Raw genomic sequence first — 50,535 nt, forward strand, 5'->3', positions numbered from 1 at the left:
TATCAAGCGCGATCACTGGATGGAACGTCTTGATCCGTGGTTAATGCCAGATCAAGCTACAGAGAAAGCGATCTATCATACACGTAATGCGAAGCTTGCTATCGCTTCCGGTGGACTAAGTGGAGAAGGATATATGAAAGGAACATCGGTTCAATCCGATCGTGTTCCATTAACATATTCAGATTCTATTTTTGTGGTGGTGGCAGAAGAGTTTGGATTTATAGGAGCAGCTATTTTGTTGTTGCTGTATTTCACCTTAATTCATCGCTTAATTCTGGTATCGTTAGAATGTCGGGAACGAGCAGGGCCTTATATTATTATAGGGATTGTTGCGATGTTGCTATATCAGATTTTTGAAAATATCGGTATGTTTATCGGTATTATGCCATTAACAGGTATTACATTACCGTTTATCAGTTTTGGTGGTACATCGCTAGTAATGAATATGGCATGTATGGGATTGGTAATGAGTATCCGAATTCATAATCAAGAAGATAACGATGAAGTTTCTGTGAATGTCACTCAGCGTTATGCACTCAATAAATAATGTAAATGTAATGAGCAAGGAGGCATGACATGATGAACAACCAGACAGAGAATAGCAGTGAAAAGCCTCAAGCGATTCAAGCCAATTCTCTGTGTACATGTTGGGATGTGCGTCATTCAGAGCATATAGAACAACAATTAAGCGAAGCCGGTCAGATCTTGGCAGATGGTGGTATTGTCGCTTTTCCTACAGAAACGGTATATGGACTTGGAGCAGATGCCCGCAATACAGATGCGGTAGCATCTGTTTTTACTGCCAAAGGAAGACCGTCAGATAATCCGTTAATTGTGCATATTTCGCATACGGATCAATTGGGATCGTTGGTGTCAGAGATTCGACCTTTGGAGCAGACATTGATGGATCATTTCTGGCCTGGGCCGTTAACACTGGTCATGCCTGTACGTCCTAATACGGTTTCTCCGCTTGTGACAGCAGGATTAAGTACAGTCGCTATTCGTATGCCAGATCATCCAATAGCATTAGGATTGATTAGCGCTTCTGGATGTCCTCTGGCGGCGCCTAGTGCAAATCGCTCAGGTCGTCCTAGTCCAACCACAGCCGCGCATGTAATGGAAGATTTATCCGCTGTTATCGATGGAGTAGTCGATGGAGGCAGTGCAGGGATTGGGGTTGAATCGACTGTTATTCACGTACAAGATGATCACACCATTATGATTCTGCGTCCGGGTGGTGTGACAGAAGAACAATTGTCCTCATTTGCTACTCAAGTGATACGTGATCCTGCACTACAAGATTCTTCATCTGAACTTACTCCGCGTTCGCCAGGGATGAAATATACACATTATGCTCCTCAAGGATCGATGACGATTGTAATGGGAGAGCAAGACGAAGCAGTTAATCACTATATACAGCAACAGATTGCACAAGCTCAAGAACGTGGCGAGAAAACAGGCGTACTTGTGTTTGATGAGACTAACATCAATAGTACGAATACCGTAATATTATCGCTAGGCAGTCGTGATTCTCTTGCTGAAGCAGCGAATCGATTGTATGGAGCTTTACGTACGCTCGATAGCGAAGGGGTTACATTTATTATGGCGCAAGGTTGTGATCAACAGGGTATGGGAGTAGCGGTAATGAACCGTTTATCCAAAGCTGCAGGCGGTCAGATTATTTATGTGTGAAAATAGTGAATACATGCGTCAAATTTGGTATAATGATTGATACGGAATGATTATATTTCCGGTAATCCAAGTCTCACATTATAATGATACGGGAGGTACAGAGAATGCATCACATATTGTTCGTATGTACCGGTAACACCTGTCGAAGTCCTATGGCGGAAGGTTTTATGCGTAAGCTTGCAAGCGAGCGCGGTGTCGATGTGGAGGTTCGTTCAGCCGGTGTAGCTGCTGTAGATGGAATGTCTGTATCCCGTCATGCCGACGCGGTTCTCAAAGATCATAATATACATGAACAATTATTATCTTCCTCTTTGACTGGAGCAACTATTCATTGGGCAGATCTCATACTCACACTAACAGGGAGTCACAAGCAACATGTGATTCGTAATTTTCCAGAGTCGGCAGGCAAAGTATACACGTTGAAAGAATACGCTGAAAATGATCACAAAGTGCTACGCGATCTCAAAGAACTGGACAGCTTATATGCAACGATCGAAATGAATCGTTCATTAGGCGAAGAAGTCAATCCGGCAGATCGTCAGCGTTTGATCGAGATTCAACAGCGGATTCCAAGCTTTGATATTGTTGATCCTTTTGGTGGTAGTCGTGATGATTATGAAGTGGCAGCAGCCGATATTCGTAATGCTTTAGAAAAGCTACTCGACAAAATTCAAGCGTACCGGACACAATAAGGTAGTCGTTAATTTTAGAATAGATATTGATTTTACGAAAAACATGTCTTATGATGTAAATCATAAGAGAGATCCGATGTAACTGGCGACGAGAGTGGAGATGAACCACGATGGAGCATCGGAACATACGGCCGGTCGCCTGGGCAAAAGAGCAGACGTGCGATATTTTTCGCGCACGTTGTGCTCTTTTTTTGTTCTTTGCATGTTATCGTTCTTTCTTCAATCTTGTTGTCGCAGTTAGCCCTATGCTTACGCTATAATAAAAAACGAGTGCATTGTACACGTACCTTTTGCAGATAGTGAATAAGCTAAGAAAGCACAAGGAGGATTGAACGATGAGTAAACAGGAAAAAATACAACAGATTCGTCTGGATGCCGCAGCCATTGTACGCGAGCTAGCAGAAGAAGCTGGACTAGGCAGTAACAAGTTGCTGGTGATCGGTGGAAGTACAAGTGAAATCGCAGGCAAGCATATCGGGACAGCAGGTACATTAGATGTAGCTGAAGCCTTAGTAGAAGGCATTCGTGAAGTTCAAGCAGAATATGGATTTCGTTTGGCTTTTCAATGTTGCGAGCATTTGAACCGAGCTCTAGTGATGGAACAAGACACACTGGATCATTACAACTATAATGAAGTCGCCGCAGTACCGATCCCCAAAGCTGGTGGGTCGATGGCAACGTATGCGTATCAGACATTTGTTCATCCTTGTTTGGCAGAACAGATAGAAGCTCATGCAGGTATCGATTTTGGGGAGACTCTGATCGGTATGCATTTGAAAAGAATAGCTGTCCCTTATCGACCTTCGATTCGGTTTGTAGGCGAAGCTAGAGTCAATGCAGCTCGTACACGTCCTCCTTTAATTGGTGGCGAACGCGCAGTCTACACACCGATGGTTCACGCAGATCGATAAGCTCAAATAGGTGATCTATACTTTTAAATAAGCAATCCAAAAGCAGTTATCCAACCGATCTCTAGGAGGAATTAAACAATGATGGAGCAATTAAGAAAGAATGATCCGGCAGTACTGGAAGCAATGGGACTTGAACTGAAGCGCCAACGCGATAATATCGAATTGATCGCTTCTGAGAACATTGTTAGTGAAGCGGTTATCGAAGCGTTAGGTTCTGTTTTGACAAATAAATATGCAGAAGGCTATCCAGGCAAACGCTACTATGGTGGTTGTGAACATGTCGATGTAGTTGAAGATATCGCTCGTGATCGTGCGAAGCAATTATTCGGTGCAGAACATGTTAACGTACAGCCTCACTCGGGTGCACAAGCGAATATGGCAGTGTATCTAGCAGCGCTCAAACCAGGTGATACAGTGCTAGGGATGAACCTTGCACATGGCGGACATTTAACACATGGTAGCCCTGTAAATGCTTCTGGATTGTTATATAACTTTGTCGCTTACGGTGTACAAGAAGATACATTCTTAATCGATTATGATGAAGTTCGCAAAGCAGCATTCAAACACCGTCCTCGTATGATCGTAGCTGGTGCAAGTGCATATCCGCGTACGATTGATTTTGAAAAATTAGCTGCGATTGCAAATGATGTAGGAGCACTATTTATGGTGGATATGGCGCATATCGCTGGTCTCGTTGCGGCTGGAGAACATCCAAGCCCTGTACCTCATGCGCACTTTGTAACAACGACTACACACAAAACACTTCGCGGACCTCGTGGCGGTATGATTATGTGTACCAAAGCATGGGCGCAAGCGATCGATAAAGCAGTATTCCCAGGTTCACAAGGTGGCCCATTGATGCACGTAATTGCTTCCAAAGCAGTAGCATTTGGCGAAGCTTTAGATCCTTCTTTCAAAACGTATGCTCAAAATGTAGTTAAAAATGCAAAAGTGCTTGCGCAAACATTAGTAGACGAAGGATTGACGATCGTGTCTGGTGGTACAGATAATCACTTGATGCTTGTAGATACACGCAGCGTAAATATCACAGGTAAAGAAGCAGAGCATGTACTTGATTCGGTAGGCATTACAACGAACAAAAACGCTATTCCTTTCGATCCAACAAGTCCATTTATTACAAGTGGTATTCGTCTAGGAACACCTGCGGCAACATCACGCGGTATGGATGAAGCAGCTATGGTGAAGATCGGTCAGATTATTGCGATGACACTCAAATCTCCTAAAGATGAAGCTGTTCTTGCCAAAGCAAGTGCACAAGTAGCTGAACTTACAAGTCAATTTCCTTTGTATCAACAAATGAATTATTAATTTAAAAGTGAATAAACAGTTACTTATATATCATTAATTTGTACTTTGCCGGCAGAAATTCTTATTTCTGTCGGTTTTTCATTATTTTTTTAAAAAAATTTGAAAGATTTACTCCCATTTAAGCAATTTACCATTATAATAGAAAAGACTGGGTGGAAATGATGTAGAATTTGTTTTTATCTGGTAAATGTAAGCGTTATATTGATAAACTCATTACGTTTAATATATTTTACTATGTCAAAAATCATATGTATTTGAAGCGCTCTGAGGGATGCTTAAAGTGTTCATTAGTAAAAAGAAATAATTCGACAGGATATCGGATGAAATTGCCCACAGGGAATGATATAATAGACGAGGTTTGTGGGGCAACATAGAATTCCCCTGATCCTTTTGCTTTGTGGAATGGCCACAAAACCTGATGTGATAGCAAATAGGATGTAGCTAATGTTTATTATTGAAAAGTACCGGAGGGAAAAACTATGGCAAAATTAGTAATATGCGATCATCCTTTAATTCAACACAAATTAACATTTATTCGTGATGTACAGACTAACACGAAAGATTTCCGCGAGCTTGTTGACGAAGTAGCAACATTGATGGCTTACGAAATCACACGTGATATTCCACTTGAATCAATTCCGGTAGAAACACCTGTAATCAAAACAGAAGGCAAAGTTATTTCTGGACGTATGTTGGGTCTAATTCCTATTTTACGTGCAGGATTGGGTATGCTAGATGGCGTACTTAAATTATTGCCGGCTGCTAAAGTTGGACATGTAGGATTGTTCCGCGATCCAGAAACATTCCAACCGGTTGAATATTATGTGAAGCTTCCTACTGACGTGCAAGAACGTGAATTGATCGTGATTGATCCGATGTTAGCAACAGGCGGTTCTGCGATTGCTGCTATTGATGTTCTCAAAAAGCGTGGATGCACTCAGATCAAAATGATGAATCTTATCGCTGCTCCTGAAGGAGTCAAAGCTGTTCAAGACGCTCACCCGGATGTAGATATTTATGTTGCTGCATTAGATGAGAAATTGGATGAGCATGGATATATCGTACCTGGACTCGGCGATGCCGGAGACCGTTTGTACGGAACCAAGTAAAGCGAGGTAATCTCAGACTTATGAAAAAAATTAAAGTAATGACGATTTTCGGTGTACGTCCTGAAGCAATCAAAATGGCTCCATTGATTCTGGAACTGCAAAAGCATCCTGAACATATTGAGTCAATCGTTTGCGTTACTGCGCAACATCGTCAAATGTTGGATCAAGTGCTTGAAGTTTTTAATATTACTCCAGATTATGATCTAGATGTAATGAAAGATCGTCAGACGCTGAACGAAATTTCGATGCGTGTACTTAGTGGTTTAGAGCCAGTACTGCAAGAAGTGAAGCCTGATATTGTTCTGGTTCATGGAGACACGTTGACTACATTTCTTGCGAGCTATGCTTCATTTATGCAGCAGATTAATGTGGGTCATGTTGAAGCAGGATTACGTACGTGGAACAAGCTTTCCCCGTATCCTGAAGAAATGAATCGCCAATTGACAGGTGTACTTGCTGATTTACACTTTGCACCTACAAGCTGGTCAGCAGGTAATTTATTGAAAGAAAATAAATCGCCGTCAAGCGTGTATATCACAGGCAATACTGTTACAGATGTGTTTCAATATACTGTACAGCCTGATTATCATCATCCTGTTTTGGAATGGGCAGCAGGTAAACGTCTGATTTTGATGACTGCACATCGTCGTGAATCTCAAGGCGAACCGCATCGTAATATTTTCCGCGCGGTCAAGCGTATTGCTGACGAATTTGAAGATATTGCGATCGTGTATCCAGTTCATCCAAGTCCAGCAGTGAAAGAACCTGCTCATGAAATATTAGGCAATCATCCGCGCATTCAGTTGATCGATCCTCTGGATGTTGTCGATTTGCATAATTTTTATCCGCATACCCATCTGATCTTAACGGATTCAGGTGGACTTCAGGAAGAAGCGCCTTCATTCGGTGTTCCTGTACTGGTGCTACGTGATACCACAGAGCGTCCAGAAGGAATAGAAGCAGGTACACTTGAAATGGTAGGTACAGATGAAGAGAAGATCTACGAGCGTGCTCATGCATTGCTGAGTGACTCTGAACTGTATGCTTCGATGAGTGAAGCTTCCAATCCTTATGGTGATGGTCAGGCATCGCCGCGGATTGTCAATGCGATTTTGCATCATTATGGTATTTTAGAGGATCGTCCTGAAGAGTTTCACACAACGTTCAAAAAAGGTCCCACAGCCGTATTGTGAAAAATGATTTCACAGTATACAGTGGTACTGTAGGGTTAGCGTGATGAAACGCTTCATATCAACGATGTTCTGTGAAAGTCTTGCGTTAATGTGCTAAAGGAAGATGGTTTGACAAAGGCTTAGCCGATTCAGTACAATGAACTGGGATTCCGAGGGTGGAGTGTAGAATGGCAGATGAACCCAAATCAAGCAATTCAAGTTCAAGTCCGTGGAAAGCGGTTGGACTTGTTAGTGTGATTGGAATAGATTTAGCTGTATGTACACTCGCCGGATTCTGGTTCGGTTCTTGGCTTGATAAAGTATGGCATAGCTCAGGAATAGGAACCGGACTCGGAGTACTTGCAGGTATGATTCTAGGTATTTTCGGTATTGTTCTTATCATTAAGAAAATAGTGGGGGAAACGAATGAATGAAATACCAAGTTACATTTATTGGCTGACCCGGACTACCTTTGTTTTTCTAGCTCTTTGCTTTTTAGCAGTTGCATTCCTGCCTCAATCTCGTCCGATTGCTTTTGGGATGATCGTTGGTTCGGCAGTCAGTTATATCAACACCAAATATTTAGCTAAAAAAGTAAGTATGATGACTGAAGCAGCAGCAACAGGTAGAAGAGGACCGAAGGGTTTAGGGTTTGCACAACGTGCAGCAATTTCGATCGGAGCGGTAGTACTTGCTATTGAGTTCCCGCATTTGTTTGAAATTCATGCCCTAGCTGGCAGTCTGGTGTTCGCACCATTCGCGCTAATTGTTATCGGTTATTTCCTTTCTCGCCATGAGCGTGATAACTCCGATAATGAAAGGGGTGAGAAAAATGCATGAATCACCGATGATAAAAGTCGGGGGGATCGATTTTGATTTATCTATCATTATTGCGTTGATTGTTAGTTGTGCTGTAGTGTTTATTTTAGTAAAACTAGCAACACGTAATCTATCGGTAGAAAATCCAGGCAAGTTGCAAAACTTTATGGAATGGGTCGTAGAATTCGTTCAAGGACTAATTTCGAGCACGATGGACTACAAAAAAGGAAAGCCTTTTCTTTCTCTTGGTTTGACTTTAATTATGTTCATCTTTGTTAGCAATATGCTTGGGCTTCCATTTGGTTTAGTGTTCGATTATACAAGCGTAGAAAAAGCTACTGCTTTTGGTCAACCATTAACATCTGTAGTGGATGGACTGGCAAAAGGAAGTCATGGTGTGGAAGTCGCTTGGTGGAAATCACCTACAGCTGATGCTGGAGCAGCGATGGGTCTGGCACTAATCGTATTCGTTCTTGTCCATTATTTAGGGATGGTCAGAAATACGAAGTCATACTTCAAACACTATTTCAAACCGTTCTTTTTCTTTTTCCCTATCAACTTGATCGAACAATTCTCCAAACTTTTGACACACGGTATGCGGCTATTCGGTAATATTTTTGCCGGCGAAGTTCTTATTGCTGTATTGCTTAAAATGTCAGGCGTCTGGTACGGAGCTATCGCTTCGGTTGTAGGTCTTATTGTATGGCAAGGATTTAGTATCTTTGTTGGCTCTATCCAAGCCTTTGTCTTCACGATCCTGGCTATGGTATACATATCACAGTCACTAGAGACGGAAGAAGATCACTAAAATACTATCGGCACGTTTCGGCAACTTTTGAATAGTTGGTATCATCAGTCACTGTGTAAGGGTTCAAAGTTCGGAAGTAGGATAACCTTCATACCGGGCTCAATATAAATTTACTATCTCACATATCTTTAAGGAGGATTTTTAAATGGGAGCATTAGCATTTCTAGCAGCTGCTATCGCAGTAGGTTTGGGCGCATTGGGCGCAGGTATTGGTAACGGTCTAATCGTAAGTAAAACGGTTGAAGGTATCGCTCGTCAACCAGAAGCAAAAGCAACATTGCAAACAGTTATGTTTATCGGTGTAGGTTTGGTAGAAGCATTGCCAATCATCGGTGTAGTATTGGCATTCATTTTCTACGCAGCAGCGTAAATCAAGCACACATTGGCGGGGAAGGCCACAGCCATCCGCGCCTTCTTTTTAGCGTGTAGGGTACCTGAGAATTATTTAGATGTTTTGAGGAAGGAGTGAGCTGATTTGCATTTTGTATGGAGCAGTCTTGTAGTTACAATTATTGCTTTCTTGATTTTATATTGGTTATTAAGCCGTTATGCATTCGGTCCATTATTCTCTGTTATGGAGAAAAGACGTGAGCTGGTTAAACAGCAAATGGATGAAGCTGCATTAACACGCAGTCAAGCAGCTCAATATGTCGAAGACCAAAAAGCTGCACTTCAACAAGCACGTAAGGATGCTCAAGATATTATTGAGCAATCTCGTCAGACGAGCAATCGTCAAGCGGAACAATTGATTACTCAAGCGAAAGAGGAAACGACGCGTCTTAAAGAAGAAGCGGCTCGTGAAATCGAAAGCGAGAAAAATAAAGCTGTTGCTGCACTTCGCAGTGAAATCGGTGCCGTCTCTGTACAGATCGCTTCTAAAGTACTGGAAAGAGAAGTGGATGCCAAAGCCCAAGATCAGTTGGTTGACAACTATCTGAAAGAAGTAGGGATTAGACAATGAGCCGCGATACAGTAGTATCTACGCGTTATGCCAAAGCCCTTTTCGAAGCTGCATCTGAACATGGCACTGTAGAAGAGACAGAACAAGAACTAAAAGCAATCGTTGAAGCTTTTGCACAAGATGCAGATCTTCGCAATTTTATAGCAACACCAAATGTATCTTTTGAAGACAAACGTCGCGTGATTGAAACTGCTTTTGCAGGGAAAGTATCACAACCGCTGGTTCATACCATTACATTGTTGATCGAGCGTGGACGATATGGCATATTTGGCGAGTTATTGAATAGTTATACTGCAATCGTCAGTAGAACACTTAAAGTAGTCGATGCTTTTGTGTATACACCTTATCCTTTAGATGAGCGTGAAGAAGCAGAAGTGACTGCTAGATTCGGACAACTATCAGGCAAACGAATTCGTGTGCAAAATATTGTAGACAAAACTCTTCTTGGCGGACTTAAAGTCGTCATCGGAGACATGCTGTACGATGGAAGTCTTTCAGGCAAGTTAAATCGTCTGGAAAAGTCTTTTCAAAGACAAGCACAGTAGATAGGGGGGACTGACTTGAGTATCAGACCTGAAGAAATCAGTACATTGATTAAAAGTCAAATCGAGCAATACAAAAACGATATTGAAGTCGTTGAAGTTGGAACAGTTATCCAAGTAAGTGATGGTATTGCCCGTGTATACGGTTTGCAAAATGCAATGTCAGGCGAACTTCTTGAGTTCTCTAACGGCGTAATGGGTATGGCTTTGAACTTGGAATCCAATAATGTCGGTGTTGTTATTCTTGGGGAGTATTCACAAATTCGTGAAGGCGACCAAGTAAAACGCACAGGACGTATTATGCAAGTTCCTGTAGGGGAAGCTCTTCTAGGTCGCGTTGTCGATCCTTTGGGTCAACCTGTAGATGGTAAAGGACCTATTGCTGCAACAGAATTCCGTCCTGTTGAAGGCGGAGCACCTGGTGTTATTGACCGTAAATCGGTTCATGAGCCTATGCAAACAGGTATCAAAGCGATCGACGCGATGGTTCCTATCGGTCGTGGTCAACGTGAGTTGATTATCGGTGACCGTCAAACAGGTAAAACAGCGATTGCTATCGATGCAATCATTAACCAAAAAGGTCAAAACGTAAAATGTATTTATGTAGCGATTGGTCAAAAACAATCCACTGTTGCTCAAGTAGTAGAAACACTTCGTCGTCATGGCGCATTGGAATACACTATTATCGTAACAGCGGCTGCTTCTGATCCTTCACCACTACTATACATCGCTCCATATGCAGGTTGTGCAATGGGTGAATACTTTATGTATAAAGGCGAGCATGCTTTGATTATTTATGATGATTTGTCCAAACAAGCGGCAGCTTATCGTGAATTGTCCTTGCTACTTCGTCGTCCACCAGGTCGTGAAGCATTCCCGGGTGACGTGTTCTATCTTCACTCCCGTTTGCTAGAGCGTGCGGCTAAGCTTAGTGATGCCAAAGGTGGCGGTTCTTTAACAGCATTGCCATTTATTGAAACGCAAGCTTCTGACGTATCTGCTTATATTCCTACCAACGTAATCTCGATTACAGATGGACAAATTTTCTTGGAAGCTGATCTGTTCTATGCGGGTCAACGTCCAGCGATTAACGTTGGTATCTCGGTATCTCGTGTTGGTGGTTCCGCTCAGATCAAAGCAATGAAAAAGGTTGCAGGTACACTGCGTCTAGATCTTGCTCAATATCGTGAGCTTCAAGCGTTCTCCCAGTTCGGATCTGATCTTGATAAATCAACAATGTCCCGTCTAAATCGTGGTGCACGTATGATGGAAATTCTAAAACAAGGTGTTAACCAACCATTGTTAGTAGAACAACAGGTAGTAAGCTTGTATACAGCAGTTAAAGGTCATTTGGATGATATTCCGGTTGCAGATGTACGCCGCTTTGAATCTGAATTCCTTGCTTATATGACAAGCAGCCAAGATGCTGTTTTACAATCGATTCGTGATACAAAAGATTTGACTGCTGATAATGAAAAAGCATTGGTAGATGCAATCAATACCTTCAAAAAAGGTTTTGCTACCTCCAACTAATTTCATTTGATCGAAAATAGATGTTCTGTAATGAAGTTGCTACAGCTCCGATAGCTAATCTGTCGGACTGTGGTCAACCATGATTCAGGAAACAACTTTGAACTTGTTTTCAGAGGGTTAAGGTGGTGAAATCATATGGCTAAAGGTATGCGCGAGATCAAACGTCAGATTAAAAGTGTAGAAAATACAAAACAAATCACCAAAGCAATGGAAATGGTTGCGGCTTCCAAACTTCGTAAAGCACAAGAGAAGGCACAAGCAGCACGCCCATATTCCGATAAATTGCGTGAAGTGGTTGCGAGTATTGCTTCTGGAACAAGAGGCGTATATCATCCGATGTTGGAGAAGCGTCCTGTTAAACGGATCGCTTATCTCGTAGTGACTTCCGACCGTGGACTTGCGGGTGGTTATAATGCCAACATGCTCAAATATGTTAGCAATCAGATCAAGGAAAATCATACATCGACAGATCAGTACGAATTGTTCATCATTGGACGAAAAGGACGCGATTATTTCCGTCGCCGTAATCTTCCTATCACAGAAGAAGTGACAGAATTGACCGACTTTCCGACCTATGCCGATATCAAATCCCTAGCCTACGAGGCTGTTAAAGGATACGAAGAAGGCAGATACGATGAGCTTTACTTATGTTATAACCAGTTTATCAATGCATTAACACAAGTTCCAAGTTCAACTCGTTTGTTGCCAATGGAATCTGTAGAAGTTGCAGAAGAAGATAAACTCAAAGCAAGCTATGAATACGAGCCTTCAGCAGAAGGTGTATTGGAAGTTCTTTTGCCAAAATATGCACAAACACTGATCTACAATGCTTTGCTTGAAGGTAAAGCTAGTGAACAGGGTGCTCGAATGACAGCCATGGGTAGCGCAACGAAGAACGCATCTCAAATGATCAAAGATCTAAGACTTGTCTATAACCGTGCTCGTCAAGCATCGATTACACAAGAGATCACCGAGATCGTCGCTGGAGCTAACGCACAAGGCTAATACGGCTTATTACTATAATTATGTACAAGCAAGTGCAATAGCATTGCTTGATGACATCGCTGCATACAGCAAGTCAGTAGGAGGGAAAACGATAATGAACAAAGGTCGCGTTGTAAGTGTAATGGGACCGGTTGTAGACGTAGAATTCGAACGTGGTCAACTTCCGGAAATCCTACACGCGCTCAAAGTCGAAACTACGCTGGATAACGGTAACAAAATCGACTTGACGCTTGAAGTATCGAATCATCTGGGCGATAATCTTGTCCGTTGTATCGCAATGTCTTCCACAGATGGTCTAGTACGTGGACTAGACGCTCTTGATCTAGGTGCTCCTATTTCAGTACCTGTAGGTAACGTAACGTTAGGTCGTGTATTTAACGTATTAGGTCAACCTATCGATGAAGCTGGTGATGTTGTAGCTGAAATCAAAAACCCGATTCACCGTCAAGCTCCTAAATTTGACGAATTGTCTACACAAGCTGAAATTCTTGAAACAGGAATCAAAGTTATCGATTTGCTAGCTCCTTATGCTAAAGGTGGTAAAATCGGTCTGTTTGGTGGTGCTGGTGTAGGTAAAACAGTAACGATTCAAGAATTGATCAATAATATTGCTCAAGAACATGGCGGTATTTCTGTATTTGCTGGTGTTGGTGAACGTACTCGTGAAGGTAATGACCTTTATCACGAGATGAGAGAATCAGGCGTTATCAACAAAACAGCAATGGTATTTGGACAAATGAACGAGCCTCCAGGTGCACGTCTTCGTGTTGCTTTGACAGGTTTGACAATGGCTGAATATTTCCGTGATGAAGAAGGAAAAGACGTATTGTTGTTCGTTGATAATATTTTCCGCTTTACACAAGCAGGTTCTGAAGTATCTGCATTGCTAGGACGTATGCCATCTGCGGTAGGTTACCAGCCTACACTTGCAACAGAGATGGGTCAATTGCAAGAGCGTATCACTTCTACGAAAAAAGGTTCAGTTACTTCGATTCAAGCGATCTATGTACCAGCGGATGATTATACCGATCCAGCTCCTGCGACTACATTTGCTCACTTGGATGCAACAACGAACTTGGAACGTAAAATCTCTGAAATGGGTATTTTCCCAGCAGTAGATCCACTTGCTTCCAGTTCACGTATCTTGAATCCTGAAATTGTAGGAGAAGAACATTACAATATCGCTCAAGGTGTTAAGCAAATCTTAGCACGTTACCGTGAGCTACAAGATATTATTGCAATTCTGGGTATGGATGAATTGAGTGAAGAAGATAAGTTGACTGTATCGCGTGCGCGTAAAATTCAACGTTTCTTGTCTCAACCGTTCCATGTTGCTGAACAGTTTACTGGAATCAAAGGACGTTATGTACCTGTTAAAGAAACAGTACGTAGCTTCAAAGAGATTTTGGATGGCAAACATGATGATCTTCCAGAAGCAGCATTCCTCTTTGTAGGCACGATTGAAGAAGCAGTGGAAAAAGCAAAAACACTGTAAATTATATGCCTGCAAAACGTGAGGAGGGATGAAAGTGAGCACGTTTCTATTGGAAATTGTAACACCTGAACGTCTGGTGTTTTCCGAACAGGTGGATCAATTAAGAGCCACAGGTGTAGAAGGTCAACTTGGGATTCTAGCAGGTCACATTCCGATGGTTACTCCACTAGAAGTCGCTCCATTGGTGTACAAAGTCAATGGGAAAGAAACAGTGGTAGCTATTCAGAGTGGATTTCTAGAAGTTCGTGCTGATAAAGTAGTAGTGTTGGCAGATAGTGCAGAATTGCCGAACAATATTGATATTGAACGTGCAAGAGCAGCAAAAGAACGTGCTGAGCGCCGTCTCAACAACAAGTCGACTCAAGATCACATTGACTTCCGCCGCGCTGAACTTGCTTTACAACGAGCAATGAATCGTCTTAAAGTATCTTCAGCTGGTGAGAACCGTTAAATGTATATAACCGGGCCGCTATATAGGGTCCGGTTTTTATTTTTTAATTTGTCTATAAAAATGGCTTATGCTATTATAGGTAAGTTCGTTTTGAATATATACTAGAGATTCACATATTTGAGAATGATTGTGTAGTAACAGATGTTAGGTCTTTAGGCGTATCTTTTCTATTTTTATTTCAGTAACATTTATTGATTTGCTGAGAAAAATGCTTCAAAAATGCAGTTATTTTCTGAAATAACACCAATATGACAAGAAAATGCTGATTTTTGTAAATTTGGGACTAGATTCTTTAACGCTGTGCAAGTATTATAGAATAGTCCGTATAAAAGGATGATTAATGAGTAAGCAATAAAGGAGGGAGCTATTTCAAAAATGAGTACGGTAGATACAGTGTCCGCTGTCGGTGTGAACGGTTTACTATCCATATTCATATCGCTCCTTTGTATTGGTCTGTCCTGGTGGGCATTACAAAATTTAAAACTTGATCTACTGATTCGTTATCCCAAAAGTGCTGCCGGCAAATTGCTCCATTTGTTATTGTCGATTGTACTCGGGCATTTCGTATCCAACTTCCTGCTGGATTATATCCGCTGGACACAGTCTATCCGATTTATGTTTTGAATGTGAACAGTGTGGTTATAAGTGTGTTAGACTATTTTTTTTGAAACCAAACAGTTGTATGATTCTCACCTACTACATTAAAAACTAAAATTTATGCAATAGGGTATTGTACAATCACACGAATCTGAAAGATGAATTAGACTAAATAACAGACAGATACAATCGTCTGTATGCAACTATGTTCAGCTTGATCTGATTCGTCATTGTGTAATGCCGGATAAGCAAAATGACGCGCGGAGGGAACCCTAATGAGCAAATTTATCGTCCGCGGTGGCAAGCGATTAACAGGAAGTGTTAAAGTTAGCGGAGCTAAGAATTCTGTTCTTCCAATTATTGCTGCCTCACTACTTGGAGAAAATGGTGTAAGTGTTATTCATGACGCACCTTCTCTTGACGATGTAATGACGATTAGTAAGGTATTAGAATCGCTAGGAGCGGTTGTTACATACCAAGATGAGACTATTCAGGTCAATGCAGAAGAATTAACTTCTTGTGAAGCACCGTATGAATGGGTAAGCAAAATGCGTGCCTCTTTCTTGGTTATGGGTCCATTGTTGACTCGCTTGGGTAAAACTCGTATTTCTTTACCAGGCGGTTGCGCGATTGGTACACGACCTATTGATCAGCATCTTAAAGGCTTTGAAGCTATGGGTGCAGAGATTAATTTGGGGCAAGGCTACATCGAAGCAAAATGTGATGGTAGACTTCGTGGAGCGAAGATTTATCTTGACGTAGCTAGCGTAGGCGCTACTGAAAACATTATGATGGCAGCTACTCTTGCAGAAGGTACTACAACGATTGAGAATGCAGCTAAAGAACCTGAAATTGTAGACTTGGCTAACTACCTTAACAGTATGGGTGCTATTGTTCGCGGAGCAGGTACAGGTGTTATTCGTATTGAAGGTGTAGAATCTCTTAACGGTACAGAACACACAGTTATACCTGATCGTATTGAGGCAGGTACATATATGGTTGCCGCAGCTATCACTGGTGGTAACGTGTACGTGGAAGGTGCTATCGCTGATCATTTGGGTCCTGTTATTTCTAAAATGGAAGAGATGGGTATTACAATCATTCCAGACGAAAATGGAGTGCAGGTTATTGCAGATAAGCTACTTCGTGCTGTCGACTTAAAAACTTTACCTTACCCTGGTTTCCCTACAGATATGCAAGCACAGATGATGGCTTTAATGCTTGCTTCTGAAGGAACCAGTATTATTAGTGAAACTGTATTTGAAAATCGCTTTATGCATGTCGATGAGTTCAACCTGATGAACGCGGGGATTCGTATTGAAGGTAGAACATCGATCGTGACAGGCGGAGCAAGTCTGGTGGGCGCGAAAGTATGCTCAACTGATTTGCGCGCAGGAGCTGCATTGATTTGTGCAGGGTTGATCTCTGAAGGAACAACAGAAGTGAGCGGAACGCACCATATCGATCGTGGATATGTGCATTTGGCTGAAAAGTTGTCTGGATTGGGAGCAGATATTTGGCGCTTGGAAGAAGCAGAACCTTCTCAAGAACCTACACCTGCGGTAGAAGAACAAATGGCTGCTTTTTCTGACAAAAACGAAAAAGTAAACACAGCTACTTTGAATGTTCAACCAACACTTGCTTAAAAAAAAGTATATGAATTTAATGTATCTATAGGCGAACATTAGATCGCTTTTGATATCGTAATTCACGTATATTAAAGAGTCAGACTGATCATAGTCTGGCTCTTTTGTTATATATGACAGTTTCTTTTCCAAAAATGACGAACAATGGCGTTGAATACCCTTGGTAATTATGCTAATTTTAATAAGTCAGCCTTTTGCATTCATTTTATAGTGGGCCCATATACATAATTTTTTCGCTGAACTGATCGTTGCCGGAGAACGTTGATTCGTTAACATTTCAAACATAACCAGTGAATAGGCTCTCAGATGATGTAAAAGTATAAAATAACGGACGGTGCTTTGTTACCGGAAATACGAACTTTTGGAGGCTCTTGATATGTTCAGCAAGGATATTGGAATCGATTTAGGTACAGCAAATGTTTTGATTCATGTAAAAGGAAAAGGTGTCGTGTTAGACGAACCTTCAGTAGTCGCTATAGAAACAACAACCAAACGTGTACTTGCTGTCGGTGAAGAAGCAAGACGTATGATCGGTCGGGCACCGGAAAATATTGTTGTTATTCGTCCGCTTCGTGATGGAGTTATCGCAGATTTTGAAGTAACAGAAACAATGCTCAAACACTTTATCAACAAAGTAGGCGCTCGTAGCTGGTATAGCCATCCTCGTATTCTGATTTGTGCACCGACGAATATTACTTCTGTGGAGCAAAAGTCGATTCGTGAAGCAGCAGAACGTAGCGGTGCTAAAGAAGTATTTTTAGAAGCAGAGCCTAAAGCAGCAGCCATCGGAGCAGGTATGAATATTTTTGAACCAAGTGGTAATATGGTTATTGATATCGGTGGAGGGACAACAGATATCGCTGTATTATCGATGGGTGATATTGTAACTTCAGCATCACTAAAAGTTGCTGGAGATAAATTCGATGAATCTATAATCAGACATATCAAAAATAAATATAAATTGCTGATCGGTGAACGTACAGCAGAAGATATCAAAATCAATATTGCAACCGTACGTCCGGGTGGTATGCAAAGAGAAATGGATATTCGCGGTCGTGATATCGTGAGTGGATTGCCTAAAACGATCACTATTTCGTCAGGTGAAGTACAAGAAGCACTATCCGATACGATTTTATCAATTGTAGCAGCAGCCAAAACGGTTTTGGAACAGACTCCTCCAGAATTATCCGCAGATATTATTGATCGTGGTGTTATTTTGACAGGTGGCGGAGCGATGTTAGACGGGTTAGAAGAATTATTATCTCAAGAATTGCATGTTCCTGTACTGGTTGCAGAAGATCCTATGCACTGTGTTGTTAAAGGAACAGGAATTATGTTAAATAATTTGGACAAAGTCTCTAAAAAAAAGTTCTAGTCTAACCGATATAAGTAATAGAATGTAATGATGAGACGGAAACTTGGATATATACAATCAGAATCACCCATATATTGAACACGAAAGGAGTGTCCGGTAATGTTAAGAGGTCTGTATACGGCTGCTTCAGGTATGATTACTCAGCAACGTCGCCATGATACCGTGACGCAAAATATAGCAAACGTAAATACCCCTGGATACAAGCAAGTAGAGAGTATTGAACGTTCTTTTCCAGAAATGTTGATCTCGCTGAATAATGGAGATCAAGGATCAAGCAACCAAAATATTGGTCGTTTGAATACAGGCGTACTGGCAGAAGAAAGTATCTCTATGAATGTACAAGGGGATATGCGTCAGACGAATTCTGCGGATGACTTTGCTTTGGTGTCAGAGATTAATCTGGCAGACCCGACAACCCGGCAAAACATTCCTTTCGATGCTTCAGGTAAATATGTAGCAGAAAACGGTACCGTAACGTATCGCCCGCAAGCTTTTTTTACAGCGAAAAGTAAGAGCGGTGAAACAGGTTATACTCGTGATGGTAATTTTCAATTGAATGCAGCAGGACAATTATTAACATCTACAGGTAATCAGGTATTAGGTGCAACAGGTAATCCAATTACACTACGTGGTTCGATCGATGATTATAATTTTGATTCAAGAGGAAATATTACAACCAAACTCAATGGCGCTACAGTAGGACGATTAGGTATTTCTGTAGTGAATCTACCAGGTCAGATGACTCGTGCAGGTGATGGACTGTTTCGCGTAACCGATCCGGCTACAGCAGGGGTTAGACAATTACAAGCAGGCGATAATGTAGAAGTTCGTCAAGGTTACTTGGAAGGTTCTACAGTAGATGCAGCCGCTTCAATGGTTGATTTAACAGCAGCACTTCGTGCTTATGAAGCCAATCAGAAGATTGTACAATTTTATGATAAAAGCTTAGACAAAACAGTAAATGACGTAGGTCGTGTATAATATAGCAGTATAGATGGTTAGCAAAGGAGGAGAATAATGAATAATTCGATGATCAGTGCAATGGTAGCGATGAGCGGTATCCAGCAAAAACTGGGTGTAGTATCTGATAACATTGCCAATGCCGATACTGTTGGATATAAAGGGAAGCAAGCTACATTTGAAGATGTATTTACGGCTGTCAAACAGCAACCAGGTGCAGCATCTGCTTTGCCAGGTCGTGTAACAGGCTCAGGGTACAATCTTGGATTTGGTGCTCGTATGAGCGATGTGACACTGAATACAGCTCAAGGTGAAATGCAGACGACTAATAATCCAACCGATTTGGCTATTCAAGGTGACGGTATGTTTGCAGTGAGTGCCGATGGTAAGCAAGGTTGGACACGCGAAGGTTCTTTCCACTTCGTACCGTCAGCAACTGACCCGACTAAAGCATTTATGGCAACCGATCAAGGCTATTTACTTATGGGGAAAAATGCTAGAGGTGTATCTGCTCCTTTAGAAGTTCCAGCCAAAACGAATATCCAGATCGATGACAAAGGTATTGTTCGTTCTACAGATGCCGCAGGCAAAATTACAGTCCTTCCACAAACGGTTCAGGTTGATCGTGTGATTCATCCAGAAGGTCTTACACAAATGGATGGCAACTTATTCATGTTACCTACCGGAGCGAACTTGAATGATGTTGTAGGAACAATGTCACCAACGACTCAAATCCGTCAGGGATTTTTGGAAGGTTCTAATGTAGATTTGAGTGCCGAAATGTCTGAATTGATTACAGTGCAACGTGCATATCAGCTGGCAGCACGTACATTATCTTCTAGTGACAATATGATGAGTATTACCAATAGTATTCGTGGCTAGTAGACGTGCAGCCGTACAAGAAGCGGCTAAAGCTCAAAGGAAAGCAACTCCTAACAAAAAAATTGTGAGAAAACCTGCTGCACCTGAGAGAAAAGAGCCGGAGAAGAAGCCAGCTACTCCATCTTCTTCGGCAGGGATCAAAACGCTACGTGTACTGTTAGTAATTGTTGGATTTGTTGTAGCTTTGCTAGCAGGCTTAACAGTAGGTTATGCTATGATTGGCAAACAGAATATATCGGATGTATTATATCCAGAGACATGGGCACATATTTTTCAACTTGTTTTTGCACCATGACTTTTAAAGGCTCCTGCTTATGCAGGAGTTTTATTTTTGTTGTCGAAACCGTTATAATGATGTGGAATGCTTAAAATGACTAAAAAATGCTTACATATTATATGGGACAATGCAGGTGAACGATTCGGATTCACACCATTGCGCATGCCATCTGAAGATGCGACGAGGTGTTGAAAGAAAAAGTGAACCTATACTGTTGAAAATGAGAGGGGTTTTGGTTGTGTTAGATGTACAACAAATTCAGGAGATTATACCGCATCGTCCTCCTTTTTTACTGGTAGATCGCATACTGGAATTGGAAGTTGGTAAACGTGCAGTAGGGATCAAAAATGTAACGATCAATGAACCTTTTTTTGTAGGTCATTTTCCGGGTTATCCTGTTATGCCGGGAGTACTGATTGTTGAAGCGTTAGCGCAAGTCGGTGCAGTAGCCATTTTGCAAATGGAAGCTAATCGTAATAAGTTAGCGATGTTTGCAGGAATTGATGGTGTTCGTTTCCGTGGACAAGTAGTACCCGGTGATACTCTTCAATTAGAAGTAGAAATTACCCGTATGAAAGCATCAATTGGTAAAGGTCAGGCTAAAGCTACAGTGAATGGTAACGTTGTTGCTGAAGGTGAAATTATGTTTGCACTGACTGATCCGAATAAAGCGTAATAGTTCAGACAGAATATGAAATGATTTTAATGATTGATAAATTATAGATGGAGAAGGGATGGATATGATGACAACACTTAGTGAACAAGCTCAACGTAATCTAGATCAATGGTTAAATGATGAATCGATCGATGCAGCAACCAAAGAGGAATTGCAAGGGCTCCAAGGACAAGATAAAGAACTAGAAGATCGCTTTTATCGTGATTTGGAGTTTGGTACAGGTGGACTACGTGGAGTTATTGGTGCAGGTAGTAATCGCATGAACTCTTATACAGTAGGTAGAGCTACACAAGGATTAGCAGAATATATTGTATCTGCTCATTCAGGAGAAGGTAAACCATCTGTTGTGATCGCTCATGATTCCCGTCACTTTTCACCAGAGTTCTCATTAGAAGCAGCTTTGGTACTTGCTGGAAATGGAATTGTAGCCAAACTATTTCCTTCGCTTCGTTCAACACCAGAACTTTCCTTTGCAGTTCGTAATCTGAAAGCAACCGGTGGTATTGTGATTACAGCAAGTCATAACCCGCCTGAATATAATGGATACAAAGTATATAACAACAGCGGTGGACAATTGGTTCCTCATGAAGCAGAACAAGTGATTAGTAATATTCGCGAAGTTTCTTCTTTTGCAGCGATCAAACGGATTAGCCGCGAAGAAGCAGAGCAACAAGGATTGCTAGTATGGTTAGGTAAAGAAGAAGATGAAGACTTTATCCAAGCCGTTACTGATATTAGTGTGAATCGCGAATTGTTACAAGGTGAAGCCGGTAAAGCTTTGAAAATCGTCTATACCCCTTTACATGGAGCAGGTAATCTTCCAGTACGTGCAGGACTTGAGCGTCTTGGATTTACAAATGTTTCTATCGTGTCCGAGCAAGAAGCACCTGATGGCAACTTTACAACTGTGAAGTCTCCTAACCCTGAAGAACGCGAAGCTTTTACACTAGCGATTAAGCTTGGTGAAGAAGTAGATGCTGATATTCTAATCGGTACAGATCCAGATAGTGACCGTATGGGTGCTGTTGTTAAAGACCCTGATGGTAAATACTTTGTTCTGACTGGTAATCAATCTGGAGCCATTATGATTCATTATTATTTGAGCCAGCTTCAAGAGCAAGGCAAACTTCCTTCTAACGGTGCAGTGATCAAAACGATCGTAACCAGTGAAATGGGAGCAGCGATTGCTGAACATTATGGAGCAACAGTATTCAACACATTGACTGGATTCAAATATATCGGTGAAAAAATGAATCAGTTTGAACAAAGTGGCGAGCATACGTATCTGTTCGGTTATGAAGAAAGTTATGGTTATTTAGCAGGCAACTATGCACGTGACAAAGATGCAGTCGTTGCAGCATTGTTAATTAGTGAAGCAGCAGCTTATTACAAACAACAAGGTAAAACGCTATATGATGTATTACAAGAGTTGTATGAACAGTTTGGGCATTTCCAAGAAAGTTTGGAGTCGCGTACGCTTAAAGGAAAAGACGGAGTAGCACAGATTCAAGGTATTATGGAATCATGGCGTACAGAAAGCCCTGCTGAGATTGCAGGCGTGAAAGTAAGTGAAGCTTTAGATTACTCTAAAGGTCTAGACGGTCTTCCTAAAGAGAACGTTTTGAAATTTTTGTTGGAAGATGGATCATGGTTCTGCTTGCGTCCATCCGGTACAGAACCAAAAATCAAAGTATACTTTGCGGTTCGTGGTGATTCAGGCGCAGATGCAACAGATCGTATTCAAAAGTTAACGGCTGCTGTGATGCAACGTGTTGATGGTTAATTTTAGATTTATTTTACGAAAATCGTAGATTGTCATCAATTTTTAGTAGGATAGACGCAATAGGCAGTATATAATAGATCAGATGAATGAAGGGTTCCGCTGTGAAGCTTAGTCTTAGCAGCGGAACCATTCGTTATGTTCTTCTTTGGGCGACTGCTTGAGAATAATATAACGAACTTACTAAGGAGGTACTTGAGTGGTTCAGAAATGGCAGCATTGGAATAATTCTTCTGTGAAATGGTTATGGATATTGGTGATTATTGGTTTGGTAGCTTCATTGCCGATTGCTTTTGATCGTACCAAAACCGAGTCAACGTCCAAAAATGTGGAGTTTGTTTTTAATTATCGTAATCTAATCGATATTGCATCGTATCAGCCTCATCCCCAGGATTATATCAAGCAACAGCTTCAATTGCTTAAGGATGCAGGCGTAGGTTCTGTAGCTGTATACCAAAGTAATTTAAGTGAATTGCAAAAGTCGCAACGTCTTAATGTGTATAATTCTGTGGATGTGGCTAATCTCCAAAATCAGGTGATTCCACAAAATGAAAATTTTACATATGTCCAATTTACAAGTGAAGAAAATGCACAATTGTTAGAGCCAGTTCTTCAGCGTGTATACAATTCATTGGGCATTGCTGTTGTACCCTGGAGCTTTAAAGGACTACCCGGTGTTATTATTCAGACTTCTACGGATGAAGCTGGACTAAAACCACTTGATCCTGATCCGATTACAATGCGGATGCTTCATAATATGGGGTTCCAGATTGTTCCTCGTCTTAACGATTCGTTACCATATGACCAAACGCGTATGAATGGATTGCTAAGTCAATTTTCTGAGTATGGTGTCAAAACGATTCTTTTTGATGGTGAATCTGTTACTGGTTTTAATGACGATATTGAGAAGAAAAGTATCGCTAACTTTGCTGCATTGTTAAATCAATATCATATGGGGATTGCAGCGATTGAGAACTTGAAAAAACCACAAACTGGTTTTAGTAAATTAGCGTACCTTATGCATTATAATGTGGTTCGTTTGTATTCCCTAAGCGAATCTGATTCTAAGCTTGATCCGTATACAGTAGCTGATCGTTTTGCTTTAGCTGCAAAAGATCGTAATATTCGGATGATGTATATCAATTTGGCAGTATCTCGTGATACCGCTAAAGCTCAAATGACCAATTCTATTGACAATGTAATTAAAAGTTTACAAACAGAAGGACAGGCTATTCAAAATATCGAAAGTCATGGTTTCAAAATTGGCCCTGCTTCCGCTATGGATGTCAGTCATTCTGCTTTCAACAAATACTTTAAATTAATTGTATTAATTGGAGCTATTGCATATATCGCTTTGTTAGTTTCTTATTTTGTACGTCGTTTAACATTGATTGTATTTGTGCTTGGACTGATCGGTAGTGCAGGGCTGATCCTTATTCATCAGGCACTTATTTTAGAGCAAGGTATTGCTTTGCTTGCGGCTATTAGTGCACCGACGATTGCGATGATCTATGCTGTACGTAAAGTGGATCGCTTGTACGAAACAAGACATCAATTATCAGTAAGTCAACGTGTGATCCAAGCGGTTATCTTATTTATTCGTACATCGCTGTGGTCATTAACAGGAGCACTCTTTATTATTGGGCTTCTGAATGATATTACGTATCAACTGGTGATTAACCAATTCCGCGGAGTAAGCTTACTACACTTTGCACCTATTGCTTTGATCGCAATATATATCGCTTTTTATCGAGGTAAGCAAAGTTTTGGTATAGGTGGTATTCGCAAAGTATTAACAACGCCTATTACATTAACCTGGATTATTGTATTGGGGATTGTAGGAATCGTAGGCATGTATTATCTTTCTCGTACCGGTAATGCAGGAACAGTTACACCGCTTGAAATGCATTTCCGTAATGCACTAGAAAGCTTGCTAGGGGTTCGTCCACGTAATAAAGAATTCTTAATGGCTCATCCATTATTTATTTTAGGTGTCTTTATTGCAGCGAAGTATCGTCATGCGATTTACATTATGATTATTGCTTGTATCGGTCAATTATCAATGGTTGATACATTTGCTCATATTCATTCGCCTGTTCATATTTCATTGATTCGTGGGTTACTTGGAATGGGACTTGGTTTGATTCTTGGATTGGTGGCTGTGATCGTATGGCAAATCCTTGAAAGGTGTTGGAAAAAATGGCTACCGCTTCTGCGAAAATCGTAATCTCTGGATACTATGGATTCCGCAATAGTGGAGACGAAGCGGTATTGAAATCGATTTTGAATTCACTGGAAGATCAGGGTAAACAGCAAGGTATTCATATCGAGCCTATCGTATTGTCAGGTGATCCTGAATGGACTTCTAAAATGTACGGAGTACGTTCTGTGGGACGGTTGAAGATTCGCGAAATTCGCCAACTGCTCAAAGAAAGTGATGGTCTGATTAGTGGCGGAGGCAGTCTTCTTCAAGATTCTACAGGGATCATGACGATTCCTTATTATCTTGGTATTGTTCGTATCGCTCACTGGTTACGTAAGCCTGTCTTTATTTACGCACAAGGCGTAGGGCCGGTACAAAAGAAATTCTTTTTTTCTTGGATCAGAAATAGCTTCAAAAAAAGTGCTTATGTATCTGTACGAGATCAAGAATCTGCTTTGTTACTAGAAAAAATGGGACTTTCCCGTTCCAAAATTGAAGTTGTAGCCGACCCTGTAATGGGATTACCGTTACCTGTGAAGCAAGAACCGATTCATATTAATCCTTTGAATAATGTGACAGAAGCGAATATTGATTCGCTTCCTGTTGTCGGGATATCAGTTCGTTTTTGGGATAAGCAACGTCGTGAATTGGATGGAATAGCAGACGGTTTGCGTTTACTTAGTCAAGAATTACCTGTGCATCTTCGGTTTTTACCTTTTCATTTACCTGAAGATGAACAAGCTTCTCAATATGTAATCGATCGTATTGGTGATATCAGTGAACATGGAAGTGTGATCAGTAGCGCTGAACAAGTAACAGACCCACAACAAATGCTAGTGGAAGTTAGCCGCTGTCATGCTATTATAGGTATGAGACTGCACAGTCTAATCTATGCAGCATCTCAATCAGTACCTTTAATCGGAATATCATATGATCCCAAAATCGATCAATTTCTAAATCGATTGCAGATTCAAGCGACAGGAACCAGTACCAAAGTAGAACCGTTACGATTAGCACAAGAAACGAAAGTATTGCTAGATGATCAAGAAGGATGGCGCACAAGCAAAGCTTCTTTAATCGAATCACTCAAACAAGATGCTGCTAGCCCTGCCCGTTTTATTGTTCATTATTATTTAGCGCAAAGGTGATATATAATGAAAGAATGGAATACTATACCGACTGTTCCGATCTACGGGTTACAAGTATCCAAAATGAATATGGATGATACTGTTGAATACCTGGAACAAAGTATCAAAAAGGGTAAACCGCAACAGATCATTACAGCGAATCCAATCATGATTATGACAGCTCTCGAACAACCTGCTTATATGCAAGTGATGAAACATGCAGAATTATTGGTTCCAGATGGTGCAGGGCTAGTATGGGCAGCTTCAACTTGTGGTCAACCTGTAGCTGAACGTGTCGCAGGATATGATTTATTGCATCGATTAATGGATAGAGGTCAGTCACTTCAATGGAAAGTATATTTACTGGGTTCCACTCCTGAAGTGATTCAGGCGACAGCTACCCGGTTAAAAAGTTTATATCCACATACTGCGATTGTTGGATATCGTGATGGTTTTTTTGGCCCCGATCAAGATGCAGAAATTATTGCAGAAATTCGTCGTCTTTCACCTGACCTTTTGTTTGTGGCAAGAGGAGCAGATACGCAAGAACCGTGGATTGGTACATACAAGCAAGAATTGGGTGTTCCGATCATTATGGGCGTAGGAGGAAGCTTTGATGTGATCTCCGGTAAGACCAAACGTGCACCAAAATTATTTCAAAAATTGCGTTTAGAATGGTTTTATCGCCTGCTGAAAGAGCCTACTCGTTACAAAAGAATGCTTGCGCTTCCGAAATTCGCATTAAAAGTGCTAAAGGACAAGGAAAACGTAGTAAAAGTTCAATAAATAGATGGAATTTAGATGAATATCGCTTAAAATGTGCTTAAAAGCAGTTTGGTGTTTAATTTCGAACGGAGTATAATTGGCTCCGTGAGATAAATTGGGGGTCGAAAAGCAAAATGTTAATCATTTTTATTCTCGGATTTGTTCTGGCGCTGGCATTAGCACTGGTTCTAACGCCGCTCGTCAAAAAGTTTGCAATTCGAATCGGAGCCGTAGATGTTCCTAATGCCCGTAAAGTGCATACGAGAATCATGCCAAGGCTTGGCGGACTGGGGATTTATTTAGCATTTACGATTGCTTTTGTTGCTGTCCTTCCGTTTTTGCCATTTGATCTACCTGCACGCGATGCTAATTTTATGAAAGCATTTTTTACAGCCGGTTCAATCATCGTATTGATCGGTGTACTGGATGACCGTTTTGAATTATCAGCTCGTGTTAAATTGTTAGGTCAAATTATCGCTGCATGTACAGTAGTATTCGGATATGGAATTAAAGTCGATTTTGTCAATATTCCTTTTCAAGATTCATACTCTTCACTTGAAAACTGGATTGCTATTCCTTTAACGATCTTCTGGATCGTAGGTGTAACCAACGCAATCAACTTGATTGACGGTTTGGATGGATTAGCAGCAGGCGTATCTGCTATTGCAATTGGTAGTATTTTTACAATGTCATTGATTATGGGTAACTACCCTGTAGCGCTTTTATGTTTACTTCTGTTAGGAGCGATTGTTGGATTCCTTTATTTTAACTTTCATCCAGCCAAAATCTTTATGGGTGATACAGGATCATTGTTCCTAGGTTTCAGTCTTGCGATGTTATCCTTACTTGGATTTAAACAAATCGCAGTTGTTTCTTTTATTACTCCTTTGATCATTATCGGTGTACCATTGTCTGATACCTTCTTCGCGATTATCCGCCGTTGGGTACATAAGAAGCCGATTTTTGCACCAGACAAAGGTCATTTGCATCATTGTCTACGTGAACTCGGATTAAGTCATCGTCAGACGGTACTGTTGATTTATGGAATTGCTGCTTTCTTCGGTGTATTGGCAATTATCCAATCATCCGCTGCAATCAATGAAGCCAACTGGGTTACATTCTTAGTGATTTGTGTCATGATGTTTGTTCTTCAAATTGGAGCAGAGCTGATTGGTTTAGTAGGCAAAACAAAACGTCCACTTCTTGGACTCATTGCTCGCTTACGGATCAAACCGGATCCAACACGTGGAAGTAAGCCTTAAATGAACATCAAGTAAGAAAAATAATATAAATGATGAATCGGTTGTAGATCGTTTGATAGCAAAGGATCTCAGCGATATCCAAACCTCTCTTTCTATAGAAAGAGAGGTTTTTTTGTATCGATTTCTCTGAACTTATTAAAATATATCTGTAGGATGCCGATAAAAAGGGTAGACAGGTTATGCCCGCCATTAGTGAGTTGGAGCAGCGACCGAAATCAAAGGAGGAACATCATTTTGAAGAAAATACTATCGATGCTTATGGCGGTAGTTCTTATTGTAAGTAGTCTACCCCCAGGTTTAGGTGCGAAGTCAGCCGAAGCTGCGACAGGAAGCTTTTTTATTTTCCCTAATGAGCAGTACGATATTGGAACACCAAAAATTGCTAATAGTGACAAACTTACCGTAACGGGTAGCTATAGTAATATCAATGCGAACTCGATCAGTTATGATGTAGAGCAAATTTCTAAAAATGGTGATGCTGTTACAGTAATCAAATCTAATAAAGGATTAACTGGAAATATTAATGCTAGTACTTCTGGTGGTTCAAGCTTAACAATTTCTGATATTCCTTTATATGCAGGGTTAAACCGTATTACTTTCAAAGCGACACAAGGTGTTGCTTCACAAGTAGCCGAATCTATTTATGTAGAATATCGCGATGGTCCAACTATCTATAATCTGAATGCTACATTAGATAACGATACAGTAGCATTAAAAGAAAATTCTTCTGTTGTGTTAACAGCTGCCAAAGGCGGAATCAACGATGGACAGCAAACAGCAAATATGTCTTTGAGTGGTTCTGCACCGAATGCTGCTAAAGTTACTGTTTTGGTAAATGGCGGTAATAGTAGAACTTCTCTTGTATCAAGTTCAAATAATTATCAATTTACAGTAGCTCCTATAGCTTTGAAACTTGGTAAAAATATTTTAACGATTCAAGCGATCAATGGAACACAAGTACTCGAAACAACACGTGAAGTAACATTTTATAATGGATTAACTACTTTCTATGATACGTATGCGCAAAGTGGAAGTTTGACTTCTGCGGATCTTTCGACATTCCCGGATTTCACAGTTTCTGATAATAAATTTGCAGTTACAGGTAAAATCGTTGTTCCTTTGACTAACAATACGCGTCCTGCAAATTTCACAGATTATATTTCATACACCTTTAGTGGTACAGCTATACCAAGTACAGTAACTTCAGGTCAATATACAGGAACAGTAACACCAACTGTTATTGAAGATGAAAGTACTTCTGCGTATGTAACATTAGCGTATACCATTCCGCAAGATAATAGTCGTACGTTTGATTATGATAAAGGAATTAACTTATCTGTTCTAGCTAAAGGAGATTCAAGTAAAGGACTTGGTTTAACTTTACGTAATAGTACAGCAGCATATATTTCGAAAGTAAACTATTTATCTGGATATACAGCTAATACAAGTGATGCTTCTGCTAAAGCAATGATCGGAACAGCATTAGATGGAGCGAATATTTTCTCTTTACCAACAGCTTTAGAAGTATTAGTAGTAAACGGAGACGCTAATACAACACTTAGCATTAGTAAAATTGTAGATAGCAATGGTAAAGCAGCGACTGCAAGCGATGCTTCATATACACTTATTGATTCATCTCCTGTCAGTGGAAGTGCTGTACCTACGCAAAGATTGCTTTACAAACTTACCAAACTTCCAATCAGTGGAACGCAAACATTAACTTTTAAAGCAACTAAAGGTGGAGTAGATACACCAGAAGTATCAGCAAAAGTGAATGTACTGTTTGGACCATATGCTAACTTCAATAAAGCATACGATGGTATGGTTATTCAGAATAGTCAGAACGTTGCTGGCTCTGACGTGCGAATTATTACGAATACGTTAGATGATTTTTCTGGTAAATTGCAGAATGTAACAAATCAATCAGATATTCGTTACGCAGATGATGGAGCAAATAAACAAACTGTATTTTTCTATGTGAATAATACAATTATTCCGCTCGTTCCTGTAGATAGCAAAAACTCAAATGATACAAACTTTGAAATTCCTACTAGTGCTGTCTCTAAAGCATACAATGCACTCTTCTCAGGAGAGAATACGGTCAAAATTGTATTCAAAACAAACCAAACCTCTTATGAGAATGCGATCAAAATTAATCTAGTGCCTACAGATGTACCTGTGATTCCTGTAGATACTACATTAGGTGTTTTCCCATTCAAATATTCAGGTGGTAGTGATGCTATCCCAACAGCTAAAGATGCAGATTTCATCATGAATGGAACAGCGTATACAACTAAACAAAAACAGTTCAATATTTATGGTACATTTGATTTTGTAGATTTAGGTACTAACAAGTCTAGTGTAGAAAGTGTACTTGCTGGTGATAAGTCGCTTACTAAATCAAATTATATTTTAAAAGTTCAAAAATCGGATGGAACTACTGTCGGAACATGGACACTTGAAGATAAATTTACTTCAACTACTAATGATGCATTTAACACATCGGGTAAAGACAGTGGACTAAGTGTTTTTTATGATTACAGCAAACAATCTTTTGCTTTTATCATTAGAAATCAAACAGTTGCAGAAGATGGAAGCCCAATTGTATATAACTTTACTGTATATAATACAGGCACAGGCGGACCTAGCTCCTCTGCACGTATGGAAATCAGTAAACAAACAGACTCTTATCAAATTGTAAGACCACTGGAAGCAGAAAAATTAACAAACAGCAACTTTATCGATGTAGTTGTTAACTCTAAAAATGCAACTTCTGTTGTAATCAATAAAGAAACTGCTGTTAAAGCTCCTTACTTTACAGATCCTAATAGTACAACTAATCCTGAGTATCCAGATGCTTATCTTGTTACGGTTCGGGATTTGAAACCTAACAAGGATACTAAGATTCCGATTATTGTTACTATTAATGGCGAGCAAGTAAAAACAGATATTACTGTTAAATATGTACCTACAAATATTCCAGGTGCAGAATTTATGCAGGATATGAAGACTTCTGCTAAAGTCTTTGAAGGTGACTTGAATTTGAAATTTCCATCTGGAACTAACCTTATCCGTCGTGATATCGGTACAAGTGCTGATGACAAATTGAAAAATGAAGTATTCTCTGGGCATAGCCTTCTATTTGGAATTGGTAATAGTCAAGATGGAGTTATTGATCGTTATAACTTTGAGTCTATTCCAACAAACATGGATGCTAAATTTAAAGTAGGTCAACAAATTTTCGTAAGTCAATTTAATAATCACTTTGTGAAAAGTAGTCCTGTGTATTGGATTGATCCAGGTTTAGCTGATGATATTACAACAACAGCTTACGATCCTACTAAATTAGGACAGAATCCTTATCAAGCTTCTAACTCTAAAATCCCGAGTTTCTACGAGCGTAATCCGCAAAACGAATTGGTTCCATCGAAGCGCGGAACATTAACATTGTCTTATTCTGATAATGTAGCTGAAGATGCTGGTAAAGCAATCACTGTATTCTTCTTTGACCGCTCACTTGGTAATAGTACAGGTCAGTGGGAAAATTTAGGTGGGGTAGTCAACGCGAAGAGCCATACTGTAACTGTACCGTTTGACCGGTTTGGTTATTATGTTGTTGCCAAATTAAGTTACTCGTATACAGATATTGTTCAACATGATTATGCAAGAGACTACATGGAAGCTTTATTTGCCAAAGGTATTATGAAAGCTGTAGATCCAGATACTTCTTTTGGAGCAGATCAATATATCACTCGTGGTGAATTTACTCGTGCTATTGTCAAAGCAAAACAAATGCCATTTGATTACCAAGGTACCAAACACTTTATTGATGTAAGTAGCAGCGATAGTAATATTGCAGAAAATGCACTATACGATTATCGTTATATTGAAACAGCAGCTCGTGCAGGCTTTGTACGTGGTACTCAGCCACAAGTATTTAGTCCTGGAGATAGTATTAGCCGTCAGGACGCAGCTGTAATTATCGCCAAAGCACTCAATCTAAAAATGGATACAGATCAAACGAAGATTGATGCAGGTCTACAAAAAATCTTTAAAGATGCTACATCTGTGGATCGTTATGCTAGAGCAGCTGTATTAGCTGTAGCTAAAAAAGGATTTATTAATGGTTCTGCTATTGATGGGGATTCTAAAAAAGGATTCAACTATTCTCCTACTGCAAAAATGCTACGTTCCGATACAGCAGTTATTTTAGCCAAAGTAATGATCAGTGATAAAAAACTTCCTAAAATGTAATTTGTTACTAGAGAGGGCTCTGTTAAGAGCTCTCTTTTTTTGTCTATAAAAATAATTGTGATAAGAGTGGTTTAAATAGGTTAAAACGTGTTTAGTAGTAATATAGTTACGAAAAAGTATTGTAGGCAAAACTGGCATATCTTCTCAAAGTGTAGTATGATAATCAAGGCTCTGTTTCGCGATATAATATATGTCGCAAAAAAAACAGAAAACTTTTTTTGAAAAACCGCAACTTTTTGAAGAAACCTGCGTCTACATATATGAACCCGATAAAACAAGGCAACATAATTGCTGACAGGTTATTAAATTGAGATTAACTTTTGGAATGTTTAGTCGATCTCAATGTGAAAAAATGTCTTTACGGCATCATTGACGCAATGTATAATAACTTCTGTGCACTGCGGTTTTTCGATTGACAAATATTCCGGTTACGATTTTCTGTGATTTTGTCACAGATATCATCATACAAAAAGGGATTTGCTTTAAACTCGGAGAGGGGGTGTAACGACTGATGAGTGACAAAATCCACAACAAACAAAAAAACAAAAAAAATGTTTATGATATTCAAGGAGGAGAACAAAAGTTTATGAAAAAGTCTACTAAAAAAGTATTAAACGTAGCAGCAAGCGCTGCTATGCTAGCAGGTATCGCTCCAGTAGCAGGTATCGTTGCTCCAACAGCTGCACATGCATCTGGTAGTTTTGATGTATACAACGTACCAACGCTAAGCACTGGTTCTGCTAACTCTATCCAATTGGGACGCGTTAAAGTAAACGTTGATCAATACACTTTGGATGGTACTACTAAAGAATTAACAGTAACATTGCCACAAGGTTTTGAATTCGCTTCTGACTTTGAAAATACTACTGCTAATACTGCAGGTGTTAATGGTTTCCAACTAGTTGATACTGGTGGAGCTAACGTTACTGCTAATGTTTACAAAATTGGTACTAGTAACAAATCTGCTAAAATTGTATTTAATGGTAGTAACGGAACTGATGATACTGGATTGTTCTTGAACTTAAATAACATTAAAGCAACTGGTCCTAACACAGGCGATGTTAATTTGACTTTCTCTGCTTCTACTGCAAGCGGCTTGCCAACTGGTAACGTTAAAGTAGCAACAGTAGTATCTTCTGGTCAAGTAGCTCTTGAAGCTAACGATACACAATCTAGCAGTGACGATTTCAACTTCACGTTGAAAGTAACTGAGTCTGTTGCAGCATCTTTGAAAACTGGTAACGCTTTGAAATTCAAATTGCCATCTGGCTTTGAATGGAATGCGGTAGGAACTTTCACTCCTCTATACGGAGATTTGACTTCTGCAGATTTGACTACTTCTGTTGATGGAGATACTTTGACTATTGCAGCTACTAATACTGCAGCATTGTCAAGTACAGCTTCTTCTTTCAACTTGGATCTTAGCTTCTCTGTTGAAGACGAAGATAAAGCTAAAGAAGGCGATATCACTGCAACTGTAAGTGGTAACTCTTCTGCTAATGTTTCTTCATTGGTAGTAGGTTCTTATGGACAATACGGTGGTGGTGTAACTGTAGCTTCTCCATCTACTGTAATCGCTGGCCAAGATGAGCAACAATTGGGCGACATCGTTGTTAAAGAATCTGTTGCAGGATCTTTCATCGCTGGACGTACAGTAACGTTGCAACTTCCTGAAGGTGCTCGTTGGCAGTCTGTTTATGAAGACGGTACTGATGTAACTGGTACTACTGGTTCTATCGATACTGCTAACGGTTTGGGACAACCAAACATTACTTATACTGGTACTGATGGACGTACATTGCGTATGACTTTCCCTGCTGGTTCTGTAAACAACTCTAACAACAATGCTGGTTCTATCACATTGAAAGATGTTGAAGTAGCAGTACAACCAGGATTCACTGGTGACTTGAATGTTGCTGTAGCTGGTAGCCAAGGTTTGACTGGTACAGTTAAAGTAGCAACAGCTACTCCATCTTTGACATTGTCTGCTTCTGACGCAACTTATAGTGCTTCAATCGGTTCTGATAGTGCAAACATCGGTAACTTGACTCTTAAAGAAGGCGCAGCAGGCGCATTGACTGATGACGACAACGGTTTGGTAGAAGTTCTTCTTCCAGCAGGCGTAACTTTCGGTTCAGTTCCTACTGTATCTGTAACTTCTGGTGACTTGACTATCCGTAACGTGTCTATCGACACTTACAACAACAGTGCTACTCAAGGCGTATTGCGTTTCTACGTAGACAGCGAAAGTACAACTGCTAGTACTATTGCTATCAACGGCGTAAACTTGCGTATTGACCGTACTGTACCACAAGGTAACATTGTTGCTAAAGTACAAGGTGATGCAGCTGCTAACACTGCTTACCATGGCTTCGGTGATGTTACTCAAACTTGGAAAGATAGCTACCGTTATGCTACACAAGCAACTATCGCTACTATCGGAACACAAGCTCCAGGTGCTGAAACCAATGCTGTAACAGCTATCTACACAATCGGAAGCACTTCTTACAAAGTAAACGGGGAAACTCGTACTGCTGAAGTTGCTCCTTATGTAGAAAATGGTCGCACTTACTTGCCAGTTCGTTACGTAGCTGAAGCATTGGGTGTAACTCCTGCAAACATCTTGTTTGACAAAGCAACTTCTATGGTTACTTTGATCAAAGGTGACCGCGTAGTTCAATTGAAACTTAAAACTAACCAATTGACTATCAACGGTTCTACAATCAACATGGATGTTAAAGCAGTAACTAAAGCTAACCGTACTGTATTGCCTATCGCTTGGGTTGGTAAAGCTCTTGACGCTACAGTAATGTACGATGCAGCTGCTAAAACTGTAACTGTAAACAGCAAGTAATATCTTCTGATATGAACACTGTCATATAGAAAGTATAACTACTTTCGCTTAGGTACCTCGGAGCGGGCAACTGCTCCGGGGTATTTTTGTTTTATATCTTTATTTCCTAATTTAAGGAGGACATTATATGAAAAAATATGCTACATGGTTAATGGCTACTGCTACTATTGGTATAGGTATCTGGGTAGGTAGCTCTTTTATCACGATTAGTGATGCTAGTAGTCAATTAGGTTCTGCTGATGATCCTGTAGTAACCAAGAGTTATGTAGATCAACAAATCCAAAAGGCCTTAGGGGGAAGCTCTAGTAGTTCTGTAGGGAATACTAGCAATAACAATAGTAGTTCTAAAAATAACACACCTGCTCCAGTCGCACCTCCTGTATCTACAGCTCCTACTCCTACAACTCCTTCTGTAACACCTTCTACTACAATGACGACAAAAGTTGTAGAAATTCGTCCTGGTAAAAAGTTAATTGCAGCGGCTGGTACAGAAGTGATTGTACGTACAGGGAAAGCGGTCGTATACAGTTCTGATAAAAATGGAATTTTGGATTTGACGGCTGGAAGTGAAATGGGTGGATCGCAAGCTATTCCTAATAACCATCTACTTTTATTTCCAAGAGATGGGCGCGGGGTTGAAGTTGCTTTGACTCAAGGATATAATGCTACCGTATTGGTGATTGGGGATTACAAAATTCAGTAAGCTTGTATTTTCAAAAATTCAGCTCTACATGCAATAGATATATTGATTTTGATATAAGATAGCTAGAAAAAAGTTCACTTAACATCTTGAACTATTGTATAAGATCTATTTTATTTACAATAGACTATCTAATCTTTTACGTATAAAAAATATACTTCAGCATCTAGTGATTAGCGTTTGACACCTGGTATTAAATACGTTAATATGACTGTTGAGGCTTGTATAGCAACCTTTTCCTTATGGAAAGGGTTCATTTTTTGTGTGGGGACTTTGGCTATATGTTTAAAGTTGGTTGCACATTGCTGACACCTTAATATCCATATGGGAGGTTGAAAACTCTTGTCTACTTTAAAGAGACATTTATTTACATCAGAGTCTGTAACTGAAGGACATCCAGATAAAATCTGTGATCAAATTTCTGATGCGGTACTGGATGCTTTTTTAGCTAATGATCCCAATGCTCGTGTAGCTTGTGAAGTAGCAGTGGCTACAGGTTTGGTGTTAGTTATCGGGGAAGTAAGTACAAATTCGGAGTATGTTGATATTCCATCTATCGTAAGAAATACAATCAAGGAAATTGGTTATACACGTGCCAAGTATGGCTTTGATTATAATACATGTGCTGTACTTACTTCATTAAATGAACAATCTGCTGATATCGCTCAAGGTGTTAACTCTGCCTTAGAAACTCGTGATATAGCATTAATGGAGAAAGAAACAGAAAATATTGGTGCAGGTGACCAAGGTTTGATGTTCGGTTTTGCTACGAATGAAACTCCAGAATTGATGCCTTTGCCTATCGCATTGTCTCACCGTATCGCACGCCGTTTGGCTGAAGTACGTAAAGATGGTACACTGAACTACTTGCGTCCTGATGGTAAAACACAAGTGACTGTGGAATATGAAGATGGTAAGCCTGTTCGTATTGATGCAATCGTTGTATCGACTCAACATGCTGAAGAAACAACATTGGAGCAAATTCAAGCAGATATTCGTGAACATGTTATTCTTCCGGTTGTTCCTGCTGAATTGCTTGATGCGGATACTAAATATTTTATTAACCCAACAGGTCGCTTTGTTATTGGTGGACCTCAAGGTGATGCTGGACTAACTGGACGTAAAATCATCGTAGATACATATGGCGGCTATGCACGTCATGGTGGCGGTGCATTCTCAGGAAAAGATCCAACTAAAGTAGACCGTTCCGCTGCTTATGCTGCTCGTTATGTAGCTAAAAACTTAGTTGCTGCTGGATTAGCAGATAAATGCGAAATCCAATTGGCTTATGCTATTGGTGTAGCTAACCCTGTATCGATCAGTGTTGATACGTACGGAACAGGTAAAGTAAGCGAAGAAAAAATGGTAGAATTGGTTCGTAACAATTTTGACTTGCGTCCTACTGGTATTATTCGTATGCTTGATCTTCGTCGTCCTTTGTACCGTCAAACAGCTGCATACGGACATTTCGGTCGTACAGATGTTGAATTGCCTTGGGAACAAACCGACAAAGCAGAATTATTAAAAACTCAAGCTGGACTATAATAGTTTTTATTATCTACAATTATAGTTTGATGAAAGAAGGCAACTCGATTTTTTTCGGGAAGCCTTCTTTTTTATGCTCTAAACCAATACCATTATTCGGAACTGGAACTGGAACTGGAACTGGAACTGGAACTGGAACTGGAACTGGAACTGGAACTGGAACTGGAACTGGAACTGGAACTGGAGTCTGAGCTCAATTTCAACCTTTAAAAGATAGAGTATTTGATCTACTTTTATAGAATTACAGAAAAAAATGATTGGTTTACCGTAACTTTTTGCTTCTATTGTAGTCTATATTCTTATGTGGTGTACTCTGCCAAATTGGCATCTATATCTAATTAACGTTATGATCATTAAAGTGGATATCATGATAACGATTATAAAAAATCAATATAATTACAGAATTTTCAACGAATAGGAGCGTTTTAACATATGACAGGCAAAGCAAAAACGGCACGCAAATGGATGATTCTCACGATTGCAGGCTCGTTATGGATTCAACCCGTATTACAAATAGGTATTCCTCAGGTCGCTTGGTTGCCTACACATACTGCAAGTGCAGCTGAGACTACTCAATTGAACGAAAGCTACATAACATCTGGAGCGAAGCTTTTGGAATATCGCTACAAAACAGCTCGTTCTGGAAAAACGGTTTCTATTTTAGCAGACGTTGTTAAAGTAGATTTGAAAAACCCGTATGTTAATTTGGATGTGATGACAGGTAAAGGCAATCAATTTACGACCAAGCAATCTGTTGAAGGAATGGCGCAAGAAACCAAAGCAGTTGCCGGCGTAAATGGTGATTATTTTAATACTGCGAGTGAAGGCGTACCGATGGGAGCGCAAGCTTCTGAAGGTGTATTAATGTCTAGCCCTTCTGAATTAAAAGGAATGTATGCATTTGGTGTGACCAAAGATGGTACACCTATGATTGATCAATTTACATTTCAAGGTAAAGTGACCGCAGAAGATGGTTCTACATTTGATCTAGCGGGAATCAATCAGGCCTCTTATATGACAGAGCCTGATGGTACTTTCAGCCACTCAAATACAATGTATATCTATACTGATGCTTGGAAAGCGATAGAGCGTCCGGCAAATAGTTCAACTACACCGACAGAAGTGCTTGTACAAGGTGGAGTGATCACTCAAATATCAGTTAATGCCACTATTCAAAAAGTAGTACCTAAAGGCGCTTATATTTTGCGTACGCATGGTAAAGCTGCTCAATTTGTACAACAACATATGAAAGTTGGACAAAAAGTAACGACTGATTATAGTTTGCAAGCCAAATCGACAGGCAAATCGATTGATCCAACTACTTTACAAATGATGATTGGTGGTCATACGATTTTGGTTGATCAAGGTAAACCCAGTTCATTTTCTCGTAGTACTACAGCGATCGGTGGTAATCGTGCACGTACAGCTGTAGGGTACTCCCAAGATGGACGTTATGCTTATATTGTTACTGTACAAGACAATGATAATAGTGCAGGGATGTCTTTGTACGAACTACAATCGTTTATGGCTTCAATAGGTGTATGGAAAGGCATCAATCTAGATGGTGGAGGTTCTACAACGTTAGTTACACGTCCTTTAGGGAAAACACAAGCGAGTCTAACGTTCCCGACAGAATATGGCGGTAATACTCAACGTAGTGTTGTAAACGGGCTAGGAGTGTATACTACAGCCCCACAAGGCAAAGTACAAGGATTTAGTATTAGTGGACCCAAACAATTATTAATCGGGCAAACAGCGAAATATGAAGCAAATGGCTACGATACTTATTATAATCCTATCAGTACAGCAGGCATTAATCCTTCTTGGAAAGCTGGAAGCAGTAATATCCAATGGACAGGTAGCGAATTTAAAGCAACTAAAAATGGTACAGCCAAAATCATTGCTTCTAGTGGTGGAGTTAGTACAAGTATGAATGTAAATATTGTAGGCGCAGAAGCGATTCAAAATTTAACTACTGCTAGCTCTACAGCTACTTTGCAAGCAGGTACTACAGTCGCTGTTCCAGTAACTGCGACCTTAAAAGACGGCTCCAGCTTAACTATTTCTCCAGAAACTTTAAAATGGGAATTGGTTGGATTTAAAGGTAGTGTAAAAGATGGACAATTGAATATTTCTTCTGTAAATAGTGGTACTACGGTGGGATACGCTATTGCTCGTTACGACGGATTTAGTACAATGATGGTATTAACTACAGGTGGCGGAGCAACGAGTACATGGGAAGATTTTGAAAATGTAAATTATGGTATTAGTTTCTTAGGAAATCCTGGTACAGTTAAAGGAACAGCTCAAGTGACGCAGGGAACAGGCGATCATGCCAATTCTAAAGTGTTACAATTAACATATGATATGACAGCAGGAACAACTAAAAAATATGCTTATGCTCAGTTTGGCGGTACTGCTGGTAAATCACTTATAGCCGGAACAACAGGTGTAACAGTAGATGTGTATGGCGATAAGAGTTATAACTGGTTACGCGGTGAAGTAACTGATGCTAGTGGTAAAACGGTATATATTGATTTTGCGAAAAGTATCAATTGGAGCGGCTGGAAAACATTAAATATCGATCTTTCTGGTTCAGGCATCGCTTATCCGGCTAAATTAAAACGTGTATATGTAGTTAATGTAGCAGAAGGACAAGACGAGCGTGCAGCTACAGGAATGATCGCTATGGACAATATTCGTCTAACTGGAGCAGCTCAAGCACCAACATATACTACACCAAAAGGTACATTATCGATGACAGTGGGTAAAAAGACTTCAACACTAGATGGCAAATCACAATCTATTGATGTTTCTCCAATGCTCAAAAATAATGCAACTTACGTACCGGTAAAATATATTATGGATGCGTTTGGTGGACAGGCGACCTGGAATGCTAGTAGTCAACGAGTAACTATTTTACGCGCTGGACAATTACTGGATTTAACTGTGAATAATAAAGCTTATGTGTCCAATGGTAAGCTTCAAAACTCTACAGTAGCACCTTTAGTCGTATCAGGAAGGACTTTAGTCCCGTTAAGATTGGTGTCAGAACAGCTTGGTTTGACTGTAAAATGGGATCAGAAAACCAAGACGGTTAGCATCCAATCGTGATAAGTTATGATATGATAATACATGCATCATATAATTGACTTACAGAAATGGAGAAGATCGAGTGGAGTTCCACGCTGATGCAATAGATCACGTCATTAAGAATGCAACAAGTGTTATGGAAAATAGTAAATATCAAATCTTCGAGATTTTGGATACTTCGCGAAGTGAATTGCTTTCGCTCAATACAGAACTTGAATTGGTACTTCGTGAAACGACAGATACGATTGAAAAGGTAGACCAACTTGAAGTCAGCTATCGTAGTTCCCGGATTCGACTGACAGAAGTCAGCCGGGACTTTGTACGGTATAATGAAGAAGATATCAAGCAAGCATATGAACGTGCAACGCAACTTCAATTGGATTTGATGATTTATCGCGAGAAAGAAATGTATTTAAAAGCAAGACGGGATGATTTGCAAAAACGAGTTAAAAATGTAGAAAACTCTATCGAGCGAGCTGAGACGATCGGCTCGCAGATGGGAGTTGTGTTAGAGTACCTATCTGGCGAACTTAATCAAGTCACTCGTATTTTGGAATCAGCCAAAAACCGTCAATTGATCGGGCTAAAAATCATTCTCGCACAAGAAGAGGAACGTAAGCGAATTTCCCGGGAAATTCACGATGGTCCTGCTCAATTGCTCGCAAATCTAGTTCTTCGGACCGAAATTGTAGAAAGAATGATTACAAAGCAGGAATATAAGATGGTCCAGGACGAAATAGTAGATTTGAAGGGACAAGTGCGCTCTAGCCTAGAAGAAATGCGGAAAGTTATTTTTAATCTAAGACCGATGGCCCTCGACGATTTGGGTCTCATTCCAACTTTAAGGAAATATGTGCAAGATTTTGAGAATAAAACTCGAATCCGCACGATTTTCGAAACAAGAGGCAAGGAATATCGACTCACTTCTGCTATGGAAGCTGCGATTTACCGACTAGTTCAAGAAGCACTCACTAACGCGTCTAAACATGCTTATCCTACTTATGTAACGGTTATCATTACTTTTCAGTCACAAATGGTTAAGTTGATTGTGGAGGATAACGGACGCGGTTTTAAGTTGGATATGATAGAGCAGAAGACCAAAGATCATACTCATTTTGGATTGATCGGCATGCGGGAACGAGTAGAATTGCTTGAAGGAAGAATGGAAATCGAATCTGCCGAAAATCAGGGTACGAAAATCGTAATCCATATTCCGACGAACGTGGAAAAGTGAAAGGAGTAACAGAATGGAAAACCATGATTACGGCACTAAAAAAATTAAGATACTCTTAGCCGACGATCATCAGCTTTTTCGTGAAGGTCTAAAGCGTATTCTGAATATGGAGGATGACCTTGAGGTTATTGGTGAATGTGGAGACGGAATTCAAGTATTAGAATTCTGTAATCACAATCCTCCAGAAGTGGTATTAATGGATATTAATATGCCGATCGAAAATGGAGTAGTAGCTACTGAAAAGTTGCGTGAGCTATTCCCTGATATTAAAGTTATCATTCTGTCTATTCATGATGATGAAAGCTATGTATTTGAAACATTACGCAAAGGCGCTTCAGGATATCTGTTAAAAGATATGGAAGCGGAGTCTTTGGTAAATGCGATTCGTTCTGTTATGGAAGGTCATGCTTATATCCATCCTAAAGTAACAGGTAAGCTAATCCAACAACTTCGTCGTATGACATATACAAATGAATCCGGTGTATTAACAGACAATAATAGTTCTGGTGATACAGGTGTTAAATTTGTAGCTGGCGATGATAATCCTCTTACACGTCGTGAAGCAGAAGTATTGCGTCTAATGGCAGAAGGTAAGAGTAACAAAATGATTGGTGAATATCTATTTATCAGTGAAAAAACAGTAAAAAATCATGTAAGTAGTATTTTGCAGAAGATGGAAGTTGATGACCGTACACAAGCAGTAATCAACGCTATCAAACATGGTTGGGTTACACTGTAATTCTCATAAATAACACACGTAAAAGTGAAGCACACTTTTCCTAGAGATAGGGAAGGTGTGCTTTTTTGCTATTTCAAGAATAGAAAGGAGAATGTACATGCAAATTATATTGTACGCTATTAGAACAACAAGCGGGTGGTCTTTGGACATATCCCTTGATCTTCGCATCGATCTTATATGGTGGACTTCAGATAAGCGACAAACAGAAACGATGCAACAAATGATATATATTTCATCGACTATTCCTTTAGTTTGGGCTTTGCAGTGCAGGCAATACTTGAAATTCGATAGCAGTGCAAATCATTGGAGTGCATATCAGTGGAAACAATATATAGAAGAATGGTTAGTTAATCGTATTGCAAATTATAATCAGTATGACGATCAAGGTAGAATTAGTTATTCTTTTATTGTAGTAGATCAGATCAAGTTGTTGTGGCATCATACGTTGAACACAATCAAAGATATACCTTTGTTAGTATCTACTATACAAGTTATGCAAGATCAACCAGACGAATACATAGATCATTCGGTATTACCTGCTTGGAAACGAAAAGTAATGCTAGGTACAACAGAACTTACTCAAATGATGCAAGGTCGTTCTCTTTTAGAGACTGAATATATGATGATGATTACCGATCAGAATGTAAGTCTTCTAAACCATTGGAGAACATATACACAACTTGCCTATGTAACAAAATCATTGTTATTAAATTCCGCTATACATATAGAGTCTGCTTCCAGTTATCAATGTAATCGCTGTGGAAGCCATAAGATGAATGTCACACCTTGTGCTAGTTGTGGCAGTTCTGCATGTGCTTATTGTGAGACCTGTCTTAATCTAGGTAGAAGTCGTGAATGTACATTAATGATTCAATCTGTATATAGAGCTCCATCATATCTAAATTCTGTTTCTTCTATAGATACTTATCATAATAAAGAAAATATTCAAACCAGATGGGGACTGAGTGATGCACAGACTGAAGCTACTACCGGTGCACTGCGCTTCTTAACAGATCCAACAAAACGTTTGAATAAAACTATAACTTCAAGCAAGACTTTTTTCTATACACAACTTCTATATAGGTTAAAACATAAAAAGCCTATTCCTAGTCCTTCCTATTTTACACATAAACGTTTCCTACTTTGGGCAGTAACAGGTGCAGGTAAAACGGAAATGACCTTTCCACTAATCGATCATGTATTACGAAATAAGGGGAAAGTACTGGTAGCTACCCCAAGAAGAGACGTAGTCCTTGAATTAGCTCCTCGCATGGCCAAAGCTTTTCCGACAACAACGATCTCTGTATTGTACGGAGGAAGTGAAGATCGCTGGCAAAGAGCAGATTTGACGATAGCTACTACACATCAATTAGTACGATTTTCGCAAGCATTTGATCTGGTTATTTTGGATGAATTGGATGCTTTTCCTTTTCATAATGATCCGATGTTAGCTTATGCTGCTAATGTCTGTTGTAAATATGATGGAGCTTTTGTGTATTTATCTGCGACTCCGCCTATACATTTGCAAAAAGAGATCAAACAAGGCACACTTGCGCATGCTAAAGTACCTGCTCGCTTTCATGGACATCCTTTGCCAGTACCAAAGTATATTACTATACCGACTGTGAATCATATGCTTAAAAGAAAGCAGTTGCCTCATTCTTTGTTAAATCATTTGCGTTATTCGATCACACGCGGAGCACAGATTTTTGTATTTGTTGCTCGAATAGCGTTAATTGAATCGTTAGTGTTACTACTACGCTCCTATTTCCCACAGCTTTCAATAGAAGGAACTTCTTCTCAAGATCATGAACGAGCGGATAAAGTTATTCTGTTTCGTGAGCAACAGATACTAATATTAGTTACAACTACTATTTTGGAACGTGGAGTCACTATTCCTTATAGTGATGTTTATATTTTGGATGCTGATAGCGGATTGTTTGATGCGTCTTCTCTTGTACAAATGGCAGGACGAGCAGGAAGATCTAAAGAAGATCCGAGAGGAAATGTGATTTTTGCATCTAAACAATGGACGATTGAACAGAAGAAAGCAGTTTCGCAAATCAAGCTTATGAATCGAATTGCTAGACGTAAAGGTTATCTACATGCATCCAAATCGTCAATACTACAAAGGAGTTAGAGTATCTTGAACAAAACCTTCTGGAATACATGGTTATCTTATCTATCGCCACACTATAATACGTGTATGTCTTGCGGTAAAAAGGCAGCATTAATGAAAAGATATCCTGGTATTTGCGAAACCTGTGCGAGACATATCCCATGGATTACTCAAATAATATGTAAAGTATGTGGACGAGAGCAATATTGTCCTGATTGCCAACGTAAATCAGCAACACAACGTTACTTTATGTTCAACCGTAGTGCTGTTTCCTATAACGATACGATGAAAGCATGGTTAGCTGATTATAAATACCGCGGGCAAGAACGTTATGCTTCTTTATTCGGTCAAATCATTATAGAAGCGTATCAGAAGATGAAGCAAGAGATGAATAGATTTTATCAAAAAGCATGGACTATCGACGTAGTGACATTTGTACCGGTAAGTGAAGCACGCTTAATCCAAAGAGGGTTTGATCAAGCAGCAGTCTTAGCAAGTCATTTGGCTACCTATGAACGGTTGCCTTATCGATCTTTGTTAGTCAGACAACGAGATACCGTCAAACAAAGCTCCCAAGGACGTCAAGCACGTATCATAAATATGAAAGAAGTATTTGGATATGCTTTGGATACCCCTCAATGGTTGACTGCTTATCGATCACATAGCCTAAATATACTATTGGTAGATGATATCTATACAACAGGAAGTACTATTAATAATTGCGCAAAAGCATTAATGGAAGCCGGACACCTTCATGGTATCAATATTCAGGTATTTAGCTTAACATGGGCTCGTTCCTAAAAAGCGAATACAATATCATATTCATTTGGCTAACTTTCGTCTATTTAGTAAAAGATTTAAAAGAATCTATGAAATAAATCGTTATTTTAAGCTTTATTATTAATAAATAAGGACCTATTGTACGATATAATATAAATAAGAGCATAAATGATAAGATGTATTGTAATGATTAGGAGGCGGTACGGGATGAACTTAGCTAATTGTCCCCGTTGTGGTAAATTACATGTTATGAATCTCAGAGGAATCTGTGGTAATTGTATAAAAGAAATTGAATTCCAATATGAAGATTGTATCAAGTACTTACGTGAACATAAAGGAACAACAATTACAGAATTATCCGAAGCAGTGGAAGTACCTGTGAAGCAAATCACACAGTTTATCAGAGAAGGACGCATTTCAATCGCTAATGCACCTAATATGTCTTATGCTTGTGAAGTGTGTGGTAATCCTATTCGAGATAGTAATATGTGCGATTCTTGCCGGGCTCGTCTTAATAAAGACATTCAACATGCTTATGAAGATGATCAATCAGCCAAAAAAGAAGAAGCACAAAAAACCCAAGGGACCTATCGGGCAGTCGACAAATTCCGAAATATGTAAGAGGTTTACCATATACAAGTCAAATAACGACAATATTTGGTGCTATATGAGTGGTTTCAATTGCGTACGTATGCAGGATTAGGACTTAAGCAATGACAAATGTCGTTTTATAATTAACCACTTTATAACTATAAAAATTATCTCGAAAATGTCCGATAATCTTAGTAAATACTAAATCGGTTGTCTATATGATATCAGGAAAACAACCTTTTGCTTATCACCCAAGCTTCCTGATATCAAAAAAGAACGTCCTATACTGAATAGGAAGTTCTTCTCAACTAAAATTACTAAGGAGCGTGTCAACCATGAAAATTAACGAAACTAACCGCGTAAGCGCAATTAACCCATACCAAAGAGCATCAGAGGCAAAAGCAGTAACTAATGATAAAAAAGCAAATCGTAAAGATGAAGTGTCAATTTCGCCGGAGGCAATGGAAATGTTACAAGCAAATAGCACTCAAGCTTCTGCTAATGCAGAACGTGCTCAAAAAATTCAAAGTTTGAAAGAACAAGTATCTTCTGGTACGTACAATGTGGATGCAGGCGCGCTTGCAGATAAGCTGTTGCCTTTCCTAAAAGGAACGGGGAATTAATCAATGAGTAGTGAGACTTTGCAGCAACTGGTGGCAAAGCTCGATCAAATGAATGATTGTCATATCCAAATGATCGAGCTCGGTGAGCGCAAAAAGCAAGCTGTTATCAAAAATGAAGTAGAATCTATGATTGCTATTATGAATCAAGAATCTAAATTAGCTAAATTTATTGACCGTGAAGAACAAGAGCGTGAAGAGATCGTACATGCCTTTTTGTTGGAACGTGGTATCAAGTCCAAACTACGTTTAAACCTTACGGAACTAGCGCGTCTTGTATTTGATCCGGAAGAAAAACAACTCCTTCTTGAAGCTCGTTCTCGATTGTCCGCCACCCTGCAAACTCTTCAACAACTCAATGAACTCAACAAGCAACTGATTCAACAAGCTTTGGATTATGTGGACTTCTCATTGGAAATGTTGGCACTTGTACCGGAACAAGATTTAACTTATCAACATCCGGCCGATAAAGCTTATGGAGCTACGCGTTCTGGATTATTCGATACGCGTGGATAAGATTAGGAGGAAAACATGACATCTACATTTCATTCAATAGAAACGTCCAAACGGAGTTTGGTGACAACAACAGCTTCGCTGAGTACAGTTTCTCATAATATTGCTAATGCCGATAGTGCTGGTTATTCACGTCAAGTCGTACACACAAGTGCTACCAATCCTTTAGAAGCAGTCGCTTTCAAAAATTCTACTTCTGCCGGACAAATTGGTACCGGGGTCGAAGCAACTTCTGTACAACGTGTACGTTCATTATTTTTAGATACACAATTTCAAGGTGAAAATTCTTCATTAGGTAGTTGGGATATTCGTTCAGATACATTGAACAAATTAGAAACGATTGTAAATGAACCATCAGATACAGGTTTGCAAAAAGTAATCAATAATTTCTGGAGTTCTTGGTCTGACCTCAGCAATAATCCACAAAGCACAACAAACCAAAAGATTTTGAAAGAAAACACACTAGCTCTTACAGATGCTATGAATCAAATGAGTAAGCAGTTAGATGCACTCAGCAACAACTTAACTTCAAGTGTAAGTTTAGATGCGACTACAATCAATTCTCTACTATCTACAGTAGGGAGTCTGAATAAAAGCATTATGTCAGTGGAATCTCAGGGCAATGATGCCAATGACTTACGGGATAGCCGTGACTATGCTATAGATCAATTATCCAAATACGGAAATGTACAAGTTACGCAATTATCAGATGGATACCAAGTTAACTTTGGTGGACAGAATGCGGTAACAGGTACAACTGTGACTCAAGTGACAGCTGCTTCTTTGCAAGCTGCTTATGAAGGTGGAACACTTTCAAGTGGTGAAGTACATGGATATCTTCTTTCTAGAGATACGTATGTAGCTGATTACAAAACTCAATTGGATCAACTAGCTAACACGTTAGCAAATGGTGATCTCACGGTAAAATTACCTTCAGGATCTGTGATTCCAGAAGGAACTGTTCTTAATGGAGTGACTTATTCTACTGCGGCTGGTAATCGTACTCTAACATCTGACCTCACAGTTACCGTTAAAGGTATTAATGGGCTTCATCAATTAGGATACAACAGTTCAGGTAAACCTGGTGGAGACTTCTTCGGTACAACTGATGGAAGTGGTACAGTAACTGCTGGAAATATTACGATGAACAAAACATTGCAAGATGATGCAAGTCAAATTGCTTTCTCTTTACGTACAACAGGAACAGGTACTAATGAAAAAGTGGTTACAGGTAATGGTGGTCTTGCATTATTAATGACTGAACTTCAAAACACTAAAATGGATTTTGGTGGCACTACACCTACAACAGTTCAAGATTATTTTAACGGTATTGTAGGTCAAATGGGTGTAGATTCTCAAGAAGCTACACGACAAGCAGCTAATGCCAAAACATTAACGGATCAAGTAGATGCAAGCCGAAAATCTGTTAGTGGTGTATCACTAGATGAAGAAATGACAGATTTAATTAAATTCCAACATGCCTATAGTGCTGCTTCCCGTTTTATGACTACTTTTGATCAATTGTTAGATAAATTGATTAACAGTACAGGTAGAGTCGGACTTTAATAATTAAGGAGTAGAGAATCTATGGGAATGCGTATAACATCAAACATGATGTCTTCACAGACAGTACGGAATTTGAATAATAATCTTTTGAATATGGATAAGCTTAGTAATGAGTCTTCTACAGGACGCAAAATTAATAAAGCTTCCGATGACCCTGTAGGTACAACCTATTCTCTTCGTTACCGTGCAGAATTATCGGCTAATGCCCAATATACAAGTAATACTGATGAAGCTAAAAGCTGGCTAGATTATTCAGATACTGTAATGGGTCAAGCAGGCGATGTGATGACTCGTATTAAAGAGTTAACTATTCAAGCTGGAACAGGAACAACAGATAGTAGTGGACTAACAGCTGTTAAAGATGAATTAGAGCAACTTAAAGGTCAACTAGCTAATATTGGTAATAGTCAGCTTACAGGGAAATATATTTTTAATGGACAACAACTGGGCGAAGAACCTTATGCATTATCGGATACAGTTACAAGTCTAACTGATGTAGTAACAGATACAGGTCAGGTGACTTACGGAGTGAGTGAGAATGTTTCACTAGGGGTAAGTACTTCTGGAAACGACTTTTTTGGTTCTAAAGCAGATAAAGACAATATTTTTGCTACGATTGATCGCTTAACAGCTGCAATGGATGCTAATGATCATGCAGCGATTAGTGCAGAGCTACCAAACATTGAATCTAGAGCAACAAAAATGTCAGCTCTTCGTTCAGAAGTAGGTGCCAAAACTAACCGTATAGAATTAATTCAAAGTCGACTTGAAGATCGCGATCTTAATGTAACTACATTGCAATCCAAAGTTGAAGATGCTGATGTAGCTGAAACGTTGATCAAAGCAACAGCTGCGCAAACAGTGTATCAAGCAGCACTTAAAACTTCAGCTTCAGCGTTACAACTATCTTTAGTTAATTTTATGGGCTAAACTTATATATAATTCAAAAGGCTATGGACCATCCTGTCCGTAGCCTTTTTCTCAAAAAAAAGGAGGAATAGACTTACATGTCAGATTCACAGACTGCTACTAACCAACCTACTACTGAAAAAGAAGGAGTATATACTTTTTCTAAAGGAATTCCTGGCTTTCACGAAATTACAGAATATATGGTTGTTCAACAAATCACACCGTTTAGCTTATTGCAATCTGCTTTATATCCAGAGACGAGTTTTATTATGATTGATCCATTTGTATATTATCCTGATTACGAATTTGAATTGCCGCAAGAAGTTTTGGATGAACTAGATATCACTAAAGAAGAACATGTTGTCATCCGTAATATCGTTTCATGGAATAAAAAAGCAGAGCATCGTACGGTTAATTTAGTAGCACCTATCATTTTTAATATTGATAATCATCAAGCCAAACAAATTATTTTACAAAACACGCAATATACGATTAGACATCCATTGCAACCAAATGTAGCAAAAGGGGGCGAATCCTAATGCTAGTATTATCACGTAAAAAAGGTGAATCTATTATTATTGATGACCAAATCGAAGTGACTATTCTATCTATTGATGGAGACACGATTAAGTTAGGTATAGCCGCTCCCAAAAATATTGATATTCATCGTAAAGAAATTTACGAAGCAATCCAGTTAAGCAACCAAAGTGCAGCAGTAGGATCTGAATTTTTGAAAGATTGGTTAAGTGAAGAAACTACAGAAAAGAAATAATAATATTATTTTTAAAAAAATTAAATATAACTCTAAAATCTATAAAAAAATAAAATCAAATACCGATATAAATATTAGAGCGAAAGAAGTACTTAAGGAGCGTACGGCCTTAAGCTTACTCGCCAAACTAAACCACATGGATGTGGGATAACCGAATTCAAGGAGGAAGTAACAATG

45 protein-coding genes and 1 riboswitch (1 of these 46 cut by a window edge) are annotated in these 50,535 nt (G+C 39.6%); all 45 genes read left to right on the forward strand.

Translation table 11 applies throughout. The features are described from left to right. On the forward strand, positions 1–547 hold the end of the coding sequence (locus ACFSGI_RS21650) for an FtsW/RodA/SpoVE family cell cycle protein (protein ID WP_204826269.1). The gene continues 635 nt to the left of window position 1, outside the view; 547 of the gene's 1,182 nt are visible here — the last part of the coding sequence; its start codon lies off the left edge, out of view; the stop codon is at positions 545–547. Positions 548–579: 32 nt separating this feature from the next. Continuing rightward, positions 580–1,692: an L-threonylcarbamoyladenylate synthase gene (locus tag ACFSGI_RS21655; protein WP_204826336.1), complete on the forward strand. Its 1,113-nt coding sequence runs from the start codon at positions 580–582 to the stop codon at positions 1,690–1,692. Between the two features lie 104 nt (positions 1,693–1,796). Continuing rightward, on the forward strand, positions 1,797–2,384 hold the full coding sequence (locus ACFSGI_RS21660; protein WP_204826270.1) for a low molecular weight protein arginine phosphatase: 588 nt from the start codon (positions 1,797–1,799) through the stop codon (positions 2,382–2,384). 68 nt (positions 2,385–2,452) lie between these two features. After that, positions 2,453–2,536, forward strand: a riboswitch (ZMP/ZTP riboswitch). 183 nt (positions 2,537–2,719) lie between these two features. Then, positions 2,720–3,295 carry a TIGR01440 family protein gene (locus ACFSGI_RS21665; RefSeq protein WP_204826272.1) on the forward strand — a complete coding sequence of 192 codons (576 nt, stop codon included), beginning with the start codon at positions 2,720–2,722 and terminating at the stop codon, positions 3,293–3,295. Between the two features lie 78 nt (positions 3,296–3,373). Continuing rightward, the gene (locus ACFSGI_RS21670) at positions 3,374–4,624 is read left to right on the forward strand and encodes a serine hydroxymethyltransferase (protein ID WP_379284363.1); all 1,251 of its coding nucleotides are present in this window, start codon (positions 3,374–3,376) and stop codon (positions 4,622–4,624) included. 479 nt (positions 4,625–5,103) lie between these two features. Then, entirely contained in the window at positions 5,104–5,733 is a 630-nt protein-coding gene (upp, locus tag ACFSGI_RS21675; protein WP_069328681.1) for a uracil phosphoribosyltransferase, read from the forward strand. Positions 5,734–5,753: 20 nt separating this feature from the next. Beyond that, positions 5,754–6,926, forward strand: coding sequence for a non-hydrolyzing UDP-N-acetylglucosamine 2-epimerase (wecB, locus tag ACFSGI_RS21680; protein ID WP_204826273.1), 1,173 nt, complete (start codon positions 5,754–5,756; stop codon positions 6,924–6,926). 167 nt (positions 6,927–7,093) lie between these two features. Further along, positions 7,094–7,339, forward strand: coding sequence for an AtpZ/AtpI family protein (locus ACFSGI_RS21685; protein WP_204826274.1), 246 nt, complete (start codon positions 7,094–7,096; stop codon positions 7,337–7,339). Then, complete coding sequence (locus ACFSGI_RS21690) at positions 7,332–7,745, forward strand: ATP synthase subunit I (protein ID WP_204826275.1); 414 nt, start codon at positions 7,332–7,334, stop codon at positions 7,743–7,745. The genes ACFSGI_RS21685 and ACFSGI_RS21690 overlap by 8 nt, the downstream gene beginning before the upstream one ends. Next, a complete protein-coding gene (atpB, locus tag ACFSGI_RS21695) occupies positions 7,738–8,532 on the forward strand; it encodes a F0F1 ATP synthase subunit A (RefSeq protein ID WP_204826276.1) in 795 nt (264 codons plus the stop codon). Before ACFSGI_RS21690 ends, atpB begins: the two co-directional genes overlap by 8 nt. 145 nt (positions 8,533–8,677) lie before the next feature. Then, positions 8,678–8,902 (forward strand): F0F1 ATP synthase subunit C, encoded by a 225-nt coding sequence (gene atpE / locus ACFSGI_RS21700; RefSeq protein ID WP_069328676.1) that lies wholly within the window; start codon positions 8,678–8,680, stop codon positions 8,900–8,902. A gap of 105 nt (positions 8,903–9,007) precedes the next feature. Then, the gene (gene atpF, locus ACFSGI_RS21705) at positions 9,008–9,493 is read left to right on the forward strand and encodes a F0F1 ATP synthase subunit B (protein WP_069328675.1); all 486 of its coding nucleotides are present in this window, start codon (positions 9,008–9,010) and stop codon (positions 9,491–9,493) included. Beyond that, positions 9,490–10,038, forward strand: coding sequence for a F0F1 ATP synthase subunit delta (locus tag ACFSGI_RS21710; RefSeq protein ID WP_204826277.1), 549 nt, complete (start codon positions 9,490–9,492; stop codon positions 10,036–10,038). The genes atpF and ACFSGI_RS21710 overlap by 4 nt, the downstream gene beginning before the upstream one ends. A 15-nt stretch (positions 10,039–10,053) precedes the next feature. After that, entirely contained in the window at positions 10,054–11,568 is a 1,515-nt protein-coding gene (gene atpA / locus ACFSGI_RS21715) for a F0F1 ATP synthase subunit alpha (RefSeq protein WP_204826278.1), read from the forward strand. A 135-nt stretch (positions 11,569–11,703) separates the two neighbouring features. Further along, complete coding sequence (atpG, locus tag ACFSGI_RS21720; RefSeq protein WP_204826279.1) at positions 11,704–12,573, forward strand: ATP synthase F1 subunit gamma; 870 nt, start codon at positions 11,704–11,706, stop codon at positions 12,571–12,573. A 94-nt stretch (positions 12,574–12,667) separates the two neighbouring features. Beyond that, positions 12,668–14,068, forward strand: coding sequence for a F0F1 ATP synthase subunit beta (atpD, locus tag ACFSGI_RS21725; protein WP_204826280.1), 1,401 nt, complete (start codon positions 12,668–12,670; stop codon positions 14,066–14,068). 34 nt (positions 14,069–14,102) lie between these two features. Next, positions 14,103–14,519, forward strand: a complete 417-nt coding sequence (locus ACFSGI_RS21730) for a F0F1 ATP synthase subunit epsilon (RefSeq protein ID WP_204826281.1) — start codon at positions 14,103–14,105, stop codon at positions 14,517–14,519. Between the two features lie 375 nt (positions 14,520–14,894). Further along, positions 14,895–15,143: a DUF1146 family protein gene (locus ACFSGI_RS21735; protein WP_204826282.1), complete on the forward strand. Its 249-nt coding sequence runs from the start codon at positions 14,895–14,897 to the stop codon at positions 15,141–15,143. A gap of 248 nt (positions 15,144–15,391) precedes the next feature. After that, a complete protein-coding gene (gene murA, locus ACFSGI_RS21740) occupies positions 15,392–16,762 on the forward strand; it encodes a UDP-N-acetylglucosamine 1-carboxyvinyltransferase (protein WP_204826283.1) in 1,371 nt (456 codons plus the stop codon). Positions 16,763–17,138: 376 nt separating this feature from the next. Beyond that, on the forward strand, positions 17,139–18,137 hold the full coding sequence (mreB, locus tag ACFSGI_RS21745) for a rod shape-determining protein MreB (protein WP_204826284.1): 999 nt from the start codon (positions 17,139–17,141) through the stop codon (positions 18,135–18,137). 99 nt (positions 18,138–18,236) lie between these two features. Continuing rightward, positions 18,237–19,118: a flagellar hook-basal body protein gene (locus ACFSGI_RS21750; protein ID WP_204826285.1), complete on the forward strand. Its 882-nt coding sequence runs from the start codon at positions 18,237–18,239 to the stop codon at positions 19,116–19,118. Between the two features lie 36 nt (positions 19,119–19,154). Beyond that, positions 19,155–19,979, forward strand: a complete 825-nt coding sequence (locus tag ACFSGI_RS21755; RefSeq protein ID WP_204826286.1) for a flagellar hook-basal body protein — start codon at positions 19,155–19,157, stop codon at positions 19,977–19,979. Next, the gene (locus ACFSGI_RS21760) at positions 19,972–20,274 is read left to right on the forward strand and encodes a DNA-directed RNA polymerase subunit beta (RefSeq protein ID WP_204826287.1); all 303 of its coding nucleotides are present in this window, start codon (positions 19,972–19,974) and stop codon (positions 20,272–20,274) included. The genes ACFSGI_RS21755 and ACFSGI_RS21760 overlap by 8 nt, the downstream gene beginning before the upstream one ends. Positions 20,275–20,494: 220 nt before the next feature. After that, on the forward strand, positions 20,495–20,932 hold the full coding sequence (gene fabZ / locus ACFSGI_RS21765) for a 3-hydroxyacyl-ACP dehydratase FabZ (protein ID WP_204826288.1): 438 nt from the start codon (positions 20,495–20,497) through the stop codon (positions 20,930–20,932). Between the two features lie 67 nt (positions 20,933–20,999). Next, a complete protein-coding gene (locus ACFSGI_RS21770; RefSeq protein WP_204826338.1) occupies positions 21,000–22,715 on the forward strand; it encodes a phospho-sugar mutase in 1,716 nt (571 codons plus the stop codon). A gap of 196 nt (positions 22,716–22,911) precedes the next feature. Then, positions 22,912–24,939, forward strand: coding sequence for a DUF5693 family protein (locus ACFSGI_RS21775; RefSeq protein WP_204826289.1), 2,028 nt, complete (start codon positions 22,912–22,914; stop codon positions 24,937–24,939). Beyond that, complete coding sequence (gene csaB / locus ACFSGI_RS21780) at positions 24,912–26,063, forward strand: polysaccharide pyruvyl transferase CsaB (protein ID WP_204826290.1); 1,152 nt, start codon at positions 24,912–24,914, stop codon at positions 26,061–26,063. The genes ACFSGI_RS21775 and csaB overlap by 28 nt, the downstream gene beginning before the upstream one ends. Positions 26,064–26,069: 6 nt before the next feature. Further along, positions 26,070–26,828 (forward strand): WecB/TagA/CpsF family glycosyltransferase, encoded by a 759-nt coding sequence (locus tag ACFSGI_RS21785; RefSeq protein WP_204826291.1) that lies wholly within the window; start codon positions 26,070–26,072, stop codon positions 26,826–26,828. A 113-nt stretch (positions 26,829–26,941) separates the two neighbouring features. Continuing rightward, positions 26,942–28,069 (forward strand): MraY family glycosyltransferase, encoded by a 1,128-nt coding sequence (locus tag ACFSGI_RS21790; protein WP_204826292.1) that lies wholly within the window; start codon positions 26,942–26,944, stop codon positions 28,067–28,069. 234 nt (positions 28,070–28,303) lie between these two features. After that, entirely contained in the window at positions 28,304–32,323 is a 4,020-nt protein-coding gene (locus ACFSGI_RS21795; protein ID WP_204826293.1) for an S-layer homology domain-containing protein, read from the forward strand. A 511-nt stretch (positions 32,324–32,834) separates the two neighbouring features. Further along, positions 32,835–35,177, forward strand: coding sequence for a stalk domain-containing protein (locus tag ACFSGI_RS21800; RefSeq protein WP_204826294.1), 2,343 nt, complete (start codon positions 32,835–32,837; stop codon positions 35,175–35,177). A 127-nt stretch (positions 35,178–35,304) separates the two neighbouring features. Continuing rightward, positions 35,305–35,880 carry a hypothetical protein gene (locus ACFSGI_RS21805; protein WP_204826295.1) on the forward strand — a complete coding sequence of 192 codons (576 nt, stop codon included), beginning with the start codon at positions 35,305–35,307 and terminating at the stop codon, positions 35,878–35,880. A 339-nt stretch (positions 35,881–36,219) separates the two neighbouring features. Beyond that, entirely contained in the window at positions 36,220–37,422 is a 1,203-nt protein-coding gene (metK, locus tag ACFSGI_RS21810) for a methionine adenosyltransferase (RefSeq protein WP_204826296.1), read from the forward strand. 432 nt (positions 37,423–37,854) lie between these two features. Beyond that, positions 37,855–40,536 (forward strand): stalk domain-containing protein, encoded by a 2,682-nt coding sequence (locus ACFSGI_RS21815; protein WP_204827154.1) that lies wholly within the window; start codon positions 37,855–37,857, stop codon positions 40,534–40,536. A gap of 61 nt (positions 40,537–40,597) precedes the next feature. After that, positions 40,598–41,749, forward strand: a complete 1,152-nt coding sequence (locus ACFSGI_RS21820) for a sensor histidine kinase (RefSeq protein WP_204827155.1) — start codon at positions 40,598–40,600, stop codon at positions 41,747–41,749. A gap of 13 nt (positions 41,750–41,762) precedes the next feature. Beyond that, complete coding sequence (locus ACFSGI_RS21825) at positions 41,763–42,488, forward strand: response regulator (protein WP_069328654.1); 726 nt, start codon at positions 41,763–41,765, stop codon at positions 42,486–42,488. Between the two features lie 97 nt (positions 42,489–42,585). Next, positions 42,586–44,628 (forward strand): ATP-dependent helicase ComFA, encoded by a 2,043-nt coding sequence (locus ACFSGI_RS21830; RefSeq protein ID WP_379284377.1) that lies wholly within the window; start codon positions 42,586–42,588, stop codon positions 44,626–44,628. 6 nt (positions 44,629–44,634) lie between these two features. Then, positions 44,635–45,408, forward strand: a complete 774-nt coding sequence (locus ACFSGI_RS21835; protein ID WP_204827156.1) for a ComF family protein — start codon at positions 44,635–44,637, stop codon at positions 45,406–45,408. A 186-nt stretch (positions 45,409–45,594) separates the two neighbouring features. Next, positions 45,595–46,008 (forward strand): TIGR03826 family flagellar region protein, encoded by a 414-nt coding sequence (locus tag ACFSGI_RS21840; RefSeq protein ID WP_204827157.1) that lies wholly within the window; start codon positions 45,595–45,597, stop codon positions 46,006–46,008. Positions 46,009–46,313: 305 nt separating this feature from the next. Next, the gene (flgM, locus tag ACFSGI_RS21845; RefSeq protein WP_204827158.1) at positions 46,314–46,601 is read left to right on the forward strand and encodes a flagellar biosynthesis anti-sigma factor FlgM; all 288 of its coding nucleotides are present in this window, start codon (positions 46,314–46,316) and stop codon (positions 46,599–46,601) included. Positions 46,602–46,604: 3 nt separating this feature from the next. After that, positions 46,605–47,114 (forward strand): flagellar protein FlgN, encoded by a 510-nt coding sequence (locus ACFSGI_RS21850; protein WP_204827159.1) that lies wholly within the window; start codon positions 46,605–46,607, stop codon positions 47,112–47,114. A 15-nt stretch (positions 47,115–47,129) separates the two neighbouring features. Continuing rightward, a complete protein-coding gene (flgK, locus tag ACFSGI_RS21855; RefSeq protein ID WP_204827160.1) occupies positions 47,130–48,677 on the forward strand; it encodes a flagellar hook-associated protein FlgK in 1,548 nt (515 codons plus the stop codon). A 21-nt stretch (positions 48,678–48,698) separates the two neighbouring features. Further along, on the forward strand, positions 48,699–49,607 hold the full coding sequence (gene flgL / locus ACFSGI_RS21860; RefSeq protein ID WP_204827161.1) for a flagellar hook-associated protein FlgL: 909 nt from the start codon (positions 48,699–48,701) through the stop codon (positions 49,605–49,607). 77 nt (positions 49,608–49,684) lie between these two features. Further along, the gene (locus tag ACFSGI_RS21865) at positions 49,685–50,125 is read left to right on the forward strand and encodes a flagellar assembly protein FliW (RefSeq protein WP_204827162.1); all 441 of its coding nucleotides are present in this window, start codon (positions 49,685–49,687) and stop codon (positions 50,123–50,125) included. Continuing rightward, the gene (gene csrA / locus ACFSGI_RS21870) at positions 50,125–50,358 is read left to right on the forward strand and encodes a carbon storage regulator CsrA (protein ID WP_204827163.1); all 234 of its coding nucleotides are present in this window, start codon (positions 50,125–50,127) and stop codon (positions 50,356–50,358) included. Before ACFSGI_RS21865 ends, csrA begins: the two co-directional genes overlap by 1 nt. The last annotated feature ends 177 nt before the right edge of the window (positions 50,359–50,535 follow it).

This window comes from Paenibacillus nicotianae (assembly GCF_042681745.1).
In the GTDB taxonomy this organism is placed as follows: domain Bacteria; phylum Bacillota; class Bacilli; order Paenibacillales; family Paenibacillaceae; genus Saccharibacillus; species Saccharibacillus nicotianae.

Bases quoted from the DNA above. Each gene is read 5' to 3' on its own strand.
- ACFSGI_RS21655 (WP_204826336.1), top strand. From the start codon at position 580: ATGAACAACCAGACAGAGAATAGCAGTGAAAAGCCTCAAGCGATTCAA.
- ACFSGI_RS21660 (WP_204826270.1), top strand. From the start codon at position 1,797: ATGCATCACATATTGTTCGTATGTACCGGTAACACCTGTCGAAGTCCT.
- ACFSGI_RS21665 (WP_204826272.1), top strand. From the start codon at position 2,720: ATGAGTAAACAGGAAAAAATACAACAGATTCGTCTGGATGCCGCAGCC.
- ACFSGI_RS21670 (WP_379284363.1), top strand. From the start codon at position 3,374: ATGATGGAGCAATTAAGAAAGAATGATCCGGCAGTACTGGAAGCAATG.
- upp (WP_069328681.1), top strand. From the start codon at position 5,104: ATGGCAAAATTAGTAATATGCGATCATCCTTTAATTCAACACAAATTA.
- wecB (WP_204826273.1), top strand. From the start codon at position 5,754: ATGAAAAAAATTAAAGTAATGACGATTTTCGGTGTACGTCCTGAAGCA.
- ACFSGI_RS21685 (WP_204826274.1), top strand. From the start codon at position 7,094: ATGGCAGATGAACCCAAATCAAGCAATTCAAGTTCAAGTCCGTGGAAA.
- ACFSGI_RS21690 (WP_204826275.1), top strand. From the start codon at position 7,332: ATGAATGAAATACCAAGTTACATTTATTGGCTGACCCGGACTACCTTT.
- atpB (WP_204826276.1), top strand. From the start codon at position 7,738: ATGCATGAATCACCGATGATAAAAGTCGGGGGGATCGATTTTGATTTA.
- atpE (WP_069328676.1), top strand. From the start codon at position 8,678: ATGGGAGCATTAGCATTTCTAGCAGCTGCTATCGCAGTAGGTTTGGGC.
- ACFSGI_RS21710 (WP_204826277.1), top strand. From the start codon at position 9,490: ATGAGCCGCGATACAGTAGTATCTACGCGTTATGCCAAAGCCCTTTTC.
- atpG (WP_204826279.1), top strand. From the start codon at position 11,704: ATGGCTAAAGGTATGCGCGAGATCAAACGTCAGATTAAAAGTGTAGAA.
- atpD (WP_204826280.1), top strand. From the start codon at position 12,668: ATGAACAAAGGTCGCGTTGTAAGTGTAATGGGACCGGTTGTAGACGTA.
- ACFSGI_RS21735 (WP_204826282.1), top strand. From the start codon at position 14,895: ATGAGTACGGTAGATACAGTGTCCGCTGTCGGTGTGAACGGTTTACTA.
- murA (WP_204826283.1), top strand. From the start codon at position 15,392: ATGAGCAAATTTATCGTCCGCGGTGGCAAGCGATTAACAGGAAGTGTT.
- mreB (WP_204826284.1), top strand. From the start codon at position 17,139: ATGTTCAGCAAGGATATTGGAATCGATTTAGGTACAGCAAATGTTTTG.
- ACFSGI_RS21750 (WP_204826285.1), top strand. From the start codon at position 18,237: ATGTTAAGAGGTCTGTATACGGCTGCTTCAGGTATGATTACTCAGCAA.
- ACFSGI_RS21755 (WP_204826286.1), top strand. From the start codon at position 19,155: ATGAATAATTCGATGATCAGTGCAATGGTAGCGATGAGCGGTATCCAG.
- ACFSGI_RS21770 (WP_204826338.1), top strand. From the start codon at position 21,000: ATGACAACACTTAGTGAACAAGCTCAACGTAATCTAGATCAATGGTTA.
- csaB (WP_204826290.1), top strand. From the start codon at position 24,912: ATGGCTACCGCTTCTGCGAAAATCGTAATCTCTGGATACTATGGATTC.
- ACFSGI_RS21785 (WP_204826291.1), top strand. From the start codon at position 26,070: ATGAAAGAATGGAATACTATACCGACTGTTCCGATCTACGGGTTACAA.
- ACFSGI_RS21790 (WP_204826292.1), top strand. From the start codon at position 26,942: ATGTTAATCATTTTTATTCTCGGATTTGTTCTGGCGCTGGCATTAGCA.
- ACFSGI_RS21800 (WP_204826294.1), top strand. From the start codon at position 32,835: ATGAGTGACAAAATCCACAACAAACAAAAAAACAAAAAAAATGTTTAT.
- ACFSGI_RS21805 (WP_204826295.1), top strand. From the start codon at position 35,305: ATGAAAAAATATGCTACATGGTTAATGGCTACTGCTACTATTGGTATA.
- ACFSGI_RS21815 (WP_204827154.1), top strand. From the start codon at position 37,855: ATGACAGGCAAAGCAAAAACGGCACGCAAATGGATGATTCTCACGATT.
- ACFSGI_RS21825 (WP_069328654.1), top strand. From the start codon at position 41,763: ATGGAAAACCATGATTACGGCACTAAAAAAATTAAGATACTCTTAGCC.
- ACFSGI_RS21830 (WP_379284377.1), top strand. From the start codon at position 42,586: ATGCAAATTATATTGTACGCTATTAGAACAACAAGCGGGTGGTCTTTG.
- ACFSGI_RS21840 (WP_204827157.1), top strand. From the start codon at position 45,595: ATGAACTTAGCTAATTGTCCCCGTTGTGGTAAATTACATGTTATGAAT.
- flgM (WP_204827158.1), top strand. From the start codon at position 46,314: ATGAAAATTAACGAAACTAACCGCGTAAGCGCAATTAACCCATACCAA.
- ACFSGI_RS21850 (WP_204827159.1), top strand. From the start codon at position 46,605: ATGAGTAGTGAGACTTTGCAGCAACTGGTGGCAAAGCTCGATCAAATG.
- flgK (WP_204827160.1), top strand. From the start codon at position 47,130: ATGACATCTACATTTCATTCAATAGAAACGTCCAAACGGAGTTTGGTG.
- flgL (WP_204827161.1), top strand. From the start codon at position 48,699: ATGGGAATGCGTATAACATCAAACATGATGTCTTCACAGACAGTACGG.
- ACFSGI_RS21865 (WP_204827162.1), top strand. From the start codon at position 49,685: ATGTCAGATTCACAGACTGCTACTAACCAACCTACTACTGAAAAAGAA.
- csrA (WP_204827163.1), top strand. From the start codon at position 50,125: ATGCTAGTATTATCACGTAAAAAAGGTGAATCTATTATTATTGATGAC.